The sequence below is a fragment of the Nocardia sp. NPDC004260 genome, assembly GCF_053603155.1.
Genome location: NZ_JBSGEZ010000049.1, coordinates 1 through 57,671, shown reverse-complemented (window position 1 = coordinate 57,671; position 57,671 = coordinate 1). Strand labels below are relative to the sequence as shown.

At 66.6% G+C, this 57,671-nt stretch carries 42 protein-coding genes and 6 pseudogenes; 16 read left to right on the top strand and 32 right to left on the bottom strand.

All coding sequences use genetic code 11. The features are described 5' to 3' along the window. The first annotated feature begins 70 nt into the window (after positions 1–70). The 3 genes from ACWEO7_RS25905 to ACWEO7_RS25895 all read left to right on the top strand — a co-directional run bounded on the left by ACWEO7_RS25905 (position 71) and on the right by ACWEO7_RS25895 (position 2,704). Complete coding sequence (locus tag ACWEO7_RS25905; RefSeq protein ID WP_452426879.1) at positions 71–745, top strand: alpha/beta hydrolase; 675 nt, start codon at positions 71–73, stop codon at positions 743–745. A 539-nt stretch (positions 746–1,284) separates the two neighbouring features. Further along, entirely contained in the window at positions 1,285–1,848 is a 564-nt protein-coding gene (locus tag ACWEO7_RS25900; RefSeq protein WP_452426877.1) for a hypothetical protein, read from the top strand. 358 nt (positions 1,849–2,206) lie between these two features. Then, on the top strand, positions 2,207–2,704 hold the full coding sequence (locus ACWEO7_RS25895; RefSeq protein ID WP_452426875.1) for a hypothetical protein: 498 nt from the start codon (positions 2,207–2,209) through the stop codon (positions 2,702–2,704). A gap of 701 nt (positions 2,705–3,405) precedes the next feature. On the opposite strand, the gene ACWEO7_RS25890 is transcribed toward ACWEO7_RS25895, so the two are convergent. Continuing rightward, the gene (locus ACWEO7_RS25890; protein ID WP_452426873.1) at positions 3,406–3,726 is read right to left on the bottom strand and encodes an NIPSNAP family protein; all 321 of its coding nucleotides are present in this window, start codon (positions 3,724–3,726) and stop codon (positions 3,406–3,408) included. 258 nt (positions 3,727–3,984) lie between these two features. Here ACWEO7_RS25890 and ACWEO7_RS25885 point away from each other — a divergent pair, with 258 nt between their 5' ends. Continuing rightward, on the top strand, positions 3,985–5,049 hold the full coding sequence (locus ACWEO7_RS25885) for a YdcF family protein (protein ID WP_452426871.1): 1,065 nt from the start codon (positions 3,985–3,987) through the stop codon (positions 5,047–5,049). A gap of 547 nt (positions 5,050–5,596) precedes the next feature. Here ACWEO7_RS25885 and ACWEO7_RS25880 read toward each other — a convergent pair. Further along, the gene (locus ACWEO7_RS25880) at positions 5,597–6,406 is read right to left on the bottom strand and encodes a DJ-1/PfpI family protein (protein ID WP_452426869.1); all 810 of its coding nucleotides are present in this window, start codon (positions 6,404–6,406) and stop codon (positions 5,597–5,599) included. Positions 6,407–6,699: 293 nt separating this feature from the next. Further along, on the bottom strand, positions 6,700–7,437 hold the full coding sequence (locus tag ACWEO7_RS25875; protein WP_452426867.1) for an AraC family transcriptional regulator: 738 nt from the start codon (positions 7,435–7,437) through the stop codon (positions 6,700–6,702). Positions 7,438–7,494: 57 nt separating this feature from the next. Between ACWEO7_RS25875 and ACWEO7_RS25870 the strand changes: the two genes are divergently transcribed. Both ACWEO7_RS25870 and ACWEO7_RS25865 read left to right on the top strand, forming a co-directional pair. Beyond that, complete coding sequence (locus ACWEO7_RS25870) at positions 7,495–8,667, top strand: MFS transporter (protein WP_452426865.1); 1,173 nt, start codon at positions 7,495–7,497, stop codon at positions 8,665–8,667. Positions 8,668–8,748: 81 nt separating this feature from the next. Further along, positions 8,749–8,937: a hypothetical protein gene (locus ACWEO7_RS25865; RefSeq protein WP_452426864.1), complete on the top strand. Its 189-nt coding sequence runs from the start codon at positions 8,749–8,751 to the stop codon at positions 8,935–8,937. Between the two features lie 279 nt (positions 8,938–9,216). On the opposite strand, the gene ACWEO7_RS25860 is transcribed toward ACWEO7_RS25865, so the two are convergent. The 7 genes and pseudogenes from ACWEO7_RS25860 to ACWEO7_RS25830 form a co-directional block, all read right to left on the bottom strand. After that, entirely contained in the window at positions 9,217–9,522 is a 306-nt protein-coding gene (locus ACWEO7_RS25860) for a hypothetical protein (protein WP_452426862.1), read from the bottom strand. Further along, a pseudogene (locus ACWEO7_RS25855) lies at positions 9,519–9,635 on the bottom strand (polymorphic toxin type 37 domain-containing protein); the annotation flags it as partial. The gene ACWEO7_RS25860 and the pseudogene ACWEO7_RS25855, both read right to left, overlap by 4 nt. A 101-nt stretch (positions 9,636–9,736) precedes the next feature. Continuing rightward, entirely contained in the window at positions 9,737–10,324 is a 588-nt protein-coding gene (locus ACWEO7_RS25850) for a DUF5825 family protein (RefSeq protein ID WP_452426860.1), read from the bottom strand. Next, on the bottom strand, positions 10,321–12,222 hold the full coding sequence (locus tag ACWEO7_RS25845; RefSeq protein WP_452426858.1) for a RiPP maturation radical SAM C-methyltransferase: 1,902 nt from the start codon (positions 12,220–12,222) through the stop codon (positions 10,321–10,323). Before ACWEO7_RS25845 ends, ACWEO7_RS25850 begins: the two co-directional genes overlap by 4 nt. 3 nt (positions 12,223–12,225) lie before the next feature. Beyond that, positions 12,226–12,624, bottom strand: coding sequence for a hypothetical protein (locus ACWEO7_RS25840; RefSeq protein ID WP_452426856.1), 399 nt, complete (start codon positions 12,622–12,624; stop codon positions 12,226–12,228). A 113-nt stretch (positions 12,625–12,737) separates the two neighbouring features. Beyond that, a complete protein-coding gene (locus ACWEO7_RS25835; RefSeq protein ID WP_452426854.1) occupies positions 12,738–12,896 on the bottom strand; it encodes a hypothetical protein in 159 nt (52 codons plus the stop codon). 259 nt (positions 12,897–13,155) lie between these two features. Beyond that, a pseudogene (locus ACWEO7_RS25830) lies at positions 13,156–13,413 on the bottom strand (hypothetical protein); the annotation flags it as partial. A gap of 467 nt (positions 13,414–13,880) precedes the next feature. Here ACWEO7_RS25830 and ACWEO7_RS25825 point away from each other — a divergent pair. Continuing rightward, entirely contained in the window at positions 13,881–14,441 is a 561-nt protein-coding gene (locus ACWEO7_RS25825; RefSeq protein ID WP_452426852.1) for a TetR/AcrR family transcriptional regulator, read from the top strand. A gap of 40 nt (positions 14,442–14,481) precedes the next feature. Here the strand turns inward: ACWEO7_RS25825 and ACWEO7_RS25820 are convergent, their stop codons facing one another. After that, positions 14,482–15,594 (bottom strand): alpha/beta hydrolase, encoded by a 1,113-nt coding sequence (locus ACWEO7_RS25820; protein WP_452426850.1) that lies wholly within the window; start codon positions 15,592–15,594, stop codon positions 14,482–14,484. A 312-nt stretch (positions 15,595–15,906) separates the two neighbouring features. On the opposite strand from ACWEO7_RS25820, the pseudogene ACWEO7_RS25815 reads away from it, so the two are divergent. Together ACWEO7_RS25815 and ACWEO7_RS25810 are read left to right on the top strand one after the other, a co-directional pair. Then, positions 15,907–16,502: pseudogene (locus tag ACWEO7_RS25815) on the top strand (SDR family NAD(P)-dependent oxidoreductase); the annotation flags it as partial. Positions 16,503–16,812: 310 nt separating this feature from the next. Continuing rightward, entirely contained in the window at positions 16,813–18,012 is a 1,200-nt protein-coding gene (locus ACWEO7_RS25810) for a low temperature requirement protein A (RefSeq protein ID WP_452426848.1), read from the top strand. A 100-nt stretch (positions 18,013–18,112) separates the two neighbouring features. Here the strand turns inward: ACWEO7_RS25810 and ACWEO7_RS25805 are convergent, their stop codons facing one another. Then, entirely contained in the window at positions 18,113–19,216 is a 1,104-nt protein-coding gene (locus ACWEO7_RS25805) for an NAD(P)/FAD-dependent oxidoreductase (protein ID WP_452426846.1), read from the bottom strand. 881 nt (positions 19,217–20,097) lie between these two features. Between ACWEO7_RS25805 and ACWEO7_RS25800 the strand changes: the two genes are divergently transcribed. Continuing rightward, the gene (locus ACWEO7_RS25800) at positions 20,098–21,504 is read left to right on the top strand and encodes a selenium-binding protein SBP56-related protein (protein WP_452426844.1); all 1,407 of its coding nucleotides are present in this window, start codon (positions 20,098–20,100) and stop codon (positions 21,502–21,504) included. A gap of 236 nt (positions 21,505–21,740) precedes the next feature. Here the strand turns inward: ACWEO7_RS25800 and ACWEO7_RS25795 are convergent, their stop codons facing one another. From ACWEO7_RS25795 to ACWEO7_RS25770, 6 genes and pseudogenes are all read right to left on the bottom strand, one after another. Continuing rightward, positions 21,741–29,162, bottom strand: a complete 7,422-nt coding sequence (locus ACWEO7_RS25795) for a beta-ketoacyl synthase N-terminal-like domain-containing protein (protein ID WP_452426842.1) — start codon at positions 29,160–29,162, stop codon at positions 21,741–21,743. Positions 29,163–29,173: 11 nt separating this feature from the next. Continuing rightward, positions 29,174–35,044, bottom strand: coding sequence for an SDR family NAD(P)-dependent oxidoreductase (locus tag ACWEO7_RS25790; protein ID WP_452426840.1), 5,871 nt, complete (start codon positions 35,042–35,044; stop codon positions 29,174–29,176). A gap of 27 nt (positions 35,045–35,071) precedes the next feature. After that, entirely contained in the window at positions 35,072–36,607 is a 1,536-nt protein-coding gene (locus ACWEO7_RS25785; protein ID WP_452426838.1) for a PfaD family polyunsaturated fatty acid/polyketide biosynthesis protein, read from the bottom strand. Beyond that, complete coding sequence (locus tag ACWEO7_RS25780; RefSeq protein WP_452426836.1) at positions 36,604–40,110, bottom strand: alpha/beta fold hydrolase; 3,507 nt, start codon at positions 40,108–40,110, stop codon at positions 36,604–36,606. Before ACWEO7_RS25780 ends, ACWEO7_RS25785 begins: the two co-directional genes overlap by 4 nt. Beyond that, a complete protein-coding gene (locus ACWEO7_RS25775; protein ID WP_452426834.1) occupies positions 40,107–41,954 on the bottom strand; it encodes a fatty acyl-AMP ligase in 1,848 nt (615 codons plus the stop codon). Before ACWEO7_RS25775 ends, ACWEO7_RS25780 begins: the two co-directional genes overlap by 4 nt. Positions 41,955–42,031: 77 nt before the next feature. Then, positions 42,032–42,575, bottom strand: a pseudogene (locus ACWEO7_RS25770) (IS5 family transposase); the annotation flags it as partial. Positions 42,576–43,105: 530 nt separating this feature from the next. On the opposite strand from ACWEO7_RS25770, the gene ACWEO7_RS25765 reads away from it, so the two are divergent. Then, on the top strand, positions 43,106–43,360 hold the full coding sequence (locus ACWEO7_RS25765) for an IPT/TIG domain-containing protein (protein ID WP_452426832.1): 255 nt from the start codon (positions 43,106–43,108) through the stop codon (positions 43,358–43,360). Here ACWEO7_RS25765 and ACWEO7_RS25760 read toward each other — a convergent pair. Further along, positions 43,351–43,608 carry a hypothetical protein gene (locus ACWEO7_RS25760; RefSeq protein WP_452426830.1) on the bottom strand — a complete coding sequence of 86 codons (258 nt, stop codon included), beginning with the start codon at positions 43,606–43,608 and terminating at the stop codon, positions 43,351–43,353. The two genes, ACWEO7_RS25765 and ACWEO7_RS25760, sit on opposite strands and share 10 nt — an antisense overlap. Before the next feature lie 369 nt (positions 43,609–43,977). On the opposite strand from ACWEO7_RS25760, the pseudogene ACWEO7_RS25755 reads away from it, so the two are divergent. Next, positions 43,978–44,564, top strand: a pseudogene (locus ACWEO7_RS25755) (IS701 family transposase); the annotation flags it as partial. A gap of 167 nt (positions 44,565–44,731) precedes the next feature. Here ACWEO7_RS25755 and ACWEO7_RS25750 read toward each other — a convergent pair. Further along, a complete protein-coding gene (locus tag ACWEO7_RS25750; RefSeq protein WP_452426886.1) occupies positions 44,732–45,010 on the bottom strand; it encodes a helix-hairpin-helix domain-containing protein in 279 nt (92 codons plus the stop codon). 214 nt (positions 45,011–45,224) lie between these two features. On the opposite strand from ACWEO7_RS25750, the gene ACWEO7_RS25745 reads away from it, so the two are divergent. Together ACWEO7_RS25745 and ACWEO7_RS25740 are read left to right on the top strand one after the other, a co-directional pair. Beyond that, positions 45,225–46,319, top strand: a complete 1,095-nt coding sequence (locus tag ACWEO7_RS25745) for a YihY/virulence factor BrkB family protein (protein WP_452426828.1) — start codon at positions 45,225–45,227, stop codon at positions 46,317–46,319. A gap of 38 nt (positions 46,320–46,357) precedes the next feature. Next, positions 46,358–47,050 carry a type 1 glutamine amidotransferase domain-containing protein gene (locus tag ACWEO7_RS25740; RefSeq protein WP_452426826.1) on the top strand — a complete coding sequence of 231 codons (693 nt, stop codon included), beginning with the start codon at positions 46,358–46,360 and terminating at the stop codon, positions 47,048–47,050. Positions 47,051–47,383: 333 nt separating this feature from the next. On the opposite strand, the gene ACWEO7_RS25735 is transcribed toward ACWEO7_RS25740, so the two are convergent. Together ACWEO7_RS25735 and ACWEO7_RS25730 are read right to left on the bottom strand one after the other, a co-directional pair. Then, the gene (locus tag ACWEO7_RS25735; RefSeq protein ID WP_452426824.1) at positions 47,384–47,683 is read right to left on the bottom strand and encodes an alpha/beta fold hydrolase; all 300 of its coding nucleotides are present in this window, start codon (positions 47,681–47,683) and stop codon (positions 47,384–47,386) included. Then, a complete protein-coding gene (locus ACWEO7_RS25730) occupies positions 47,680–48,261 on the bottom strand; it encodes an alpha/beta fold hydrolase (protein WP_452426822.1) in 582 nt (193 codons plus the stop codon). Before ACWEO7_RS25730 ends, ACWEO7_RS25735 begins: the two co-directional genes overlap by 4 nt. A 71-nt stretch (positions 48,262–48,332) precedes the next feature. Here ACWEO7_RS25730 and ACWEO7_RS25725 point away from each other — a divergent pair, with 71 nt between their 5' ends. Continuing rightward, a complete protein-coding gene (locus tag ACWEO7_RS25725; protein WP_452426820.1) occupies positions 48,333–48,971 on the top strand; it encodes a TetR/AcrR family transcriptional regulator in 639 nt (212 codons plus the stop codon). Positions 48,972–49,214: 243 nt separating this feature from the next. Here ACWEO7_RS25725 and ACWEO7_RS25720 read toward each other — a convergent pair whose 3' ends face one another. From ACWEO7_RS25720 to ACWEO7_RS25675, 10 genes and pseudogenes are all read right to left on the bottom strand, one after another. Then, positions 49,215–50,036, bottom strand: coding sequence for a MerR family transcriptional regulator (locus tag ACWEO7_RS25720; protein ID WP_452426818.1), 822 nt, complete (start codon positions 50,034–50,036; stop codon positions 49,215–49,217). Positions 50,037–50,064: 28 nt separating this feature from the next. Beyond that, positions 50,065–50,877 carry an alpha/beta fold hydrolase gene (locus ACWEO7_RS25715; RefSeq protein WP_452426816.1) on the bottom strand — a complete coding sequence of 271 codons (813 nt, stop codon included), beginning with the start codon at positions 50,875–50,877 and terminating at the stop codon, positions 50,065–50,067. Between the two features lie 111 nt (positions 50,878–50,988). Beyond that, complete coding sequence (locus tag ACWEO7_RS25710; RefSeq protein ID WP_452426814.1) at positions 50,989–51,219, bottom strand: hypothetical protein; 231 nt, start codon at positions 51,217–51,219, stop codon at positions 50,989–50,991. A gap of 145 nt (positions 51,220–51,364) precedes the next feature. Beyond that, positions 51,365–52,489: an MSMEG_0565 family glycosyltransferase gene (locus tag ACWEO7_RS25705; RefSeq protein ID WP_452426812.1), complete on the bottom strand. Its 1,125-nt coding sequence runs from the start codon at positions 52,487–52,489 to the stop codon at positions 51,365–51,367. Next, complete coding sequence (locus ACWEO7_RS25700) at positions 52,489–53,340, bottom strand: carbon-nitrogen hydrolase family protein (protein ID WP_452426810.1); 852 nt, start codon at positions 53,338–53,340, stop codon at positions 52,489–52,491. The genes ACWEO7_RS25705 and ACWEO7_RS25700 overlap by 1 nt, the downstream gene beginning before the upstream one ends. A gap of 9 nt (positions 53,341–53,349) precedes the next feature. Then, the gene (locus ACWEO7_RS25695) at positions 53,350–54,621 is read right to left on the bottom strand and encodes an MSMEG_0569 family flavin-dependent oxidoreductase (protein WP_452426808.1); all 1,272 of its coding nucleotides are present in this window, start codon (positions 54,619–54,621) and stop codon (positions 53,350–53,352) included. Next, on the bottom strand, positions 54,618–54,938 hold the full coding sequence (locus ACWEO7_RS25690; RefSeq protein WP_452426806.1) for an MSMEG_0570 family nitrogen starvation response protein: 321 nt from the start codon (positions 54,936–54,938) through the stop codon (positions 54,618–54,620). Before ACWEO7_RS25690 ends, ACWEO7_RS25695 begins: the two co-directional genes overlap by 4 nt. Next, on the bottom strand, positions 54,931–55,854 hold the full coding sequence (locus ACWEO7_RS25685; protein WP_452426804.1) for a carbon-nitrogen hydrolase family protein: 924 nt from the start codon (positions 55,852–55,854) through the stop codon (positions 54,931–54,933). Before ACWEO7_RS25685 ends, ACWEO7_RS25690 begins: the two co-directional genes overlap by 8 nt. After that, the gene (locus ACWEO7_RS25680) at positions 55,851–56,813 is read right to left on the bottom strand and encodes an MSMEG_0567/Sll0786 family nitrogen starvation N-acetyltransferase (RefSeq protein ID WP_452426802.1); all 963 of its coding nucleotides are present in this window, start codon (positions 56,811–56,813) and stop codon (positions 55,851–55,853) included. The genes ACWEO7_RS25685 and ACWEO7_RS25680 overlap by 4 nt, the downstream gene beginning before the upstream one ends. A 1-nt stretch (position 56,814) precedes the next feature. Continuing rightward, positions 56,815–57,414 (bottom strand): annotated as a pseudogene (locus tag ACWEO7_RS25675) (MSMEG_0568 family radical SAM protein); the annotation flags it as partial. A gap of 24 nt (positions 57,415–57,438) precedes the next feature. Here ACWEO7_RS25675 and ACWEO7_RS25670 point away from each other — a divergent pair. Further along, on the top strand, positions 57,439–57,671 hold a 233-nt coding region (locus ACWEO7_RS25670; RefSeq protein ID WP_452426885.1), incomplete at its 3' end, for a PfkB family carbohydrate kinase.

Sequence of the window (57,671 nt, the reverse complement as noted above, 5' to 3'; positions counted from 1 at the left end):
CGGTGGCACCGCGAACAGCTCCGCGGCTTCGGCGGTCCCGATCGGAGTCTGAGCATCAGAAGGAGACAGGGTGACCACATTTGTCTTCATCCACGGCGCTGGCGATGTCGGCTGGTACTGGCACCTGGTGGAGGCCGAACTGCATGCGCGAGGCTTTGACACCATCGCACCAGACCTTCCATGCGACGAGGACTCGGCCGGCCTGCCTGAGTACGCGGACACCGTCGCCGACGCGATCGGGGACCAGACCGATCTGATTGTGGTCGGGCAATCGTTCGGCGGCTTCACAGCCCCGCTCGTCTGCAACCGGGTGGCGGTAGAACTGCTCGTCCTGGTCGCTCCCATGATCCCCGCGCCGGAAGAGGCGCCCGCCGACTACTGGGCCCATACGAGATACAACCAGGAGGTTCGGGACCGGTACGACGATGCCATCGCTCTTTTCTATCAGGATGTCCCACCGGAGCTGGCCGCCGAGGCGCTGAAGCGGGCGCGCGCCCAGTCCGAGGCACGGATGGGGGACCCGTCGCCGCTCAGGACCTGGCCCGGCGTTCCCACGCGAGTCCTGATCTGTCGCGACGACCACCTGTTCCCCACCAGTTTCCTTCGCCGCATCGCCCAGGAGCGCCTGGGCATCACCCCAGACGAGATCGACGGCGGGCACACCCCCGCGCTGAGCCGCCCACACGAGCTGGTGGACCGCCTCGAGGCGTATGCCGCCGGGCAAGGACTGTTCGGTGACCACTAGCATTCGCGGCGTCCGCCCCATGCGTTCAGGATTCGTGTCGGCTCTGGGAGGCCGCGTGGCAGGGAGCAATCCTGATGGACCCGTATCACCAACAACGGCAAGGTACCGCGACGCTGACGTCTTCCTCACTGCTGGTCGAGCGGACCATGTTGCGGTGCAACGGAAAACCGCGTGGCGGTGGCAGCAGAGATGGCTAGATCGATCATCACCTTTGGGCGGGATCATGGGAGTTGCCGTGCCCGCCCATTCGCACATCTTTGCCTCTGGTTTTGGGCGGGTAGAGCGCGCGGCCGGCAGCGTCGAGTCGGGCTGCGCTCCGCGCGTTCGATATCGTCGTGATGACGGCCCCGATACTCGCTGACACCCGCAGCGTATGGTCACCGACGGTAATCGGGGTGGTGAGCGCCGACAACAGCGGTCGGCGATGTCAGCGACTCGCAGGTCGTCGGCCGGGGGGTGAGACGGGGCGACGAATTCGTCGCTGCCAAATCGACCTCGTTGACTGCGGCCGCTGCATGCGGGCCTGCGATAATCGGTGAGTGCATATCACTGCCTCGGGCGGCGATGGCCGTCGAATCGGAACCGACGCGGAAGTCGCGTGGATCGCCGAAGGTACGTCGATCGGCATGACCATCACCTCGGCGATTCCGCCGGTCTTCGACGCCTACGCCACGATCGTCGTGCCGGAGGACGACCACACGGCCTGGCAAGCGCAGGACCGAGCGCTTGTGTCGGTCCTATGCGACGAATCGCCGAACCAGAGTTGGTGGTTGGGATACCTCGATACCGGCGCCGACGACATCGTCGCTGCGAACGATCCCCGGGTGACCTTGTATGCCAGTTGGCCCTATGTGCTGGTCGAGGCAGGACCGCAACAGGCGCTTACCTGGCGTACGGTGAATTGGCATCAAGGCCGTACTCTGCCCGACCTGATCTTTCCGGCCGACCGCCGCTGGCTGGCGTCGCGGCTGTGGGACGACGACTGGATCTGTCTCGGTGGGCCTACCGGACTGATACAGACGCTGCTTCGCCATCCCGACATCGGGGCACGTGAAGTCGAACTCGGGCAGGACGCGACTCCTTCCCAGCACATCGCAACGTAGCGATAATGGCGTCGACGTCGAGGCCCGCCCAACGATCCGCGAATCCTCATCTCCAACAGCGTCGATCACCAGCGCCGACAGGCCCGAGAAGACAAGCCAGACAGCAACATTCACCACACCATCGAGGCATCGTGCCGTCAGACCTTCACGTCGCACCACCGGACGTGAGCCAGAGCCGTTGTCTTTACGGTCCCCGTCTGAGTGCGCTCTGACGGCGCCGCTGCGGGCCTGGTCAAGCCGATATCTCGTGGGGAAGTGGCCGCGGGCGCCATCTAGGTACGGGTCGGATTGCACCGTATGGAGCAGAGGCCGAGTGGCGTACTATCGTGCGCACTGAAGTGATGGGGGTGGGGTCACCGTGGATCAAACACATTCGAACCCGGGACGCGCCGGTAGCGGAGATGCCGTGCAGCCATCATATGGAGCTGGCCCGCCGCCGGTAAATATCGGCTCACTGCCGCATGACGTGCTGCAGTGGTCAGCGGCTGCGTTCGGTGCGGTTGCGCCCGCGGCGACTGTGTTCGGTAAGGCGTTCCTCGAAGCGCTGGGTGAGCGTGCCTCAGACGGTGCGGCAGCGCTTCCGGCCAAGCTACGCCAACGCTGGTTTCGGCGGGCACGGCGATCCCACAGTGGCGTCGAGGTGGTGACCGTGCTCGACATCGAGAACGTGGATGCGGCGGCGATTCTGGTCACCGCCGACCTCCCGGACGAGGCGCGCCTGGCTCTGCTCGACCTCGACCCCACCGAGCCTGCCCTGCACGGAAAGGTGTTGGGCTGGGACGCCCAAAACCAGCAGTGGTTACCGGTGGAAGTACCAGTCACACAGGTGATTCCACCGCCCGGCGCCGGGGGATAGGATCTGGCCGATCGCGGCACTGTCGGTACGCTGATCTCGGATGGCGTACCCGTCCGGATCGGCTCTCGCCCTGGGCTACGCCTCGCCGCGCACTTGCCCGACCGGGGGCGGCCGGGTGATCGGACCAGGCGAACGGGTGCCGCCGACGCGACACTGCCTGCGGCGCTCTCCGCGCTGCGCCGCGACGCGCGGGTCAGTGTCCTGGTCAACCCGCCCGAGCGGCCCTACACCTACGCCGCGATCCACGGCACCGCCGTTCTGGTCGAGGAAGGAGGTCATGAACTGCGAGATCACCTGGTGCTGAAGTACACCGCGCTTTCCATGACCAGTCGCCCCGCTCCAGCATTGACACGGCCAGCGCCGAGGTCGCCAGGATCGGGTCGAGCGTCGCGGCGGGGGCGCGGGCGATGCCCGGCTGCTGCACGGGAATGTCCGGGAACAGCAATCCGTCCAGCGCGCCGCGCTCGGCGACGGCGGCCACGTGCTGATAGTGCTCGAGCCGGATACTCGCGTTCCACAGCACGCCTCGGATTGGAAACGGCTCTTTCTAGCTGCGATAATTCGGCGAGGACCTACACGTTGGTGCTGTCTACTCGCTTTCGGCGGCGCCCTTCGGCCTGCTGCGTGCTCGGTCAGCGCGCCTCGTGGCAGGCGAGTGGTCTCCCCGGCCCCTTCCCCGAACCCATTCGGGTACGCGGCCGTCAGGCACCTGCGCTTCCGGGTAGCAGCGGGCGCATAAAAGTCCGCTCGTAGCGGAGCACGCAGCCGCTTTCATCCCTGATGCGGTCCGCGTCGACGAAGTCGGGGTGGATGCCGAAATGCGCGCGGTACTGCTCATATGCGGCGAGGCTGGAGAAGCTGAACAGCGCAAGGGCTTTGTCACTCGCGCCTTCGGCGGGAAGGAAGTAGCCGTGGTGCGTGCCACCGTGGCGCTCGACCAATTCCATCCACCGTCTGGCGAAGCGTTCGAACGCATCGATCTTCCGCGCGTCTATCACATACTCGACGACACAAGTGATCACGCCTCACCCTAGCAACGCCCGCACACCGGCTTACAGGGTATTCGCCGGACCTGCCGGGCCGCCGGACCGGCCTGAGTGCTCGGCCGGATACCGATAGAACTCCAGCAACACGTCAGCGTCATCAACGATCTTGGCGGCTGATTTGGGATACTTTGCGCCGTAATCGATCTCGAAGGCTCTGATCGCCAACGACCTCGGCCAGATCCTGCGCCCGCTTCAGGCTGCGACACCGGTGGCTGGGTGTCGCTTTGGCGTTCGATGGCCAAAACACTGTCCGCAAATCCGTTCTCGCCCAAGCATTCCTGGGCATTCGTCTCGTTTAACATCGTGCGTCGGTTGTGCTCGTGGGGGCTACGAAAGGAAAGGGTGACCGAGCCGTTCGGGCCAGGTGCCGCCGGGGCAGCAGCTGCCGCTGCACGAGAGATCGCGGAGCGGACTGCGCGAGCGCTGACCACCGGCGCCTCCGGCATCAGCAGATCCTGGCATGACCTGGCGGGCGCGACCCGGGAGTCTGCTGGGGTTCTGCTCCACACCGACCACCACAGCGCGATACCTATCAATTCAGCCGGGCGCGCTCTGATCCGCGACGATCAGGTCATCGGGGGACGCAACGAAGCCGCCTACACAACATGGTTGCAGGAACTGCGGGATCGGGGTGTGGACACCGATCGAGCGATGTCGGATCTGGGAACCGTGTGGGATTATCTGCGTCACGACCCCAAGTGGGCGTTCGATCCCGAACGAAACTACGGGGGCATCATCTTCTTCGGTAGCCGTGACATCGGCGGGTCGTCGGTGATCGCGAACCTGGTCCGCGACCGTGGCCTTGGTGATGTGCCCGTGGTGTTCTCCGGATACCGGGGCGAGGCAGCCAAGTTCCGGCTGGCCGCAGAGAAGCTGAACCTCAATCCGAAACAGATCATCGAGGAACCCTTCGCGCAGAACACCGGCCAGAACGCGGTCTACTCGGTCCAGATGCTCGAGCAGCACGGCCGCGACGTCAGTTCCGTAATCGGAGTATGTACCCCCTTTCACGCACGCCGCGTGTGGGGCACGCTCATCAAACAGTGCCCGGACGTCGAACACGTCTCCATACCCGCCGCTGATGTCTCACTCGAGAACTACATGAAATACGGGAACCGCCCCGACGCGACAACCGCGCCGCACCCGAAATCGATCGTCGCCATCACCATGGGCGAGATCAAACGCCTGGACGAGTACCCCCGCGAAGGCCACATCATCCAAGAAGACATCCCAGCCGACGTACGCAACGCCTACGACAGACTGAGCGAGACGTTCCGCCCCGCCGAACGCAGGTTCTGACGCGGTTCAGATCACCGATCACCCGGCCCGCATCCTTGGAAAGCCGCCGATCGGCGGTCGTCCTTCTGCAGACACGAAGAGTTACGCGCTGACGACGGTGGATACACCCCGAGTCGTCGATCCTCACCACACCCCAAGCCAGGCCAGTGCACACGATCTCGAACATCGGTACACACGGTATCTGCTCAGCCTCCCAATCCCGATGCGCCGCACTCTGAGCTCGGATCGCGGTCGGAAAATCGCCCGGCCACAAAGCCATCACCGCAGCCACGAAGATGCCGAACTGCCTGTGCAAGCCCCGCAGCCCGTGGCAACGCGGCACGAACGAGTACACCAATCGGCTACTGCGTCTATAACTGCCCAAAAACGCCGACCTACGCCGATTCAGTCAAGCCGACCTCGACACTATCGCCGACGAGCTCAACAACCGACCCCGCAAGATCCACGGCTACCGCAGTCCCGCAGAGGTATCTGAACAGCGGTGATGCACTGACTGTTTCAGCGCACTTCGTTATCTTGACCGTCCGATTGTCCGAAGTAGATTTCGTCAACGCGTGGAGCGCAATGTGTCCTTCACACCTGTGCGGAATTCTGTGAACATTCCCTCCACCATGGTTCTCGTCGTCGGCGGGGCGGTGTTGGGAGAGCCCGCGTCGAACGGTGGCTGCGGCGCGTATTCGGCCATCAGTTGCACCGTTTCCGCGTAGCGCTGGTCGCGCAGCAGCGACAAGATGACGTAGCCGAGGTCCAATCCCGCGCTGACGCCGGCCCCAGTGACCCGATTGCGGTCGACGACGACGCGCGAATCGGTTGGAATCGCGCCCGCATCGGCGAGTAGATCGCGTGCGGCCCAGTGTGATGTGGCCCGGTAACCGTGCAATAGACCCGCCGCGCCCAGCAGCAGCGAACCTGTGCAGACACTGGTGACCCATCTCGCTCTTGCTCCGCGATCCGCGATGAACCGAACGACGTTGTCGTCGCGCATCGCGGCCAGCGTTCCGTTCGTTCCGCCAGGTACGAACAACACATCGACATCACGGGGGCATTGATCGAAGGTCGCCGTCGGCGTCAGAGTCACTCCGGTATCGGTAACTATCGGATCCATGGTTACTGCGATCTGGTGCACGGTGGCGCCTGAGAGACATCCGAAGGCATACTGGGGACCGACGAAGTCCAGCGCCGTGCACTGTGGGTAGAGCAGCATGGCAATCTGCTCGGTTCCGTCGAGCAGAGGTTCATCGACCGGCTGAATGTGGGCTGAGGTATCCCCCGCCGGTCCGCTCTGCGCACGCAGCCACGGCACACCGGCCAAAGTAGCGGTAGCGCTGATCAGGAAATCTCGGCGACAAGCAAACATCTCTGCCTTCCCACGACAGTCCTCCCTCGGGTGTTGCGGTACAACAGGATTCACTGTAGCCACGCGGGCACAAATCTACTACAGCATGTAGGAGATCTTCGTGGTGGTGCTCCGCGCTCGATCCCTCGCAGCCGGGCGCGGGCCGTGGCGAATCCGCGCGAACACCACGTCCACCGTCGCCATCTGACGCTGCGAAGACAGCGCCATCTACCGCTGCGAGTCACAGGCCAGCCACTTGGAAGAGTTCATGAACCGCCCATTTGTGACCAGGTGGTGTTTCCGGGGCGACAGGGTCAAGGGTGAGGGTGAGCGCCGGGGGTGTGGCCGAATGTTTTGCGGAAGGTGTCGATGAAGGCGCTGGCCGAGGCCCAGCCGCAGCGGTGGGCGACGGTGGTGACGGGGGTTTTGTCGGCGAGCAGGATCAGTGCGTGGTGTAGGCGTAGTTGGGTGCGCCATTGGGGGAAGGTCAGGCCGAGGTCGGTGCGGAACAGTCGGGACAGGGTGCGGTCGCTGGCGCCGACATCGCGGCCGAGTTCGGTCAGGGTGCGGGTGTCGCCGGGGTTGTCGAGCAGCATGCCGCACACCGCACGCAGCAGTGGTGTGGTGGGGGTGGGCAGGTGCAGGGGTTGTTGGGGTGAGGCGCGCAGCTGGTCGAGCAGGACCGCGCGCAGCCGGGTGCGTTCGGGGCTGTCGCCGGTGTCGCGGGTATAGGCGATGATCAGTTCCCGCAGTAGCGGTTCGACTCTCAGCACGGTGGGGGATGTCAGGCCGAGGGGGGTGTCGGTGGTGGGCAGGCCGAGCATGTGCAGGTGCAGTTCACCGTAGGCGCGGTGGGCGTGGACGGTGCCGGCGGGGACCCAGATTCCGTGTGTGCCGGGTGCGACCCAGGTTCCGGCGCTGGTAGTGATCGAGAGAACGCCGTGGCCTGCGTAGATGATCTGGTGGTCGTCGTGGCGGTGGGCGTCGATCTCCTCGCCGGGGGCGAGGAGTTGGGCGCGGGTCGGCGCGACGGGTTGATGGCGGATTTCCATTACAGGCTGTCAGTTTATCGGAAGCGCGACAGCGCTCGGCTGGTGAGCATGGAGTCCGTGCGACGAAACACTTCTATTTTTCTGTTCTCCAGCGGTCATGCCTGTGTCGATGTCTACCAGGGCGCGGTCGCCGCGCTCGTGCCGTTCTTCGTCGCCGAGCGCGCCTACACCTATGCCGCGGCTTCGGGGATCGTGCTGGCGGCGTCGTTGCTGTCCTCGGTGGTGCAGCCGTTGTTCGGTGCGTTGACCGATAAGTGGTCGATGCCGTGGCTGCTGCCGGTCGCCACCGTGGTCGGGGGTGCCGGGATCGCGGTCACCGGACTGTCGGGCTCCTATGCACTCGCCCTGGTGTTCGCCGCGGTCTCGGGGATCGGGGTAGCGGCCTACCACCCAGAAGCCGCCCGGGTCGCGCGCGCCGCGAGTCGCGGTAGCCACACCGCGATGGCGTATTTCGCTACGGGCGGCAATATCGGGTTCGCGCTGGCGCCGCTGCTGGTCGCGGGCACGGTCGCGGCCGGCGGATTGAGCTGCACGCCATGGCTGTTGACTCCGGCGCTGGCGGGTGCGGCGGTGACGGTGCCGGTGCTGCGGGCCCTGCAGCAGCGCCAGGTGGTCGGGGTCGAAGAGTTCGCGCCGACCGGGGACGACGATGTCGCCTCGTTCGTTCGGATGTCGCTGGCGGTGGTGTTCCGTTCGATCGCGTTCGTCGGGTTGAGCACCTTCATCTCCCTCTACATCAGCGGGCGTATGGGCGGGAGCTCGGCCGCGGGTACGGTGGCGTTGTTCGTGCTCTACCTCGGCGGCGTGGTCGGGTCGGTGCTGGGCGGGTATCTGGCGAAGCGCTGGGATCGGGTGACGGTGTCGAGGTGGTCGTATGTGCTGACCGCGGTGGCGATCGCCGGGGTGGTGTGGGTGCCGGGCCCGGGTGTGTTCCTGTTCGTGGCGTTGACCTCGGTCGGGTTGTATGTGCCGTTCTCGCTGCAGGTGACCCTGGGCCAGGACTATCTGCCCTCGCGGGTCGGCACCGCCAGTGGCGTCACCCTCGGGCTCACCGTCTCCATCGGCGGCTTGGCCAGCCCGGTGCTCGGCCGCCTCGCCGATGCCACCTCCCTGCAGGTCGCGTTGATCCCGCTGGTTGTGATGCCCGTGCTCAGCTGGCTGCTGTTCCGCACCCTGCGCGACCCGGCCGTCCCGCAGACCACTACCGAGATGGCCGCCGCCCCGGCCTGACCGTTTGTGTGGGCTGCCCGGTCCCGGGCAGCCCACACAGCGTCGGGTGAGTTGCCGTGGGCCGAACACCAGGATGCCGCGATGGAGTTCAGGCAGGTCGAGCACTTCCTCGCGGTCGCGCGCCGGAAGCTCCACCGCCGCAGCCCAGGACGTGCACGTCGTGCAGTCGGCGCTCAGCGCCTCGACCACCCAGATTCGCTGTCCACCCCTGTCGATGTCGTCGAGCAGCAGGCCAAGCAGTTCACTGGCTCGGGCTCGCTGGAAACGTAGAACAGCGGCAGCGCTCGATCCCGGTCGCATCCCATCTCGTCGAATAGTTCGTCCCACATTCGGAGGCCCTAAAGTAAACGCATCCTCTGCAAATTTGCAGAGGATGCGTGACAAAACGTGTCCGGAGGGGGAGTGGACCACTACGCACACTTGCTTCGTCGACGACAGGTCCTGCCCCTGGCGTGAAGGCCCAACGACGGTGTCTCTTCGTGGGAATGGTGCGCCGTCGACAACCGCCCGGCACAGAAGGTGGTCGGAACCGAAAACTGGATCGGGCTGCTATCCGAAGACTTCCGCGTGCCACCAGCGATCGGAGTCGCTGAACCAGGGGCCGACCCGGTCCGCGTCGAGGACCCGTAATTCCTTCAGATCGATGTTGTACCTGCGGTAGAGCGCTACGATCTCGCGCAACCCGTCTTCATCGACCGCGTCGAGATCTACGGTGAGGTACAAGGTGCGCACCCGTCCTTGGTAGGACTCGATACAGGAGATCTTGTCGAGCCACCCGAAGAACGCCGCCTCCTCTTGCGGCGAGTAGTAGGTGACGTCGGTGGCCTCGATGACCACGGTGCCGGTGCCGTTCATCGCGACTTCCCGCCTGGATACACGTTCGTATAACCACCGTTCTCCTCTTGCACGTCCCAGTGCGGGCCGCCGTGCGCTGTCGAGCCTTGGCCGGTTGGCACCCACACACGCCCATAGGAGTGAAACGATTTCGCACGCAAAGCTGCCCGGCCCGATCCTCGGGCCCCGAAAGCAGGGAAATGCGCTTCCCCGCAGGACTTGATGTGTCGTTGATTCAGAAGGCGGTACACGGAATGGGGAAGGTACGGACTCGATACGGCGACAACAGGAAATGCGTACCCTTGATGATGGCCAGGCCGTTGTCCCGCAAATCGGTCAACAGCCTCAATTCGTCGCGGGTCAATTCATCGATACGGGTTGCCGCGGCCAGAGCCCGGAAGCGGCTGGTGTGCGGCTCGTCGAGGGTGGCGCGAAAGCTCGCCTCGGCTCGGCGAAGATCTCTGATGGCCACGAAATCGGGACCGTACCGGTAACAACACAGGCCGACCTGGTGGCGTTCCCGCCATCGCGCCAGCGCCTCTTCAGTGGTACGGCCATCCGCTCGCGCGGGGGGTGGCAGATGCACAACGTCGTCCAGTCCGTACGGACCCGCCGAGGCGAGTGACCAGTCGACCCGTACACCGGCCTCCATCGCCGTACCCAGCACTCGCAGCACGGCGAAATCCTCCGCCGCACCACCGAATCGCACCGGTTCGGCGATAACGAGGACCTGCCCGAGCCCCGCCGCGGCGGCGACCGTCGCGGCCGGGTTCGTGAGGTCGGCGAGAACGGTTTCCGGCCATCGAACCAGTGGTTGGGTCATGTCGGCGCCTCGATGCGCACCAGCACCGGCTCCGGTTGTTCCCGCCGTACGATCGAGCGTTCGATCCCACCCGGCGTCGTCGCCAATGCAAGCCAACGTCCGCCCTCAGTGAACACCAGTCCGTTCGCCAGTTGTGTGGCGAGCCATTCCTGCAGTTCCGCCTCGCCCCAGCCGAACCCAGCAGAGGCGAGATTGCGGTGCAACGCCGGGACGGTGCGGCCATGCTCGAGTTCGGCCCAGGCTTCCCGCTCCCTCGGATCGGCGAACACGTAGTCCTGCGCTGCCCAGCCGAACCGGCGGTCCCTGATGATCAGCATGTCGTCGATATCTTTACGAAGCAGGGAGCTCCGCGGGTAGCGCTCTTGCCACAGAGCGATCGCGGCGTTCAGCGGGGCAACCTGCTCTTCGGTGATCCCCTGGTCCGGAGTGTCGAATTCGTAGACGAGGTCGGCAAGCACCCGCTGATCGAGGTCGTACACCGCCTGATATCGCTCGGCGGGAGCCCTTTCGGTGAAGCCGAGGGCCGGATCGTCGAAATTCGGCGAGAACCGTTCGAGGAAGATCCGTCCCGTTCCGCCGGGCGGCTGAAGGTGCACCAGCGCGGGAATCTGCTCGACTATCCTGCGATAGTCGTCCTCGCGTTCGCCGGGAAATCCGTACAGCCAGTTCCACCCGACGGTGATGCCCTCGGTTTCCAAGTCCCGCAAGGCGCGCACATTCCGCACTCCGCCTATGCCTTTGTCCATTCTCCGCAACACGTCGTCGACAAGAGATTCGATTCCCGGCTGCACACTCCACACCTTCGCCGCCCGCAGAGTGGCCGCCTGTTCCGCGGTGATATTCGCCTTGATCTCGTAGTGCAGTCGCAGATCGACGTCCATCGCGGCAATCTCCGGGAGCGCGGTACGCAGGTAGGAGACATCGAGAATATTGTCGACCACGGTGATGTCCAAGGTGCGGTGCTTGCGCACCAGGTGGTCGAGTTCGGCGACGAAACGGGACGGTTCTTTCGCCCGGTACATCATGGTCGACCCGTTCAGTCCGCAGAAGGTGCAATGATGCTTCTCGCCCCACCAGCAGCCACGCGAACTTTCCAGCACCAACTCCGGCTCGGTGACCTCACTGATCACACTGTTCTCGTAGGTCCGAAACCAATCGTCGAACGATGGGACGTGCATACCGGCGGGACCGACGGGGGAACTTCTCTGATCGTTCACCTGCTGCTTGCCGTCGGCGTCCCGCCAGCACAGTCCGGCAATCGAGCCTAGTTCGCCAGAGTCCGAACAGAGTGCGCCGAGCAGTTTTGGAAAGGTCTCGTCGGATTCGCCGCGCAGTACCAGGTCGACGAATTCGAATTCCCGGTGCAGGGTGACTCCCATGATTCCGTCGCAATTGTAGCCGCCGAAGAGGGTACGAACTTCCGGTGCACGCTGCTTGATCCGCTTCGCCACAGCCAGGCTCGGCACGCTCTGACTGAAGGTGGAGGTGAACCCGACGATTTGTGGTTCCATGGCCAGCACCGCTTCGGTAACCGAGGAGACGAAATCGTCCGCGAGGTCCCGCATTCGGGAGATCGGATCGAGATCGATCCGGTGCCGCCGGGCGTAGTCCGCCATCCGCTCGATCCCGAAGTCATGGCCGTTCAACGCACCGGCGAAGACCCATTCGCCGAGAGCGTGCACAAACCCGGCATCAGAGACCCGGAGATAGTCCCGCACGGTCAACCCGGCGGCCAGCAGCACTTCGGCCCAGTGGATATTGGCGTGGTAAGCGGCGGGTTCGGCCACGCCGTGCGCCAGGCAACTCGCCCTCAACAGGCCGAGTGCGAGCGAGGGGCGGGTCAGCTCGTGCCACGGCATGCACACCAGGACGGTGCGTGACGAACTCTCGACAGTCACACGTCACCCGCTCAGCGCTGTGGCCCGGTGGATCGCGGCGATCGTGTGATAGCAGTATTTCTCAACTGCGGGTGACGGGGCTTGAGGTACGTTACTCAGCGCGTCCACCCGGTCGCCCGTTGTCGTAGTGTTGAGGTGCCGGGCCGCGGCCATCACGACCAGTACGACCAGGTCGTATTTCACCTTGAGTCGTCCGGTGCATTCGCCGCCCGCGCCGCCGTGCCGAGGGCAACGGTTTCCACGGCTGCAGATGACGATGTCGGGAATGGTGACGCTCAGCTGGTCGTCCACATCTTGCGCGGCCACCCCGTAGTGCCGCCGGCCAAGGCCCGCGAGCAGATACGGCCTGCGCACCGCCGACCAAAATCGCCACTTCCAGCTGATCGCGCGGATTCCTTGCACAGCGACGAAAGCTTGCTCGTCAGTGAGCGGTTCGAGACGCGGGAGGGATGACTCCAGCCACGACGGAAGCCTTGACGGTGCGCATCCCTCCCGCGTATCAGACGGCTTCTGTATCAAGCTGTCTCGATGTCCTTCTTCAACCGGACATCCGAATCGATGTAGCGCGTCGTAGGCTTGGTACTGAGCTGCCGAATCTTCTTTATCGACAATACGGACTCGGCCGGACCCGCCCCGTCGAGCTGGGCATCGAAGGACTCTGGATAGTGTGTCATGGGACACTCCTCTCACGCTGGTCGGATGATCATAAGAACTCGCCGCCTCCCCCACAAGATCGCGCGTTGACTCGTCATGAAATTTCGCCGAACTCGTCTGTGCCGCCCCGTACCGGGGTGCAGCTCGGCAGCACCGGACCATCGATCCCCGCTGAGCCGGTGGCAGCCCGAGTCCCTGCGGCGCGTATCGGGTGCACCGGGCACGGACTGTCGCGACAGCGCCATGCCCAGGCACACCGGTCGGTACCGACTGCTCCGATCAGCTCGGCAGATCGTCTACGGATGCGGATTCCTTGCGGGACAGGGTGATACCCAGGTTCGCCGCGGCGCGCTCCAGGTCCTCGCCCTCACGCAACTCGATCGCGGCACCGTCAGAGGACAACACCTCGACGTTGAGGCACAGCGACTGAAGTTCCTTCAGCAGCACCTTGAACGACTCCGGAATGCCCGGCTCGGTGATGTTCTCACCGTTGCGGCGCCGGGGACAGACACTGGTTCGGGAAACCACCACGTTGCAACGCTGGCATGCGGCGCACGATCTGCTCGATCAGGGCGTCGGGCTGCTGGACTGCTCACGGCGGCTGGGGTTGGCGCTGAACACGGTGAAGCGTGATCCCCAACCGATGGGCGACACTTCAACCAGCCTGACGGCAGAAACCGTGGAGAGCCCGTTGCGTCGAGAGGCGCACGGCCGGTTCGGCGAGAGGTCCGGGGAAACGAAGCAGGAGCAATCCCGCCACCGCGCCCCGGGCCTACCCAGCGATGAGGTCGGGAGCCGCGACCCCCGTACGACTACCCCGCCGCAGCCCCGTGGCTGCGGGCGAGGTCCGGATCACCCAATCGATCCGAGCCAGATTTCGAACAGTCGGCCAACGAGCCCCCAGCGGCAGTACAGGACGTTCCGGGGCATCGGGCGGTGGCGTTGTCTTGGGGACTGTCCAAGATAAGGTTGGGTCAACGTCAGATGATGAGTCAGGACTGGAGATGCCTCGGAACAGACGGCCACGTGATCGAGAAGAGAAGCGTGCGGAGATTGTGGCCGCTGCACGGCGGTTGTTCGTCGAGGAAGGCTACGACGCGGCATCGATGGCGCGGATCGCCCGGGACTCCGGGGTGGTGTCGAACACCTTGTACTGGTACTTCCAGGACAAGGACGCGGTGCTGATCGCGGTGCTGGACGCGGTGCTGGCGGATTCGATGGCCGCCTACGGCTCACTGCTCGACTCAGGGGTGGCGGATCGATTGTTGTGGCTGGTCGGGCAATTGGAGCAGCTGGGCCGGTTGGTGAGCACGGTCCACGCACGAGCGAAAGAGTCCGCGGCCGTCGATGAATGGCACGAGCAGTTTCACGTGTTGGCGGAGGGGTTGTTCCGGACCGACCTGATCGAGTTGGGGGTGCCTGCCGGCGAGGTGGATCCCCTGGTCACGATCGGGGTGTTCGTGGTCGAGGGTTTGCTGACCCACCCGATGCCCGAATCGGCCAAGCGCGCGGTGATCGAGGCATTGCTGCATCGCGCCCAGGACAGCGCTGCGGCTGCCCGCTGACTTCCCTCCGGCGCGCGGAACGACAGCGTGCAGGTCGCCGTTAGCGGGTGCGCGTGGCCGCGAATCGAGTTGTCAGGAAACGGATCTGGTCGCGGACAGCGTCCTCGAAGCGATCGCCCACGTAGATGCCGAAGTGGTCACACGGATAGCTTCGGATCTGGACATGCGCCAGCCCGTGGCCCAAGCGCATCGTGGTGCTCGCGGGGGCGGCCACGTCATCGTCGCAGACGCACAGCAGGGTCGGTGTGCTGGAGCGGGCCAGAGCACGACCGGGTCGATACCGCGGAAGATGCAGAGCCAGGCGCGCGGCCAGCGCGTTGGCGGCGTCGAAATCGCCGTTCGGGCCATACAGCACACCCCATATGGTGTCGCGACCGACGGTGCTCGCGGGTTCTTCGCTGCCGTCGTCGAGGGTCGGCTCGATGTTCGGCGATATCCGAGCGCGCAGGGACGGCAACCGCTCGAGCAATGCGCTGGTGCGCCGCGAGAGCCGGGTCCTTGCCGGTAGGAGCGCCGAAGCGCCGGCCAGGGCGTCGGGTGAGGCGACGAACGCGGGCATCCACGGGGTGCCCGCCATGGGTAGCAGGATCGGTTTCGCGCCGAACCATGACCCGACCGTGTCGAGGATGGCTACCGCGAACAGCGCCGGGGCGCTGAGCGGCGCGATGCGCACGCGCGAACGCAGTGACGCGGGTCCGTCGGTGAAGGGGCACTGCGCGACGACCGCCGCCACCCCGGTGTCTTCGGAGGCGACTTGAAGAACATGCCCACCACCGAAAGAGCTACCCCACAAAGCAATTCGATCCGCGTCGACGTCAGGTAAGGAGCGAGCGAACTTCAGAGCGGCATGCCAGTCGGCGCGTTGCTTGCCGATATCGAGCAGTTGGCGTGGGTAGCCGCCGCTCGCGCCGAGATGACGGTAGTCGAACACCAGCACCGACCAGCCCGCCGCGGTGAACCGTTCAGCATAGGCATCGAGTCGCATCTCACGCACCGCTCCCAGCCCGTGCCCCATGATCACCACGGGCCGCCGTCCCGGCGAGTCGGGCGGGGTGTACAGCCATGCCGCGCACGTGTCCGTCCCGGACGCGAAGGCGACCTCACGTCGCTGTACCGCTGTTCCCTCGTGCTGATCCGGCCCGCCGCTCGTCATACCGTGTGCCCTTTTCCGCCTCGTTGCAGTTCTTCTTGGGCGTCGTCCAAGAAGATCGTGCGGCAACGGTAAAGCTTTCTTGAACGCCAGTCAAGAAGCCGTTACCCTTCTTGATGATCATTCAAGAAATCAAGAGATGAGGCGGGATCCCTTAGGTGCCGACAACGACGACGTGGCCGCCGAGCTGCGCCGATTGGCGACCAGCGGCCTGCTTGCCCAGGAACCTGGAAGGCCCGGCGATCAGCGATCTGGACGGCGAGTACACCGCAACCCTGCTGGCCCAGCCGAATCTGTTCGCCGTGGTAACAGCAACTCGCCGCGCAGTTGACCGAACGGCACGACGTGCGCTGCGAGGTGCTCGCCGCCGACCTCATCGACCCCGCCGCACCCGCCGCGATTGTGAACCACGCCGACCAACAGGGCCTCGAGATCGACGTCCTGATCAACAACGCGGGCCTGTCGGGTAAAACCGCGTTCGCCGGGTCGTCCCCGGCATGAAGAAACGCCACTGGGGCCGCATCGTCAATCTGTCCTCGGTCGCCGCGTTCGCCCCACCCGCGGCCAGCCTGCTCTACACCGGCATCAAGGCCTACGTGCTCAACGTCTCACAAGCCCTCGACATGGAACTCAAACCCCACGGCATCCACGTCACCGCCCTGTGCCCCGGCTTCACTCACACCGAGCTCCACGATGTCATGGGCACTCGCGACCAAGCCGACCATCTGCCCCGGATCCTCTGGCAGCAGCCCGGAGCAGTCGTCACCGAAGGGTGGGCCGCCGTGATGAAGGGCAAGCCCGTGTGTGTGCCCGGCGCCGTCAACAAGGTCTCCGCCGCCGCCATGAAACCCCTGCCCATCCACCTGAGCTACCTCGCCGGAAAGACCCTCAACCCTTCCGAGAACAGCTGAACCCGCGCCGTGATGGCACGCTCAGCGGCATTCACCGAGCGCTTTCAGGTGATTCCCCGGCCGTGGCATCAACCATGTGACCAGCCGGATCCTGCCAGGATCTTGACGCAAGAAAACCGATTGGTCCGCATCCGGGCGGCCGTCTCCGTCGCTCCACCCGCTACGTCGGGGCGGAGCGAGCGCAGGAGTACGGTCGGCTCCATGCGGGCGAGGGGATGCTGCTGGTGCGGGTCACCCCCGAGGAGGTGATATCGGAGAACAACGTCACTGGTGAATAGCAAGGGGCGATGATCATGACCACTGGTCGGCGATGACGGTCGACGACGGCAACGCCGCCGGGGGATCCGCAGGCCGCGAGCCCTACACCGACGGGTCGCAGGAGTCGAATGGGCGGTCGGTGGGCAACCTGGAGTTGTTCTTCGACCTCACCTTCGTGTTCGCGATGTCGCAGGTCACCCACCTGATGCTCAGTGACATCTCCTGGCAGGGTTTCGGCCGGGGTGTGCTCGCTCTGCTTGCGCTGTGGTGGGCGTGGGTGTGCTACGCCTGGCTGACCAACACGTTCGACACGGCGCGGGTGACGTACACGACGTTGATCATCGTCGCGATGGCGGCGATGCTCATCGCGGCGATCGCACTGCCGACCGCATTCACCACCGGGGCCCTCGTTTTCGGGCTCGCATTGCTTGCCGTCCGTCTCATCAACGTCGGGATGTTCCTCGCCTCGTCATCCCGAGAGGAGGATGGATTGGCGTCGGCGATCCGCCGACTGGCGCCGGGCCTGGTCGTCGGGCCGGTCTTGATCGTTGCCGCTGCTTTTGTGGCCTCCCCCTATCGTGAGTTGCTGTGGCTCGCGGCGGCGGCGGTCGACTTCGGCAGTCCACTGATAGCAGGAATCCGCGGATTTCGGGTCGTACCCTCGTATTTCATCGAGCGCCACGGTTCGGTCATCATCATCGCCCTGGGCGAGACGATCGTCGCGATGGGGGCGGGGGCAACCGGAGACCTGCGCCATCCCGGTGTCCTCGGGGCCGTGGTTCTCGGGGTGCTGATCTCGGCCACGCTGTGGTGGACCTACTTCGGCCTCACCGCAGGCGCCGAAGAACGTATGCGGCGAACATCCGGTGTCGATCGGGTACGGTTGGCGCGCGACGCCTACAGCTACCTGCACCTGCCGCTCGTCGCGGGGATTGTCTTCTTCGCCCTCGGGGCCCGGGTTTCGGTGGAACACATCGATGAGCCGCTGGCGCCGCTGGCCGCTCTCGCCCTCACCGGTGGGGTGGCACTGTTCTACGCCGGCGAGGTGGCCTACCGATGGCGTGACCACCGTCGGCTCACCCGCGATCGGCTCCTCACCGCCGCCGCGGCCCTCCTCGTCTTTCCGGTGGCGATTTCCGTCCCCGCCTTCTTGTCGCTGACCGTGCTTACCGCGATCGGAGTCCTGCGACTCGCATGGGAGCTGTGGCGGCGCCCGCAGATAGGCACCGGCATAGCGGGATCCGTACGGTGAGAACGACTCCACTGACGTAAGCACCGCCTAGCTTCCGACGTTCTGCTGAGGAGCACATGCAGAGGTTCCTCAGTTTTCCATGTTCGGGGGTCGTGTCTACTCACGCCGAGAGCACCGGTCGGCCAAGGGTCGACTCAGGACGCAGTTCGACGGCCAGCTCCGCGCCGAGGGCCGCCTGCGCGAGCGCTCGGCCGAGCCCGGGGGCCTGCTTGAACAGATTGTGACCGGCGATGAAGTAGATGCCGTCGGCCTCCCAGATCGCCACTCCGTCCTCACTCCAGGGCAGGTCGGTCACCCAGCAGTGGCGGTAGTCCACCGGCTCGGGATCCAGCCCGGGCAGAGCCCGGCGCACGTAGTTACCGGCCCGGTCGGCCAGCGCGGCGAGCTGGGCCGGCTGGAGAAAGCTGCCGTCGTCGCGCAATTCGAGGGTCTCACTGAGTCCCACGGCGTACTGCCGGTTGCCGGGCATCGTCGCGGCGTAAATGCCGGTCTCACCGAATTCGCCGCTGCTGTCCTGCAGGCATGCGAGTCGCTGAAACCGCTCGCGCACATCGAAGGTGACCCGCACGTGCGCTGCCGAGCGCACCGGAAGCGATATCCCCACTCCGCGTGCCAGCCGTGCGGTTCCCTGGCCCGCGCACACCACCACGGCTGCGTGTTCGACCCGTGCGCCGCCGGTCTGGACCTCGATGGTGCCTCGCCCGGTGGGCGCTACCGATAGCACCTCGTCAACCACCAGAGCGTCACCGATCGAGGCGGCGAGCCCATCGATCGCGGCCCGCGTCCGGATCGCCCCGCCCGCCTCATCGAGCATCGCAGGACCCTCGTAGGCGGCCAACAGCGGCATCCGCTGCGCCAGTTCGTCGGGCTCGATGCGACGTGCCCGCACCCCACCGACCCGTTCCAGGATCGCCAGCCGCTGCTCAACGCTGGCACCGATCGCGACCACGCCGTCAGCCGAGATCAGCTCTCTGCCCAGCTGCTGCGCCCATTGGTCCCAGATAGCACGGCTGTCCCGCGCGAATGCCACTAGCCGGGGGTCGTCGTGGGCATGGCGAAAAATTCTGGCTTCACCGCCGGACTGGGCATTGCCCGGCAACCCCCGTTCGTACACCCGGACCGACTCGCCCGCGCTCAGCAGTGCGTAGGCGGTGGACAGCCCGACGATGCCCGCCCCGACGACCCCGATATCCGCAGCGTTCATGATGGGTTACACCTGCGCCTGGGTTCGGCTTCGAGTCGGACCAGCAGCGCCTTGGTGGCCATGGCGGGTCTCCTGCTCGGAGGTGGTGGACATGATCCAGCATCACACCACCGGCCGGTGAAGGGAAGGACCCCCGGACCCACGAATCAGGAAACCGATCTCACCCCTAGCGATCGCGGAGCCGAAAGAGGAGATTGCCTGGTGAAGGAAATGCGACGCCTGGATGCACCCGCTGTCGGTCGGCCGTGACGCGAAACATTGTGGTGGGCCAGGTTTCGGTGTCGATTTCCATTCCGTGCGCTGTCGCGTTCTGTCCCCAGAACACTACAAAACCGCAGTTCAATGGCTTGCGATTTTATTGCGTTCGCGTAGTTGCCCCCTACACGTTCCGCACGATCCCCGAGCCGCTCGCCGCGGCAAGGCAGGGCTGAAGCGCCATCGTGGTGGGCGAAGGGATCACGAACTCCTGAGTGGGGGTCAGTGTTCGAGTCCCCTTAGTGGTGGTGCACCGGCCGGGGCGTCTACCGGTACGCCGTGCACGCTGGCCTGCATCCTGGACCGGCTGGAGAACCTGTCAGGCTGACGGGCTGAGGTTGTTCATGATCAGGCAGAGAGTGAACGCGAAGCGGTCGGGCCCGGTGCCGGAGGTCAGCCCCCACCCGGACATGGGTAAGGCAATCCGTGGGCTGCACGGTGACGATGCATCCAGATTCTCCGGTCAACGCTCTTCGACAGAACTGCGCCCTACCGCGCACTCTGCCGCCGCGCCGGCGGTAGCTGGTGGATCTGCGTCGATAGGCCGAGACTGGTTATTGCCTGCCCGCGCCATACGGCACGCGAGGTGCGTGGGTTTCCGCCTATCGGCATGAAGGAGGCTGGAAATGCATCACTCAGACTTGGACCCGACCTTCTATCGGAGCGCAGCGGAGGCGGCGGCCGCGCCACCGGAGCGGCTCGCATACGTTGTTGCGTTCGACCGCGCGGCACAGAAGCCAGATGCGCTGTCAGTAATCGATGTGGATCCGGGCTCGGCCACCTACGGCCTGGTGGTGGGCTGGACCGAGGTACCCCACCTGGGCAACGAGCTGCACCATTTCGGCTGGAACGCCTGCAGCAGCGCGCTGAAGCATGAGGGCCACCAGATTGAGGGGCTGGCTCGGCGGTACCTGATCGTGCCGGGTCTGCGCTCGTCGCGCCTGTACGTGTTCGACACCCAGCCCGACCCACGCCAGCCCACCCTGTCCAAGATCGTGGACAGCTCCGAGCTCGCGGCCAAGGCCGGCTACTCCCGTCCACACACGCTGCACTGCGGGCCGGACGGTGTGTTCATGACCTGCCTCGGCGGGGCCGACGGATCGGACGGGCCGGGCGGGATCGCGCTGCTCGATCACGGCACGTTCGATGTGCTGCGGCAATGGGAGACCGACCGTGGGCCGCAATACCTCGCGTACGACGCCTGGTGGCATCTCAACCAGAACACGCTGATCAGCAGCGAGTGGGGCACCCCAGCCATGATCGAGGACGGGCTGAACCCGGAGCTGTTGCTGGCCAACAAGTACGGCCACGCGATCCACTTCTGGGACCTCAGCGCCGGTCGGCACCAGCAGCGGATCGATCTCGGCGAGCAATACCAGATGGCACTCGAGCTGCGCCCGTCACACGATCCGGACGCCGCTTGGGGGTTCGTCGGCGTGGTGATCTCGACCGAGGATCTGTCGGCCTCCGTGTGGCGTTGGCACCGCGATGGCGGCGTGTGGGCGGTCGACAAGGTGATCACCATCCCGGCCGAGCCGGCCGATCCCGATCTGCTGCCGCCGGCACTGAAACCGTTCGGCGCGGTGCCGCCGCTGGTCACCGACATCGACCTGTCGGTCGACGACGCATACCTCTACGTCTCGTGCTGGGGTACCGGGGAGCTGAAGCAGTTCGACGTGCGCGACCCGGCCGACCCGAAAGAGACCGGGTCGGTCCGGCTCGGCGGAATCGTGGGCCGCGCCGCCCACCCGGCCGCGCCGAACCAGCCGCTTGCCGGCGGCCCCCAGATGGTCGAGATCAGCCGTAACGGTCGGCGGGTCTACCTCACCAATTCGCTCTATGGCGCGTGGGACGACCAGTTCTACCCAGATGGGGTTGGCGCCTGGATGGCCGTGATGCGCATCGATCCCGACGGCGGAATGACCATCGACGAGTCGTTCTTCCCGCACGACGAGGACTTTCGAGGTCTGCGGGTGCACCAGGTGCGCCTCCAGGGCGGCGACGCGTCCTCCGACTCCTACTGCTACCAGTAGTCGGGACGAGCGGGGACCACTGGATCTCCACCGCGTATGCCCGGTCGGCGAAGTGTCCGCACACGTCGAACCTCGGACACGCTGTTGGCGCTAGGAGATCACCATACAGTCTCGATATCGAAGCGGCGCAGAAACATTCACCAGGAGCTTCGATGCCTTCGGCTGTGCCGTCGGCGCCGGACTACCACAGTCGAGATCGATATTTCATCGGCCCTGGCCTGCTTTTCCGACAGGCCTCATGCGTCTCGAACTTCCACGGACGTGCCCAGGACGGTTACCGTCAACGGATATTCGCTGTCACCGAAACGGGCACGGGATCCGCCGACGTCAGCGTGGATCTTGCTGGGGTGGACGCCGAGCCGACGGCCGATATGGTCTTTCATCGCGATCTGCGCAAGTCGGTCCGTACCGCTGAGGGCGTAGATCTCGGCGACGGTGCCGGGGAGCCAGTCGAGCTCGTCCACCTGGGCACGAGTCAATCGGGTCACCCCATTGTCGGTTCGGGAGAGACCGGCGCCGGCGACGAACACCCGGTCACGCAGGAATGCCCGGCGCTGCGCATGATCAAGTGCCGCCATGGGCCCGGTCGGTACGAGCGCGTCGACCAGATGGAATGCGACGAGGACCCGGTCGTCCCGACATACCTGCACGTCGAAGGCGGGATGTATAGGGTCGTCGGCCTCGAATCCGGCGAAACGGGCTCGGACGGTCACGGTGCCGTGTTCCGGCAGGGACTCGTACAGGTCGAGCACCGTGATGCGGTGCGGGTATCCGACGTGACCGCGATGAATGTCCGGCGACCAGCGCCAGAGTTCGGCGTGCGGAATGACGTGGGTGCACGCGTCGAGGAGCCCCTGATGTAGCTCGCCGCGAGGAACGCTACCGCGGGCCGCATCCAGAATGCCGACCGCCGCCGTCGCACCCGAGCGCAGCGAGACGAGATACCGGAAACGTGGGCCGTGGCTCAGCGTGCCCGAGGCGTACGGATCAGGTTCGGGCTGCAGGTCGGCGGGGTCCGGCCACGGGTCCGGCCGGGGCGCCGTGTGGGATAGGACGAGAATCGCGGTAGCAGTCGGCTCGAATCTGGACAGACGCGGATCCCTCACCGCACGCCACACCGAGGTCGTCACGGCGAATCCCTCGCCGGTCCGCTTCACCTCGGTGCGCAACGTCGTCGGGCCCGGCACCGGAGTCCACCGCTGCAGCCGCAGTTCGCGCAGCGCGGCTACGGTTCCCACCCGACGACCCGCCGCGACGATTCTGTCCATGGTCGACATGAGCGGAAGTGCGGGCACAGTCCAGGTAGGACGGTGGTCTGACACCCAGTCGTCGACGATCGGGTCGAGAACCTCCTCCGTCGAGTATGGATCCGCCGCCACCAACCGGACCGACAGATTCGGAACCCGGTAGATCTTGGTCCCGTCGACCCACAGTCCGGCGTCCGCGACGGCAAGGCAGGTGGCGCCGGTCCGCTCGATGCGGGTCACCGTGAGCTCGATCGTCACGAGTTCATTGTCCGGGGTGACCTGCCCGCGGTACTTCCAGGACAGACGTTCACCGAGGGCTACCGACTCGAAGCGCATTCCGGCAGCCAGGCCGCTGTCCCGGAGCACGAACTGCAGCAACCGGACCATGGCTTCGACACCGAGTGAGCCCGGTTGCACCGGGTCCTGGAAGAAATGCGCGCGGAAGTACCATTCACCACCGGTGATCTGCTTGACCGCGACGATTCGGCCGAGCCCTGCGGGGCCGCCATTCGGGTAGTACCCGGTTATCCGGTCCCACATGCGCAGTGTCGGTTCGGACGGGGGCAGTGTGTCCGCGTCGATCACCGGATCATCGGCGGCGGCCAGACCGGCGCGTTCCTCATCCGTTGCCGGTAGCCCGACCTGATCGGTGAAGGCGCGCCGCGGGAAGAACCCGAACACTGTCGATGCGGACAGAATCTGCTTACCGGCCGCGTCGGACTCCACATCGAACGCGACGACGATCATACCGGCGTGCGTAGAGATGTCGCGGAGGGTGGCCGTCGTCCGCACGATCCCGGTCATCGGTGTCACCTCGGCCAGTACGGTGGCGGTGCCATCGAGGTTGCGGAAAAGCACGTCCTCCGTGGTGGACAACGCGCAGCCCGCGTAGGAGGCCAGCCAGCCGCACGGCTGCAGTGCGACCTCCATCAGCACCGACACCGGCATCACCGGGTAGCCGTTGGCCTGCCAATACCAAGCGTCCGGTGGCACGTCGTATTCAGCGACCGCCCGGGCGCCCACCCGCATCGCCCCCGGCGGCGCGTCGACCGAGACGATCCTGGATACGAATTGGTATGGCGGTCCCGGCAGGCGGGCCGCGCGACGGGTGCCGTCGAATGTGACGTACATCGGGCCGAACGCCGCGCTCGGCCGGCCAAGGGCCGAGGCCAACAGGGCCGCTCGATCAGTGACGACCGCATCGGAATCCCGATTCTCGGCCGCCATCGGCACGAGTTGGGCCAGCGGCCAGTCCGGCACCAAGCGGAGTCCAACGCGGCGAGCGTGAAATGCCCTGACCCCGTCGACGGTGCACAGCACATCGGCTGTCAGCGTGGGCTCGGCACCGGCACGGACCTCCGCGACGAACACCTCGTAGACAATTTCCCGGCTGTCCGGGGTGACCTGGCCACGGCACCGCATCGGCACCGCAATATCGGTCACCGGCTCGAAACGGTACCCGTCGGTGTCTATCGTATGGCCGAGCGCGGCCAGGTAGAAGGCCATCGCCTGCAGGCAGCCCTCGAGCATCAGGGTGCCGGGCATGCACGGATCATTCTCGAAATGGCCGTCGAAGTACCAGTCGTCCGGCGCCACCGGAGCAGAGGCTCGCAGATATCCCCGCTCCCACGGCCCGCCGCCGGGCGCGAACTCGGTGATCTCGCGAAGGAACAGCATGCGTCCATCGGCGATGCGCGGGGTCCGCACATGCGCCCGGGTACGACGCCACCCGGGGCCGAAACACAGATCCGGCCGCCCGGCCGCGAACGCGGCGACCTGGTCGGCGGAAAAGGCGTCGGCCGCGGTCTCCAGCATCGGCGGATCGCATGGACGGGCGCGGTCCGGCGCGTCGGACCGCGGATCCCACAACACGCCGCCACTAGCCGCGAGCTCGGCGTCGCTGAAAAAGCCGGCCTGGCCGCCGCGGACACTCAGGCGGAGTTCGCCCTCGACATAGCAGTCATAACGGAAGAAGAACAGGCGCATGCCTGCGTGTTCCCCATGACCGTCGATGTCGATATCGAACGTCAGAGTCTGTCCGGGGACCGGCGGACTGCCGTGGAAGGTGACCTCACAACCGAGTAGCCGGTACACGCGCTCACCTCGGTTGAGCAGGTCGATCCCCATCCAACTGATGAGCAACAGATCCGCCTGACCAGCCTCGATCATCAGGCCCGCGGGCATGCGGCCGGCCGGGTCGAGGTACCAGCTGTCGGCGGTGACATCGGTCTCGGTGTGAATCGATCCTGTGCCGAGACGCCCCTGCTCGGCCTCGATCCCGGTGACCCGGTCGGCGAGCAGCATCGGTGGCGCCGGCATCCGCACCTGCCGCCGAAATTCATCCTGTGCCCGGAAGAACGGTCCCAGAACCGCCGAGATCGGTCCCGTCGCAAGCGCTTCCAGCTGGGCGCGGTCCAACGACGGCAGCCGCCGCAGCGCACCCGGGACGGCCCCCTCGGCCGACACTACTGTCTGGGCACCGGTCGATACCGGGCTCAGCAAGAGGTGCTGTGCTTGCGTGATTACCCCCAGATAGCGCCGGTGCATTACGGCCTGGTCCTCGAGAAAGCGCCGGTGCACTCGCACAATGTCCGAAAACAGCGTGTTCGGCGGCGGTTCGGAGACCGGAACGAGAGAGACCTCGGCCGCGGCGGAAACCGCCGGCAAGGGGTGGGTGGAAGCGACCGGCCGCACGATCGTAGGGGCGATACTCACCGGCGGTAGGGCCGGTGCGGGGGCCATCGCCTCCGCGGGGAAAAGGTCAGGCAGTGCGACGCTCGGCCAGTGCGCGGCCACACGGACAGTCCGACCCACGGGCTGGGGCCGGGAGTCGCGTGTGCCGAGCCGATCGAGCAGGTCATCGTAGCGCAGATCGATTCCGGCGGAGCGCAATTCGGCGACTGCCCGGACCATGCTGCGCTGTCCTCGTCCGTCGGCGGAATCCAACGCCACGGTCAGATGTTCCCGATCACCGAGGATCTGGGAGATCCAGCCGGTGCACAGCGCGCGTGGACCGTGCTCGATGAACACCCGAACCCCGTCGGCCCATGCTTTCTCCACCGTGGCAACGAAATCGATGGTCCGCACGGCCTGTTCGGTGATGGCGTCTGCGGCGGACGTCCGGGACACGACGTAGGACGACGAGGTCGCACAGGAATAGAAGCGAACATCGGGCAACTGTGTGGTCGGCCGGTCGTGCAGCCGCCACCAGGCGTCCCGGACCCGTTCTACTTCCGGAATATGGACGGCGATGTCGTACCCGAGTGCGAGTGCATGGACCTCTCCGAGCCGGGACAGCACGCGGGCACAGCCCTCGGCCTCCCCGCCGATCACACACGCCTGCGGTGCACTTATCGCCATGAGGCGAACGGTGGGCTCGTCACCCAGCGCCGCGCGCACGGCCTGCACGTCGGCGCTGACCAGAAAACTGGTCCACCGACCGTCGTCGATTCCGCGTTCGCGCCAGGCACTGCGCACGACGTCGAGGTTGCCCGCTACCTCTCGGGTGAACAGCGGTGACCGGTGGGCATCGGCAACCAGTCGCGGCACCTCGCCCCATGCGCCCATCGCGACGAGGGAGGTGGTCTCTCCAGACGAATAGCCCAGCACCGCCGCCGGTTCGAGGCCGAGGATGCCGCGGGTCAGCTCCGTGTGGAGCTGACCAAGCAGGGAGGCACCCCAGATCTGGTTGAGCACGTGCGGCACGTCGGTCCCGGTGCCGGTGTAGGCCCACCCGGCGAAGTCGCGGAGCGGACCGCAGCGGCGTTCGAGGCGATCGACTATCTCCGGAAAAGCCAGCAGCACGTCGCGTCCCATCCGGGGGTAACACGCGGAACCGTTGGTGTAGACGAACGCGACCTCACCTTCGACCGCCCGGTCCCGGAAGGCGACACCCTCTGGACGCACCCCCCGTCCCGCGAGCCAGCGCATCGCGGCTGCCAGGCGGGTGGACAGCTGGTCCGCGTCCACGGCGGATACGACCAGCCGGGCCGGACCGTGGTCACCTTCGGTTCCGGCGCGGGCGGCGGCGAGCACGCTCGCGGCGTCCGCGCCGGAGTAGACATGATGACGCACTGGGGGTTCCGTGCTCCACGGTGCTATCTCAGCAGCGATCAGCGCGGTCACGGCGGGGGCGGCACCGAGCGTCCGGACGGCGACCGTTGCGTGCCGGATTCCCAGCGACGGGTCCGCCGCACGCCCCGCACGAGGCACGGCGCCATGGCGCAGCGCGACGGTGGCGCAGGCAACGGCAAGCAGGCCCTTCGCGGCATGAGGGGCACCGAAAAGCGTTGTCGGATCGAATTTTTCGCATCCCGCGGCGTCGTCTGCCGGTGCGTCCCCGACAATCAGTTCGCTCACGTCACCGGGATCAGCGACGAGGGCGAGTACCTCGTCGCCGTCGTTGCGGGCATCGGCGGCTCGCTTGAGGACGAGCACGATTGCCGCATCGCCGGGGGCGGCGTCGACGCCCACTGCTGCCGCCGCGCTGCGATGGACGGGTTCGTGCGAGAGATCTACCGCGCCGACGAGTACGGCGTCGGCCGAACCGTCCCGCAGGGCACGGCAGCCCAGCTCCAGTGCCACGATTCCGGAGGCTTCCTCGGCCGAGACCGTGAAGCCGGGCCCGCGCAGGTCGAGCTGGGAGTTGATCCGGTTGGCGACGATATTGGGCATCGTGCCCAACACCGCGGGCGCCGTTAGCGGCGCGGCAAATGCGTCCGCGACACCATCCCGTGCGTCGGCTACATGGTGCGCGGCGACGCGAATACGCGCTGGATGACGGGCGACCTCTGCGTCACAGCCCATCCCGATCAGCACAGTCGTTCGTTCCTGGGGCAGCGCGACGCGGCCGGCGGCCTCCCGAGCCGCCTCGAGGATGGCGACCTGCTGGCCGAGTGCCTGTCGCAGATCGGCCGGCGGCGTGCGGAGGCCATCCAGCGCCACGTCGTAGTCCGCGGCCGGCTCGGCATGCCATGTGCCACCCAGCAGGCTCTCGCGGAATTCGGCATAGCTGCGGCAGGTCCCGACCCGAGCGCCGATCGCGACGATCGCCACCGCCGCAGCGGCGGGCATGGGAGGCGCCGGTGGCGGGGCAAGTGCCGCGGCGCTGTCTCCCGGACCAGGATCGATCACGAGGTGGGCATTGTTGCCACCGAAGCCGAAGGCGCTGATTCCGGCACGCCGCGGGCCGTCCCAGGGCTCGGCTTCATGGAGCAGCCGCAGGGTCGTGCCGCGAAGAACCGTCACAGGTTCCTCGGCCGAGAGGGTTGGCGGTCGGACGCCGGCGTCGAACGCGCCCAGGACTTTGAGCAGCCCGGCCACGCCGGCGGCGGTAACCAGATGTCCCGTATTGGACTTCACCGAACCGATCGGAAGGTCCGCGGCGTTTCCGAACACATCGGCCATCGCACGCACTTCGGTCGCGTCGCCGAGCGGCGTACCAGTGGCGTGACATTCCAGCAGCGACACCGACTCCGGTGCGACTCCGGCCATGGTGTGGGCCTGCCGTATCGCCTCGAGCTGCCCGGCCTGCGACGGCACGAGGAGCCCGGCGCCGCGGCCATCGTTCGACAGGCCGATCCCGCGGATCACCCCGAATATCCGCATGTCCGCCGCCAGCGCATCGGACAGTCGCATGAGCGCCACGAACCCGCAGCCCTCGGCCGGCACCAGGCCATCGGCGCCACGGTGGAACGGCCTGCTACGGCCGGTGGGGCTGAGCGCGCCGAGGGCGCTGAACGCCAGGTGCACCGCGAGATCGTCGACGCGGTTCACCGCACCGGCCACCATCATGTCCGCGGTGCGGGCGTGGAGCCGGTCGCAGGCGAGCTTGATCGCATACAACGCGGATGCGCACGCCGCATCCAGCGCGAACGCATCGCCGCCGAGTCCCAGGGCGGCGGCGGCGAAGTGCGCGGGCATGGCCGAGGAGAATCTGTCGCGGGCTGCCGGGGAACCGGGCAGCGCCGTGCGCAACTGCGCGGGTTGCTCGGCAAGCCACACGCTTTCTGCATACCGGACCAACCCGTCGGTTGGCATGGACAAATTTCCCAGAACCAGGCCCGTCCGGTCACGGGGCCGGTCTTCGCCGGCTTCCCGCAGGGCTTCGCGCACGCCGTGGAGCACCCAGCGGAACGCGGGGTCGAGCGCTGCGATCTCCTCGCGACCGACCAGGAAGCCATCCGGTCGAAAAATATCGTCGAAGCCGTGCACGTAGCCGCCGGCAGCGCTGTGAACCGGGGCCGAGGGCCCGACGATGTGCGCCATGGCCTCGCTCGGCAATCGCCATCGCTCCGCCGTCGCCATCGAGACGCTGAGTCGGCCGGTGACGATGTTGTGCCAGAACGAATCGGGCGTCAGTGCATCGGGCAGCACACAGCCCCGGCCGACCACCGCGACGGGTTCGAACACTGTGGCTACTCCTAACCGGTGATGTCGGGCCGGGCGATGAGCCGGACCCCGCCCAGTTCGAAGAGCGGGCGTCCATTCGTCGTGCAGACCTGGACATCACAATCGGCTTCGCTGCCGCCTGCTCGGCCGGCAAGCACCACTACTCGCGCGTCGCTGTCCAGCGGGCCGGGGACGAAGAGGCGAAACTCCGCAATTCCCATGGGCAGGACCGCGGCCCCGAGGACATGCTCGGCCCACAGCGTCGCGAGCTGCAGTGCGCCGTCGACTGCGGCCGGGTCGGTATTCCGGTCCGCCGTGGGCCAGTTCCGGCCGCGGGTGCCGGTCACCATGCCCGCCGCCCCGTGCGGCGCGATGCCGTCGACGGCGGTGAGCACCTGGAACGCGGGCCCATGGAAGAGCACCCGCCCGTCATATGTCTCCCGTCCCAACGGCTGTAGGCCGGTCGGTTCGGTCCAGCGCCTCGGTGTCGAGCCGCGGCCTGCTGCCCGCGCCCGGAAGTGCTGTCGGCCCTCCGGCCCGGATACGGTGAGCGTCAGCGGGCCCACGGGGTCCGGCCGGTCGGCCGTCAGGCGCAGGGTCCTGCCGCGTGCCGCGAAATCGTCCAAGGCGATCTTGCTCAGCACTTCGATGCCCGACAAGGTGATATCCCCGCCCGGTAGCGCTGCCCGCAACACCCCGGTAAACCATTCGAGAACCAGCGCAACTGGGACCACCGGCAACCCGCCGATCTGATGGTCGAACAGGTAGCTGTGATCGCGGGCGGTCACAGCGAGCTCCCCACTGATGTCGGAGGCGGAACCGGGGTGACCCGCCGCCCGTAGGACGCACACCGGTCCGGCGTCGTCACACAATTCCTCGATGAATGCCTTGGCACCGGCCGCCGGCGACATCAGTGGCATGCCCGTGGCACGGAAGTGCGCCGCGAGCGACTCGTCCACCATGCCGCCGTCCCAAGGGCCCCAGGCAATGGCTCGCACCAGGCAGTTTTCGCGCCTGCGGTGTTCCGTCGCGGCGAGTTGTGTGATGATCTCGTTCGCCATGGCGTAGTCGCTCTGGCCCGCGTTGCCGTAGCACGCCGCCACCGAGGAGAACACGCACAGCAGTTCGAGCGGGTCGTCGGCCACGGCAGCGAGTAACGAGCGCAGGCCGCCGACCTTGGTGTCGAAGACCCGGTCGAACTGCTCGTCGCTCTTGTCGCGGATCGCCTTGTCGGCGAGCACACCCGCTCCGTGCACAAGCCCGGTGATGGGCCCCCACTCGGTGCGGATGTCCGCCAGCGCGGTCCGCACAGCCTCGGTGTCGGTCACATCGGCCGTCACATAACGCACCGGTGACCCCGCGATCTGCAGGGCACGCAGCGTCTCGCGGACCTCCCTGGCGGCAAGGACCGCGGCGGTCTCACTCCGGATGCGCCGGGGATCGGGAGTCTCGCCACCGGCACGCAGGTGCCCGACGACCGCGTCACGTACTGCCGTCTCGCCGCGCGCGTCCCGCAGCCACGACGGTTCATCGGTGAGCGGCGTCCGGCCGATGAGAACCAGTCTGGGCGAGCCGGCTTCGGCGAGTGCGCGAAGGGCCGCAGCGGTGACCCCGCGCGCCCCGCCGCTCACCACGATCACGGAATGCGGTCCCGCCGGTTTCCTGGTCGCCGTACCGGGTGGGAGTGCCACGGTATCGAGCACGGTGCGACGGCCGTCCGCGGTCAGCCCGACATCGGTCGACGCGCCGCCGTCGAGCAGTTCCCGCGCGATCGCCCGGGCAATGGCGGCGTCGGTGCGGCCTCGGGTGTCGCAATCGATCGCCTTGACGGTGATGTCTCGCCACTCCCGGGCGGCTGTGCGCGCCAAAGCGGCGAGACCCGCCGGGGTCGGCGCGGCACCCGACCGGCCGAAGTCACTGCCTGTGTCCTGAACGGTGACGAAGATCCCGGGCCCGGTCGTCCGCTCCGTGACGAAGGTCCGTGCCAGCCGGAAGGCGTCCCGGTCGGCGGTGAGCGCCGCGTCAGCGGTGGTTGCCGTGCCCAGGGTGCCGAGATGGATCAGGCCTTGGATATCGGCAGCGGGTTCGATGTCGACACGGGCGTCGACGCCGGATTCGATGAGTTCTGTCGCCAGCAGTTCGGCGAGGCCGGACTTACCGCCGGTAATCGCCACCCGGCTACTGCGCAGACCGGGCAGGGCAAGCCCGGACGCCGCACGCGGCACGGGCCGCACGGTCAGTCGCACGGCGGGTTCGGTGTCGACCGGGGATGTGTTGGCGGGCACGCCGAGGGGTGTGGGGTCGGAAATCATCGTGGCATCGGGCGGCGGTTCGCCCGCAGGCCGGGATGCCTCCGGGGATCCGCCGGCGCCGAGCAGATCGGCCACCTCCGCGAGGGTTCGTGCGGCGCCCAGGGTCGCCGCATCCACCTCACGTACTCCGGGGAACCGCTGGCGGACCGCCGACAGAATCTCCACCCGCTTGATCGAATCGATACCGAGGTCCGATTCCAGCTCCATGCCGACATCGAGCACATCGACGGGATATCCGGTCTTCTCCGCCACGACCGACAGCAAACCGGCCACATCGGCGGAGGAGCCTGGGGGAGAAACCATGTCGGACAATGAATCCGAGGTGTGGGGTTCGCGTGTGGTAGCAGGGATATCCGGCGCCGGCGGCATGGGCGCAGAGTCGAGAATGCTGTGGCCGATCATCGCAGGTGCGGCGATGCTGTTGGTCACCGAATAGTCCGGAACAGGTACGGCAGTGCCATTCGGCAGCGGATGGTGGGTGATCGGCGCCGGGGCGGGCAGTGTCGCTGCGGGTGTGCCGCCGGCCAGGCCGACGAGTGCCGCCTCCGACAGCCGCAGAAACGCCAGATGCGATTCGGCCATCGTTCGCTGATAGGCGATGTGGGCTTCGCTTGCGAGCCGCTGTGTCTCCCGCAGTGCCTCGAGCCAGTCGGAACCGGCCGCGGTAGAGAGGCTCGGTGGCTGTGCCATCAGCGCACTCTCGGCCGGTGGAGCCGGAGTTGGCGAGTGCGGCGGTGACAGTGTGGCCGAGCCATCTGCGGGTGGGTAGGGCTTGCCGTAGTTGGCGCCGAGTAGTTTCACGGTCGCCGGAGATTGTTCCTTGCTCATTGTTTCCTCGTCCGGTCGCAGGTTGTAGGCCCTCCACAAGGCCGTGAAGTCCAGGCGTAGCCCCCCAACGGCCAATCGCGCCATGGCATCGTGCGCGGCTTGCATTCCCCGGGCTGTCGCTCGGTCGAGGCTGACCGCCAGGTGTTCGCGCCCGGCGAGAATCTCTCCCACCAGCCGCGTGAGTGTCGCGCCCGCACCTACCTCGATGAACGTCCGGATGCCGTCCGCGTACATCGCTTCGATCTGATCGACGAATCGGACCGGAACAATGAGTTGCTCGGCAAGACCAGCCCGCACCGCGTCCGGATGGGCCGGGTACGGCGTGCCTCGGCTGTTCCCATATACCGGAATCCGCGGTGCCTGGAGGTCGGCCGCATCGAGGACGTCCCGCCATGGCGTCGCGGCGGCGGCGACGAGCGGGGTGTGGAACGCCCCGGCCGCTTCGAGGCGCCGTACGGTGTGTCCAGCCTCGGTCGCCTGCCGCTCGAACGCCGCCACCGCGCTCGTCGCACCGGACACGACGACCTGCTCGGGCGCGTTGTGATTGGCCACCCACAACCGACCGTCCGCGGCCGATTCGACGAGCGCCTGAACCTCATCGAGGGTGCCGATCACTGCGGTCATGGCACCGGGCTCGGTGGCGGTGTCGCGCATCAGCTCGCCTCGCCGCCGGGCGAGGTACAGCAATGTCGCACGGTCGAAGCATCCCGCCGCGTGCAACGCGACCAGCTCACCGAAACTGTGCCCGCCCACGGCATCCGGGCGTATATCGAGGGCTCGTAGTAACGCCAGCGTGGCGAGGCTCTGGGCGGCAAGTGCCGGTTGCGCCTGTTCGGTAGACCTGAGTCGGGCCTGCTGTGCGGCACGTTCTTCGGCGCTGAACGTCGGCGGCGCGAAGACGACCCGATGTAGTGCTTCGTGGTCGGACCGGTCCTGTGCGGCAACCGCGTCCCAGCTCTCCCGCGCGGCCGGCAATACCATCGCCAACTCGGCGCCCATCCCGACGTACTGGCTGCCCTGACCGGAGAACAGGAACCCGATCGGGCCCGGTTCCGCGACAGTGGCACGGTAATGGACGCCGCCAGGACCCTCGAACGATTCCGCCGGGGCCGCGACGATCCGGTCGGCTACGGCATGCAGTGTCGTCGCGAGGTCACCCGCCTCGGTGACGATGACGCCGAGGCGGACCGCTGCCGCCGGGTCGAAGGCTTCCTGGGTCTTTCGTGCGACAGTGACGATTCCGTCCGTCGTATCGGTGAGCGCGCGAGCCGCGGCCACCAGCGCACTGGGCGAATCCGCGGACAGCAGTACGAGTTCGCTGCCGGCGGCGCGCAGGAAAGGAGCCGCCGATCCGGTCGCCGGCACATACTCCTCGAGTGTGATGTGAAAGTCCGTGCCGCCGAAGCCGAAACTCGACACGCCGGCGCGCCGGGGATGGCCGCCGGCGCTGATCCACGGCCGCGCCGTCGTATTCAGGTAGAACGGGCTACCGTCCAATCCGAGCGCCGGGTTGGGATGGTTCACCTTGATCGTCGGGGGGAGCACGCGGTGGTGCAGTGCCAGCGTCGCCTTGAGCAGCCCCGCCGCACCGGCGGCGTTCTTGGTATGCCCGATCTGCGATTTCACCAACCCCAGTGCACACCACCCGGTGTCGGCCCGGCCTGTCTCGCCGAAAACCGCTCGCAGAGCGGCGACCTCGGCCGCGTCACCGGCCGCCGTCCCGGTTCCGTGTGCCTCGACCAGTTCGACCGTATCCGGCCCATATCCGGCCATCTCGTAGGCACGTCGCAGTGCTCGTGCCTGGCCGCTGGATTGTGGCGCGTAGATCGCGCCGCCGCGGCCATCCGATGCGGTGCCGATCCCCCGGATCACCGCGAATATCCGGTCGCCGTCCCGTTCGGCATCGTGCAGTCGGCGTAGTGCGAACATGACCACGCCCTCGCCGAGAATCATGCCGTCCGCGTCCGCGGAGAACGGGCGGCAGTCCCCGGTTGGTGAGAGGGCGGGTGTCTTGCTGAAGGAGGTGTAGGTCACCGGATCGTTGAGCGTGTCCACGCCGCCGGTCACCACCAGGTCAGCGTGCCCGAGCGCGAGTTCGTTGATCCCGCTCGACAGCGCCGCCAACGAACTCGCGCACGCGGCGTCGGTGGTGTAGTTGCTGCCGTGGAGGTCGAACCGGTTCGCGATCCGACCAGCGACGACATTGCTGAGCATGCCGGGCAGGCTGCCCTCTTGCCACGGCACGTAGTGCTCGGCAATCCGATCGCAGATCGCGCGCGCCCGGTCCTCCGGGATTCCGTTCTCGCGCAGCGCGGCCAGCCACACCGGGCGCTCCATGCGCGCGGCCATGGTAGTGAGCAACTCCAGTGCGGACGTGCCGAGAATGACACTGACCCGCTCACGGTCCACAGCGGACATGCGCTGCGGTTCGAGCGACGACAGCAGCCGTTCGGCGACGACCAACGCCAGGAGTTGGCTCGTATCGGTGGCCGCGAGCGTGTTCGGCGGAATGCCGAAGGCGATCGGATCGAATGGCACTGGTGAGAGAAACGCCCCGCGCCGAGCATAGGTCCTGTCCGGTGTCGCGGGGTCGGCGTGGTAGTAGTCGTCGACGAGCCAATGTGTGGCCGGGACATCGCTCACCCGGTCTGCCCCGGACACGACCGTCCGCCAGAAACCGTCCGCGCCGGGTGCTCCGGGCAGCAGCGCGCTCACGCCAACGATCGCTACCGGTGGCACATTCCCGGCATCACTATCGGACATGGTCGAACCTCCTTCGGTCGAGCTTTGTCACGACAGCCGTCGAGGCACGAATTCGAACGCCGTCGACGGCACCGGCACTCCGTATGTCCGCAGCTGGTGTGCCCTGGTGAGCACGGCCGCACCCTCGAGCAGGTTGCGGGCGACCTGCACGACATCACGTTGCGCGGGGTCGGCGAGAAAGCTGCCGGCCGCCCAATTGTTGAAGGCGCCGACCGCCGGTCCGCACCACAGTTGGTAATCGGTGCGCCTGGAACTTTCGCCCTCGATCGCCCACCAGCTGGCCTTGCCGAGGTACCAGCGGAAAACCAGAGCCATGCGATGTTTCGGATCGGCTTCGGCACGGGCGACCTCGGTGGCATCCCGGTCGAGCCAGTAGCGGCGGGTCCGGGCCCAGATTTCGGCCAGGGGCGCCCGGAATATCGTGCGTTCCAGCTTGTCCCGCTCCGGCCCGGGAATCGCCTCTAGTGATTCGACATCCCGGTAGAGCTCGTAGAGCAGGTTGGCGCGGGTGCCGAACAGCGTGCCGCGGCGCAACACCTGCACCTTGATCCCGAGTTCGAACATGTCCGACGCCGGCGCCATGATCACGTCCGCGACGTCCGCCTGAGCCAGCAATTCCTTGGCCGCCGCGGACACGCCCGCTTCGACGCAGGTCTGGTTCACCGATCCGGTGACCACGTAGGCGGCACCGGCCGCGAACGCTGCCGCCACGCTGTGCGGAGTGCCCAGGCCACCGGCAACACCGATCCGTACCGATCGGCTGTATCCGGCCTGCTCGGTCACCCGCGCCGCGAGCGCAAGCATCCGCGGTAGCAGCGCTACCAGCGGCCGGTTGTCGGTGTGCCCTCCGCTGTCCGCCTCGACAGTCAGGTCCTCGGCCACCGGGACATGCGCGGCCAGCGCCGCCTCGTCGGCGGTGAGCCGGCCCTGGGCACACAGCATCTCCAGCATGGCCCGGGGTGCCGGCGACAGGAACTTCTCGGCGACCTCCGGCCGGGAGACCTTGGCGAATATGTGCCGAGGGCGGACGATACGGCCGTCCCGGTCCACCCGCAGACCGCTCGCGGCCAGTTGCACCACCGGCGGGGTCAATTCCATGAATGCGGAGGCGGATACGGCGCGGACATTCGCACCGATGAGCAGGTCCGCCATGTCTTGTTCCCAGCCGGGGTGCTGTGGCGCGTGAATGAGGTTCACTCCCCAGTTCGTCCGGCCGCCCAATTTCGCCCGGACCGTTGCGATCGCCTGCTCCACCCGGGTCACCGGCAGACCGGCCGCGCCGAAGAAGCCGAGCATGTCGGCCTTGCCCATCGCGATGACGAGTTCCGTGGTGGCGATGCCATTGGCCATTTCGCCGGCCACATAGGGAAAGCGGGTGCCGTGCAGTTCGCCGAACGACCGGTCGCCCAACCATTCGGGGTACAGCGGTGGCAGGGTCGCGAGCACTCGGTGCCGGGTGGGATCGCCCGTCACCGCGGTGATCCCACCGTTGTCCTGGGATACGACGTGGACCTGCTCCCGAATCCGCCGCACGACCTCGGCGAGCGGCTCGGCGACGGTCACGGCGTCGTCCCCGCCGATGCACGGCCACCGGGAAGCACGTGGCGTAGGGCGTCCGCCAGATCGCCCACTCGGCTCTCAGAGAGAATGGTGAAGTGGTTGCCGGGCACGTCCACGATCCGGAACCTGCCGGTTGCCACCGTGTCCCAGCCCTGGGTGCGATCACCGAGCGGCACTCTCGGTCCCCGGGCCGGGCCGAATACGATCGGAAATTCTCCGTGTGCCCGCAGTAGGGTGACAGGCAGATCGGACTCAGGCGGCCGGTAGCGGACGTTCGCCTCCAGATTCGCTTGGTACACCCGCAGGATGAACTGCAGCTGACGACGGGCGCTGACGGTGCTGCCGCTGGTCAACTGCCGGCATACCGCGTCGCGGCGCTGCTCCAGCGACAGATCCGGATCCAGGACCAGCTCGTGGCCCGAAGCCCCGGCTGCCGCCCGCAACATCGCCGCCAGCTCGTCCAGCGCGGCGCGCTCGTCCCAGGGCGGTGTGGGTTGACCGGCCAGCGGAACATAGGTGTCGATGAGTACGACCTCGCCGACCTCCTCGCCGGCGGCACGCAGCCGCCCGGCGACCTCATAGGCGATCATCCCGCCGAGTGAATACCCGCCGACCAGATAGGGCCCGTGCGGTTGCGTCGCGCGGATGTCCAGGAGGTAGCGCTCAGCGAGTGCCTCGACCGTGTTGAGCGTCGGCTCGGATCCGTCATGACCGGGTGCCTGCAGTGCGGTGAACGGACACCATGGGCCGAGAGCGCTGGCCAGGGTCCGGAACTGGTAGGCGATGCCGTTCACTCCGGGTATGCAGAAGAAAGGGCGTGGCGGTGTCAGCGGAACTGCCAAGGGCGGGAGCGGCGCCGTGGCGGATGCGGTGCTCGGAGTGTCGGGCCCTACCTGCGCCAGCCGATTCACAACACTCTCGATCGTCGGGTTCTCCAGCAGGATCGTAGGGTGGATGCGAAGGCCGAGCCACGCCGATAGGTCCAGGTGCATCGCGGCGACGGCCAATGAATCGAGTGGGAAGTCGTCGAGGACGGCTTGCGGGCCGATCTCGTTCTCCGCCAAATCGAACTCCCTGGCCAACCGGCTGATCAGCCAAGCATTGATCTCCGCGACGGTACGACCGGGGACGGGGGACCGGTGGTCATCCGTACCGGGCGCGTCGTCGATTTCGCCCTCGGCGAAGTGTCCGGCGACCACGTCGCGCGCATGGGCGATCGTGGTTTCGATCATCTCGAAGCCGAGCAGCCCGCCGACGTGGTAGGTCCGGCGACGTCCCTGCCGCTCCTCGAGCTTGTCGTAGACGCCTTCGGCGAGGTCCTTGCTCGCGAAGTGCGGAAAATACGGCCAGTGCCGCACGAGCAGGACCTCGGTCAGCTCGCCGCCGAACGCGACCACATCGTCACGTAGGTTCGCCACGATGTCGTCGGTGGTGAGACCGTCGGCACCGTAGGAGTAACAGACGTACACGTCGGTCTCGGCGTAGCGGTGATGGAACGAGACACAGTGCCCTGGTCCGGGGAGGGCGTCTCCGGACCGCACGGTGTAATGCCCGTTACGGGGCAACCCGGTGATCCGGCACAGCACGGTATAGAAATCCAGTCGCCGGATCTTCAGGGCAAGCGCGCGCTCGGCCAGCGACATGTCCAGGACACCATCGAGCCGGTCGAGGGGGACGGACAGCACAAGGTCATCGGCGTGGACGGTGTGGCCGTCGGCGAGGTGCACGGCCACCCGGTCACCGCTGCGGTCGATAGCAGTGATCTCGACGCCGGTCCGCACGTCGGCCAGCTTCGCCGCGACACGCTCCCACAGCGCACCGAGGCCACCGGAAATGGTGAAAGCGTTCGCGTGCCGGGTGCGGGTCGGCTCGGTGGACAGCTGGCTTACCGTCTCCGATACCTTGAGAAAGTACAGGGCAGGCAGGTCGTCGGCGAGATAGCCATATCCGGCCGAGGTGTACACGGCCCCGAGCGACGCGGCCATCGTCTCGAGATCGTTGTCCCGCAACCAGTCCCGCGCCGGCTGCGACAGCGCTCGGGCGGAGTGCGCAAGCCCTGGACGACCGATGTCGGGAAAGCTCTCGGCGCGCAACCGCATGTACCGCCCGACGATGTCGCGGGTGGCGAACGCCGTCTTGGGCATCGCGGTCGTAAAGGTCTGCGCATCGAAGATATGCGGCGGAATGATGTCCTCGGTCGCCAGCCCGAACTCGTCGGCCAGGTCGATGAAGTGTTCGTAGCGGTCGTTGCACAGGTGCGCGCCGAGATCGTAGGCACGCCCGTCGACCTGCACCGAGACCGACTTGCCGCCCGCGACCGCCTCCCGTTCGAGGACTACCACGGTATGCCCGAGCCGCTCAAGTTCGTTCGCGGCGACGAGCCCACCCGGCCCCGCGCCGATCACACAGACCGTCCGGCGGCCGTTGGCGGGGAGCGGCTCAGTCGTAGGCGGCGCGCTCGAACCCGTGGGATCGGGCCGGAAGGTGCGTGCGGCGTATCCCGCACGATAGACCAGGGCGCGGGCGTGGTTCATGGACGCGGCCTCGAAGGGGGACCGAGCGAGCGCGATGCCGAGCCCTTCCGGTGCGTCCGCGGGATCGAACGGCAGTTCCGCGGCGGGATCCCCATCGCACACCAGATTCAAACGAATCTCGCCGATCGTCCGGAAAGGATGCGAGGCCACCGGCCATTCGGAGGATGGTGACAGCGCAGCCTGGTTCGCCGCGGTGTCGTCACCGAGTGGGTGCAGTTGGATCTGGAACAGCCCACGCAGGGTGTTCTCCGTTGCCGCCTTGCGAATCTCGTCACGTAGCAGCGTCGACGAACGTCGGTCGCCCGACTCCCGCATCAGCCGCTCGATGGGAGGCACCACCCATCCTCGAGGGGTGTGGTGGCCGACATCGGGCAGATTCTGCTCGGGCACCAGTCGGTAACGCACCAGCCAAGGACGTCCAGTGCCATCGACAAACTGTTGCGGCACTTGCGAGTTGAGGTGGTAGCGATGGTAGGGGTGCGGGTCCCGGATCGCGTCCAGCGCCGGTTCCACTGCGCCCGGGGTGGCGCGGACGAGTTCTTCACGCGCGGCGTCGTCGCGGAGCATGAAGAATTTCATGAAGGTCCATGCATTCGGGGCGAATACGCGGTAACCGGTATTGAACGTCAGATTGAATGGCGAACCACCCGATCCGTCCGGATCGAACCACCGCAGCGACAGCCCGCGAATTCCGGGCGCGAGATCGTCGTTGGACACGCCATTGCTGTACCGCGCCAGGATCGGGTACCGCTTCCCGTCGGCAAAGAACGGGTGCACTGGCACACCGGGCGAGTCGAAGAAGTCGATGTGTCCGCGAACGACAATGCCCGGTGCGTGAAAGACCCGCGTACGGGTGAGTTTCCCCATCGCTGTCAACTGGGCGAAATCCGTAAGCAGTTGGTGGAAGTCGTCGTCGATGTCGTGGAGCCGGTCATCGTGCGCACCGGTGGAGAAGATCAGGCCGCTGCTCATTGCATCGCCGTTCCGGAAAGTCGACGTTCGCTCTCCTGCCGCAAGAACTCCGCACGGCATACGGCCCGGCGTACCTTGCCACTGGTCGTCTTCAGCACCAGTCCCGTGCCGACCAGGACTTCGTAACAGGCGATTCCGTGGTCGTCACGAACCTCGCGGCGGACCGCACGACGGATCTCGGTGGCGGTGGCCGGGTCGAGTTCGGTGCCGGTGGTCTCGGCAAGGATGATCAGCCGCTCGCCCGAGGTTGTGCCCGGCAGTGGCGGCACCGAGAAGGCGGCGATCCCACCGGCACGAATGCGGGGGTGGGCGCTGCGAACGCTGTCCTCGATGTCCTGCGGCGCATAGTTGCGGCCGTGGATGATGACAAGGTCCTTGAGCCGGCCGGTGACGAAAAGTTCACCCTCGCGGAGAAAGCCGAGATCGCCGGTGCGCAGGTAGTGCCGCGGGTCACCGTCGCCGACGACGGCGTGGAACGTGTCGCGAGTTTCCTTCTCGCGCAACCAGTATCCACGTGCTTTGGTTCGAGAGTCGACCCAGATCTCACCGATCTCGCCCGGTGCGCACGGTTGGCCGGTCTCCGGGTCGACGATGCGGACACTCGCATCGGGCTTAGTGGCCCAGCCGCTGCCGTAGAAGACGGCGGGTTCACGTGTCGAACCGGCGGCAGCCGGCACCGCGCGGCCCTGCTCGAGCTGATCACGGTCGAAGGCCACGGCGCCACCACTGCCGACGGTGACGCTGAGAGTATGCTCGGCAAGTCCGTAGCCGGGGTGGAAAGCCTGCCGTGAGGCCCCGGTGCCGTCGAATGTCGCGAAGAACGTGTCGACGGTTGACGGCTGGACACTTTCTCCCGCCGAGCCGAACCTCCGTACCGAACTGAGGTCCCAGGCGGCGCGTTGTTCGGGAGTCGTCTTGCGGACCATCAGGTCGTAGGCGAAGTTCGGTGCTGTGGTGTGCGTTCCGCCGACCCGGGAGAGCACATCGAACCACACGGCCGGGCGCTGCAGGAAGCTGAGCGGTGAGATCAGGTAGGTCCGGCGGGCATTGCCGACCAGGGTGTTGAGCAGGACGCAGACCAGTCCCAGATCGTGAAAATGCGGCAGCCAGCTGACCGCGATGGTGTCGTCGCCGAGCTCGAAGTCGGCGGCGAGAGCGGTGAGTTCGTGGTGGATATTGCGGTGGGTAACCACCACGCCCTTTGGAAAACCCGTCGAGCCGGACGTGTACTGCAGGAACGCTGGTTCATTCAGATCGGCGGGCTCGTACCAGGGAGACTCGTCGGGTTGACTTGTGCCGTCCGGCACTAGCCACGGCAACTCCGGCCACTGTGGTACCTGCGTGGGAAGCGGCACCGCGCGCACCGCGTCGCGATAGTCGCCATGCGTCAGAATCGCTCGCGCACCACAGTTTTCCGCGATCGCCGATACCGCATCGACCTCTTTCGCGAGTTTGAACGGGTTCGGCGGCGGGAGCGGCACGGGCACCACTCCGGCGGCCAGACAGCCGAGAAACGCGATGATGAAATCCAATGACGGCAGATGTAGCAGCAACACCCGATCGCCGGGGTTGATACCGGCCTCCTGCAGAATTGCTCGAATGTGCTGAGCGCGGTCCGCGAGCGCGGCGACGGTGAGATGGTCAGTGTCTTTGCCGTGCTCGTCGGCGAAGACGAACAACTTGCGCTGGGGATCCGTGGAATGAAGAGCGGTAAAGGCAGAGACGACGGATAGTTCACGGTCCATCGTGCATGTCCTTAAGTTAGGCGACCCGACATACTCGCTCAGCACAAGCCGACCGCGCGGCATCAAGTTAGCGCGCTGTTCGCGGAGGGCTGTTGCCATGGGTGGGAATCGGCGACTTCGAAGACCTACCGTCTGCAACTTCGGGCCTAGGCGGTGTCTCGAAGTAGGTGTCGAGGTCATAGCCATTGGTCGATGGCGGCGATCTGGATGACGGCGAGGTAGCGGGTGGCGAGTTTCTCGTAGCGGGTGGCGACGTCGCGGTGTTGTTCGAGGCGGTTGATGCCACGTTCGATGGTGTTGCGGTGCCGGTAGATCTCACGGTCGAACGCCGGTGGTCGCGCCGCCGTTGCGGCGGTGTCCGGCTTGATCGGCCGGGACCGGGATCGTGGCGGGGATGCCACGCCCGCGCAGGTAGGCGCGATTGGCGGCCGAGGAATACGCCTTGTCCGCCAGTACCCGGTCCGGACGCACGCGTGCTCGGCCGCGACCGAGGCGCGGTACCCGGATGCTGTCGAGGACCGCGGCGAATTGCGGGCTGTCACCGGCTTGACCGGCGGTGAGCAGCATAGACAACGGTCGCAGGCCGTGTTCGCAGGCCAGGTGCAGTTTGGTGCCCCACCCGCCTCGGGATCGCCCGAGTGCGTGATCGGCGGGTTCGGCGCGGTGCCCGCCGGGCGGTTCGACCTGGCGGTCGCCGTGGCGGCGGGCAACGGCGGCGTGGGGCATCTACTTCAGGACCAGCCCCATGACGGGCAACTGCTCCAGCGGGGGCGCAGGGTTCGCCCAGCTCACCGGCGACTCTCGCACGTCAGACGCATTCCATCACCTGAATGGTGACTGGTATTGGTTCTGCCTCGACAGTGCTGGCGGCGGAGTGACAGTGCCAGACCGCCCCATCGGAAGATCGCGGTAGCCAACAACCAGAGAACACCGTGGACCCACGCCACCAGCACCCGAATCAGTCTCCGCAGCTTGACAGTTAGCAGAATCGGAGGTCTCCGATTTTCCTAACTGGCAATTTGTCGGGTCTTCGGTGCTTGTTGGGCCCCACCCCATCGAGCAGGCCGAGGGTGCGCTGATGCTGATCCCGGGTAGCCGTGGCATTGGTTCGAAACCGGACGAAACCGGACTTCGGATCCCTTGCCGAAGAGCCGTCGCCAGAGGCTTACTGAATATGTAGCGGTCGCCGCAGAAGATCGACATCCGTTGCAAGGTAATATCTTTCACTACATTCGGCTTGGAGTCGAACCATGGCAGCTGTACTCACCTCCCTCACACCCAATTCCGGCCCAGCGACGACTTTCAGCACTGTGGTGATCGCCGGCTCCGGGTTCAGCAATGTCGGTCCTTTGACCGTGCGCTTCGGTACGAAGGCGACCACGTTCACCATCGACTCCGACACCCAGATCACGGCCATCTCCCCAACGGGAACAGGCACGGTGGACGTCACCGTCCAAGTGGAGCTGGACGGCATCAGCAACGCACTGCCCTTCACCTATGTCTGACCGCGTGTGTGGTCGCGGCCGGACAGCTCGAGCAGCGCCAGGTGCTGGGCGAGCACCGGCCACGTGTCGGCGTCGCTCACGCCCGGGGCGAGTCGTTCGGCGGCGGCGGTGACCTCGGCGCGGCGGTCGGCGCCGGGCGGGTTTCGGCGATGTGGCCCCAGCGCGTGCAGGTAGGCGTCGACAGCGGGGCCGAGCACCCCAGGCGTCCCATCGTCAGGACCCCACACCGAACCGAAGGAAGCGATCATCGCTGCGCTCGAGCGGTTTCGGCGAACAGCCCGAGCAGCCCGCTCCTGCCGCCGCCCCGTCCGAGACAACGGTGTCGTGAATGGCCTCGCCGTCGGCGAGTCGGTCGATGTGGCGGTGTTCGAGTCCGACGCCGGTCTGTGCCAGGCCGAGATCCCTCCATCCGCAAGGTGGTCCGAACACTCCGGCAGACCGAACCGTCCAGGCAGCTTTCGGGCCGCAGGTCAGCCGCTGCGCAATCCGAAAAGTTCACGCGGAACGGACGTGCTTACCACGGGTCTGGCTGGCACAGTACTGCAACGACACTCGGGTGAGTCGGTGTAAATCTGGGGTGTGGTGTTGGTCGCGGTGTGGCCGAGTTGGATTCGTTGATGACCGGGGCGGGCGTCCGGTTCACTCGGGCCGAACCCTGGATGCGGGCGCGGGAGTATGTGTCGGGGCTGGTCGCGGGGTTGGAACGCAAGAACGGGTGGACTCTGGCCGAGCGGGCTGGTGAGTCCGGGCCGCAGGGGATGCAGCGGTTGCTGCGGCGGGCGGACTGGGATGTCGACGGGGTTGGTGACGATGTTCGTGGCTATGTCGTGGATCGTCTCGGCGCCCCCGATGCGGTGCTGGTCGCGGATGAGACCGGGTTCCTGAAGGAGGGAGTGCGCTCGGCCGGGGTGCAACGGCAGTACTCGGGCACGGCCGGGCGGACGGAGAACTGCCGGATCGGGGTGTTCCTCGCCTATGCCTCGCCGCGTGGGCATGCGCTGATCGACCGAGAACTTATCTACCCGAGTCCTGGACCAGCGACCGCGACCGCTGCCGGGCCGCCGGGATCGGTGACGAGATCGGGTTCGCCACGAAACCGCGGCAGGTGATCGCGACGCTGCAGCGAGCCCTCGATGCCGGGATGCCGTTCGCGTGGTTCACCGCCGACGAAGCCAACGGCCAGGCCGGTTACCTGCGTGACTGGCTCGAATCCCGGGACGGGGCCTACGTGCTGGCTACCCGCTGCGACCAGCGGGTGGCCACCCGCGCCGACCGTAACGCCCGGGTCGAGGAACTGATGGCCGAGCTGCCGGGCACGCTCGTGGCAGCGACTGCCGGCCGCCTGCTCGTCGCGCTGGTCCTGCCCCGTCACTACGATCCCGGCCACGTCTGGGCCTGGATGCCTGCCAGCGGTGCATCGGCCGCGACGGCGGGGGAAAGGTCTTTCTCGCGCACGTCCAGGGAGACACCCGCGGCTCGCAGTCGCTGTAGTTCCGGACGCAGGCGGGTCAGGTGCGCGACGAGGGAGGCGGCGACCTTCGGCCCGATGTCTTCCACCGCCACGAGCCGTTCATACCCTGCGTCGGCGACCTCCTCGAGGGAGCGGAATCCCGCTCGGGCCAGGCGTGCGGCGGTGCCGTCGGAGGCCACTCGATATCTGGCACAACGGCGATTGGAGCATCCCGTGGACCGACTGGCTCCGCGGTGGCGCCCACACCTGATGCGAACGAGCAAGGGTCGCGGAACTCGGTCCCGGAAGCTGGGCTGAGCAGTTTCGGCCACGCGGCTTCGGGCACCACTCGTTCGACGGGAGTTCCGGCGCCCGGTGTGAAGCGAGGCGGACGTGTGTGAGCGAGGCAGGCCCATGACGACAGAGCACGGTGCGGCGAAACGGCACGAGGACAAGCGAGCCGACCCGGCGAATACCAGGGATCACCCTGGGTCGCGGGTCGATGCGACCGATGCCGGAGCCAGGCCGGATCTGGACCGCGACGAGCCCGACAGCCCAGCCGACCTGTCGAAACCCTCCCTGGTCGCGGTCGTCAAGCGTGCGGCCGAAGAGTTTCAGCGCGACAACCTCACCGATCTGGCCGCCGCCCTCACCTACTACGCGGTGTTGTCGATCGTGCCCGGCCTGATCGTCCTGGTTTCCCTGCTGGGCCTGCTCGGCCCGAACGCCGCAGCCGAACTGGTCGACCAGGTGCGGCAGATCGCGCCGGGTTCGAGCGCGGATTTCGTGCGCACCCTCGTCGACCAAGCGCAGGCGAACAAGCACGGCGCAGGCTTGGGCGCGATCGTCGGTCTCGCCGTCGCGCTGTGGTCCGCCTCAGGGTATGTGGCGGCCTTCATGCGCGCCTCCAACGTCATCTACGGCATCGGCGAGGGCAGGCCGATCTGGAAGACCACACCCATCCGGCTCGGCGTCACGATCGTGGCGATGATCCTGCTCGTCCTCAGCGCCGCCATTGTGGTGGCGAGCGGGCCGGTCGCCCAGCAGATCGGCGACTTCCTCGGCTTGGGCGACACTACGGTGACCATCTGGAACATCGCCAAATGGCCCGTGCTGTTCGTCCTGGTGTCGGCGCTGCTGGCCATCCTGTTCTGGGCCAGCCCGAACGCCCGCCAAGGCGGCATCAAGTGGATCAGCCCCGGCGGGGTGATCGCCGTCCTCATCTGGCTGGTCATCTCGGTGCTGTTCTCCGTCTACATCGCCAACTTCTCCTCCTACGACAAGACCTACGGCTCCCTCGCCGGGGTGGTGATCTTCCTGGTGTGGCTTTGGCTGACCAATATCGCGCTGCTGCTCGGAGCCGAGATCAACGCCGAGCTCGACCACGGCAGGGCCATCGCCCAGGGGCTCCCCGAAGATTTGCAGCCCTTCGCCGTTCCGCGTGACACGCGCAAACTCGACGACGCGGAGAAGCAGAAGGTCCGAGCCGCGGAATCCGCGCGGGAATGACCCGACGATTTCAACCGTGAAAGAGGTGATTTTTTGCGATGGCCAAGGTTCTCTTCGTGGTGACCGGCGCGAGCTACTGGACTCTCAAAGACGGCACTCGGCACCCCACCGGGTATTGGGCAGAGGAGTTCGCCGCCCCCTACAGCGCCCTCCGTGACGCAGGGCATGAAATCGTGGTGGCGACTCCAGGCGGAGTGGTGCCGCACGTCGACGTGATGAGCCTGCGGCCATCGATGGCGGGCAATGAAGAAATCGCCCGCCACCTGGAGGAAATCCTGCGCTCGGCCGAAGAGCTGCGCAGGCCGATCGAAGTGGCCGATGCGCGCTTGCCGGATTACGACGCCGTGTACTACCCCGGCGGCCACGGACCCATGGAGGATCTGTGGAAGGACGCCGACTCCGGGAGGCTGTTGACTGCGGCCCTCGCCTCGGGCAAGCCGCTGGCCATCGTCTGCCACGCGCCGGTGGCGATTCTGGCGACACGGCGCAACGGTGTGTCACCTTTCGCCGGATACCGAATGACCGCGTATACCAATGACGAGGAGGATGCCGTCGGGTTGCGTGAAAAGGCTTTCTGGACAGTGGAGGACGTATTGGTCGAACTCGGCGTCGACTTCACCCGCGGGGAGATCTGGAAGCCGTACACCGTCGTCGACCGTAATTTGTTCACCGGACAGAACCCTGCCTCGGCGGCACCGCTGGCTGAAGAGATCTTGAAAGTTCTCGACTGACCACCGGCGAGGCGACGACGCCCGGCATCAGCGACCGGTGGAGTCGGATCGCTCACCACGGTAGTCGGTCGTTTCGGCGACCGGCCGCGGCGCGTCCGTTGTCAATCATGTGACGCAGGGCTTGGGGTGTGAGCAGCATTGCGTCAGATCTGTGGCAGATCGTTGCGCGGTCGGCTTGCCAGATTGTTGACGCAAGGTGGTTCGTTCCTCAACTGCGTCGACCGCACCTGTTGCCACCCTCTTACTCGGGGCCGTATCCGGTATCGCAAAGGTCCGAGGTGCATGCGGCGGCAGGGTTGACTGCGTCGGCGGTTGCCGGGCGTTTGGTCGCGGTCAGCGTGTCAGGAAGGCACGCAGTGCGGTTATCAGCGCGGCCGGATTGTCCTCCTGGACGTTGTGCCCGGCGTCCGGTACGACCACAAGCTCCCCGTCCGGAATGCGCTCGACCAGCCGTTCGGCGGCGGCTCGAGAAAGTGCCCTGCTGCGTCCGCCGCGCACCAACAGCACCGGCACTCCGCTCAGCTGAGCGGCCAGCCGATCGATGGCGGCGAGAATAGCGGGGAAATCGGGTGGACTCGGATCGGCCTTCGGCACCCAATCGCCATCGGGCGCCCGGCGAAACAGTGTGCTCATGCGGTAGGCGACTGCCGCGCGGTTGGCGCGAGGATTGACCGCATGGCGGCATCGACCACCGTCTGGAGTTCGCGCACCGGACCGAGCCCGGTGATGAATGCTCGCATTCGCTGGGTGCTGTCGAAGTCCACGCCGGGGGCGACATCGATGAGTGCCAGCCGGTCGACTCGGTCTGGCCACGCGTCAGCGACGTGCGCGGCGACCACGCCGCCGAGGGACATTCCGACCAGACCGACCCGATCGAAGCCGAGGTGGTCGGCCGTGGCGACGACGTCGGCCGCCAGGGTGTCGATGCTGTAGTCGTCGGACCAGCCACTGTCACCGTGCCCGCGCAGATCCAGCGCGACCAGCCGGGCATCGCCGCGCAGGCCGAGGCAGACGAAATCCCATGTGTGCGCGGTCAATCTGCCGCCGTGCAGCAGCAGTACCGGGGATCGGGTTCCGCCCCAGTCCAATCCGTGTAGCAGGCAGCCCGCATGGGAGAGTTGAATCTCACGGGGCGGCGTCGAATCGTGGATCGAGACGCCCAGTGTCACCGCCAGCTCGGTCATCGACGGAATCGTGGATTGTCCGTGCACGACGCCACCTCCTTACCTTGAGCATCCAAGGTAGGCAATATTACCTCGACTAGTCAAGGTAATATTGCTGGGTGGCTGTCCGAGTACGACGTACACCCGATGACGCCAAGCGGATGATCCTGGAGGCGGCGAGCAGGCTACTGGCCGCAGGTGGACTGGCCGCGGTGCAGGTGCGTGCGGTCGCCGCCGAGATCGGCGTGTCCGATGCCGCGGTCAACCATCACTTCGGCACGCGGGACCAACTGCTGGAGGCGTTGCTACGATTCGGCGGGACCAAACTGAAGACCGAACTGCACGCCGTTGTGGGCGCGTGGACCGACAGCCCGATCGACCCCGCCGAGTTGGTGCACGCGCTGTCGGCACTCTACGCCGACGGTTATGCCGAACTGGCGCTCGCGCTGCACCGGTCCGGTTGGCGGGATACCGGCAGCGGGCTGCTCGATGAGGTGGTGGACCGGCTGCACGGCCAGGCGTGTGAGGGCTGCGCGGCCAGCGGGAGAACGCCGCCACTGCGCGAGACGATCCAGCTGACCGTGGCCGCATTGCACCAGGCTGTTGCGATGGAGCCGTTGTTCGGCGATGAATTCCGCCGCAGTGTCGGCCTGGGCGCGGCCGCGCGGGATCAGATGCTCGACTGGTGGATCGAGACCCTGCGCACGACCGTTGCCGGAGAGCAAGGGCCGACGCCTCGCCCCGGGAAGAATGTGTAACCGGATTTTCTGTACCGGAACAAGTTTCAGTGGCGTAGAGGTGTACGTACCTGGTCCCGTGTGGGCCGTCGATGATGAGTGGGGCATCGCGGTCGAACGACCGCTGAAGCGCCGCGCACTCGCGCAACTCCCTTCGCCCGGGGGCGCTGACCGGTCGGCCCGCCATGGGCAGTTATCCGTTGCCGGTTGAGGGACGCGGGTCATGCGTGGTGAGCGGGACCGCGTCAAGTGTGTGGCAGAGCGTTAGGCGGGGTCTTGTGCTGGTCTATTGGCGCAAGTCAGTGTTTCGACGCCCTCTGGTGGGTCTATTCGCTGGAGCTTGGTCCAGCCGTTCCAGCCGCGCTTCTTCAGTAGCTCGGTCAGTCGACGGGCCGGCGGCCAAGTATCGAACGCCAGCGTGTCCAGCAGTTTGACCAACGGTGGCTCGATCTCGGGATCATTGAGATAGTCTTCGCCGTGTTCGTCGGCTATCTGCGTGATATACGAGGTCATCTTGTCGGCCAACTCGACGAGGTTTCGGTCGTCGGCCTGTTCCAGAGCCTGGCTCAGCGTGAGATAGAAGTCGATGAGCTGCGGGTCTGCGATCTGTTTCCGCTTGCGCGTGATCCACTCTGGGACGCGTTCCGGCGAACGCGCGACCAGCGGGATCCAGCCGTCGCGTTCGACCTGGACGATCCGCTCGTCGACTCCGAGTGCCCGCAGCTGGTCGAGAAACTCGACCAGCTCCGAAGGCAGCGCCAGGTTGTCGCCGGCAGCGAGGCGGGCGATTCGTTTACGTAGCCGCTGCCGCTGCCGAATTTCTGCCCGCAGCTGCTTGTCGATGTCTGCGACCGCCGACGCGAACTTCTCTGTGTCGGCCTGTAGGAGTTCCCGGACGCGCGCCAGCGGAACTCCGGCCTCGGCGAGCGTCCGGATTCTGATCAGCTCGACCACGGTAGCTGCGTCGTACCTGCGATAACCGGAGTGGTCGCGCTCCGGCTCCGGCAGCAGTCCTTTGGCGTGGTAGTGCCGCACCGCTCGTACTGTCACTCCGGCGTAGGCGGCCACCTCGCTGATTGTCAGCACCGGACCAGTCTCCTTGATCTGGGAACTGTTACGAAGTTGCCTGGCAGGCTGGGCCCTGTGTGTCCTGGATGATCCGGGCGATCTCCTGGGCATGGGTGACGAGCAGCCCGTGACCGGCGTCGAGCCACGTTGTGGAGATGTGCGGCTGGTCGCGGACCAGCCGGTCGATACCGGCCTGCCAGTTTTGATTGCGCCATGGTGCACGCCCTTCGCCGCTGTCGCCGGCCATCGACGTCGACATGATCATGCTGATCGGACAGTTGATCTTCCGATACCGGTCGAGGATTGCAGACCGCACCCTATCCACCTCGAGATTCAGGTCGAGGATTTGCTGTGCGGTGAGCATCACTTGACGCGGGGTGCCTTTGGCACCCTCGGTCCATGTCGCGAGGCCGTCGAACATTGCACGGAACTCCGGCAGGTCGGCCTCGGTGATGAATGGTTCGGGCACCGGGTTCGCCCCGTCGATGAGAACCATCCCAGCGGCGGTGCCGGGATACTCGCAGGCATAGTGCACGACCAGGTCCGCACCCATCGAGTGGCCGACGAGTACGGGCGGCGAGGGCAGGTCGAGGTGTCCCACCTCCGCCATCACAGCGGCGAAATCGCCCAGGAATACTTCGAAGGAGTACCGGTCGGTGGCCGAGGAGAGGCCATGACCTCGCAGGTCGAAGGTCACCACGTCATGATCGCGCCGCAGCAGATCGGTCAGCTCGTGCAGATCGGCTTGTGTCGTAAGGAGCCCGGGGCAGAGGACCAGCGGTCGTCCCCGACCGCCGCGGGACACCGCAATCGTGACACCGTCGTGGCGGACCATGAAGTGATCGGTTTTCGCAGTCATGCCGATCATGCTGAGGGGTTGACCCTGCGTCAGGGTCAACAGCTGAAGCGTGGTGTCGTCCGTGCGTCCCTGACCAGGGCTCCGAGCAACCGACAGCCACAGCAGTGCCGGTCAGCACTCGGGGCCGGTGGCCGGTTCCTGGTCGGTTTCGGTGATGTTGGTGAGTATGACGGCGGTGAAGCGGTAGAGGTCTTCGCGCAGGGTTTGCGCGGAGTAGGCGCGAACAGCGAAGCGGTCCAGGCGGATGCGAGCGTCCTGGTCTGCGGCGAGCCAGTCGTTGATGAACTGGAGCAGTTCGGCGAGTTCGGTGGCATCGCCGATTCGGATGCTGCTGTCGGACATCCGGATAACCCCGAATCATGGTATGACCAGGTAAGTCCAGACGAATATCGGCATCACCTGGGTATTGTGGGCGGTGGTCAGGATCAGGGCTCGGGGGCCGGCTTGGTCGAAAAGTCCCCATGTTGGTCGGTCCATGTTCTCTGGTTCAGCGGTGTGTGGTGAGCATTCCGGGCGGTACTGCTGTGGAATGGGTGCGGTAGAACTCGAGGTGGGCTCGGGCCGTTCGGTCCCAGCTGAACAGGGCGGCGAGGGCTTTGCCGTGCTCGATGCGGCACGGGTCGGGAACCAACGCTCGCGCGAGTTCTGCGGCCAGCTCGGCGGGAGTGGCCGCGTAGCTGATGGCCTCGCCGAATACCTCGCGCAGCACCGGGAGATCGCGTGCTACGACTGGGACTCCGGCGGCTAGGGCTTCCATGGCGGCGAGCCCGAATCCCTCTTTGGTGGAGAAGAACGGGAGGAGGGTCGACGCCGCCACGAGTGCGGGGAGTTCGGTGTGTGGGACGGTGCCGAGGATGGTGGGGCGGATGTCGAGTTCGGTTGCGCGAGCATTGAACTGGGTTCGGTAGTCGCGGTAGTCGAAGAGTGTTTCGCCGCCTGCGAAGACGAGGTGCAGGTCTGGATGATCGTGCCGTAGCAGGGCGAACGCCTCGAGCAGGTCGATGCTGCCTTTGCGGGGTTCGATGCCGCCGACGGCCACGATGTACCGGCCGAGTCGGCGTCGCCAGGCGGCGCGGGCATCCGTGGCGTCGGGAGAGTCATCTGCGGCGGCCGCGAAGCGGTCGTAGTCGACGCCATTGGGAATCACGGTGGGGCGCAACCCCCAACCGGCCTGAACTTCGGCCGCGACGGCGGCCGACACGCAGATGTGTGCGTAAGGCTCGACGATGGCGCGTTCATGGCAGCGGGCGCGTTCGGGGGTGGTGAAGTTGTCGAGGTGGTGGATGGTGCGGATGCGGCAGTCGACGGCGTTGGCGCTGATGCAGTCCTGTGCGTGCACGATGTCGTAGTCCTCGGGAGTGAACGCCTGCCGCAGTACGTCTATGGAGCGCATGATTCGCGTCCCGACCGGTTCGCCGTCGGCACTGGTGAAGGGAACGACGCGAACTGTCACGGAGGAATCCACGGGGCGGAAGAAGGCGGCATCCCCGCCACGTCCGAGTGTCCATACGGTGACATCCGCGCCGAGCCGGGCGAGCGACTCGGCGAGATTGAGCGTATGCACGACCCCTCCACGGGGTTTGGTGGAGTACGTGAGAAGTGCGATCCGCATCAGTAGCCGCTCTTTTCGGTCATCAAGTTGTGGTAGGCGTCGACACGGCGTTCGTCCAGGTGCCGCAGGACGCGCCGGGCTCGCTCGACCTCGGCATCGATGTCGAGCTCCGCCACCGCGAGGCCGCCCTTGGACCAGGTTTTGGCGAGGATGTCACCGCCGGGGCCGACCACTTTGGCTTGGCCGAGGAAACGCAGGTTGCCGGTGATTCCGGTTTGATTGGACGATGCGAGAACAACCTGGTTCTCGGCGGCGCGGGCCTGGTCGTAGAGGTCGAAGAGGCGGGATTGCCGATCGTTGGGCATGCGGGAGGCGCGATCGGTGACGCTGGCGGGCCAGGCCGACAGCGCCGCGATGGTGCGGGCACCGTCGAGAGCGAGAGCTCGCGCGGATTCCGGGAACGTCTTGTCGTAGTCGATGAGCATGCCGATCCGGCCGACCGGGGTATCAAAAGCCGCGAAGCGATCTCCGGCCGCATACGCGAGGTGTTCGCCTGCCGGCTGGTGTACTTTGCGGTGGCGGCCGAGCACCCCGTCGCCGGTGAGGCACACTGCGGCGTTGTAGCGGGCGCCGTCTGCATGTTCGGCATAGCCGACGCAGATCGTCATATCCCCGGCCAACCGGCACAACAGCCGGAACTCGGGTCCATCGGGGTCGATGGCCTCAGGCCCGGCGGCTGGATCCGGGTTGCGGAGGTCTCCGATGTAGCCGCCGAGGCTCGCATCGGGTAGCACGAGCAGATCGACGCCGTCCTGGGTGAGCCGGTCGATGATACCGGCGATCTTGTCCAGAGCCCGGGCGATGTCTGCGCCGAAATGCGCTGCGACAGCGGCTATTCGGGTGACGGTCATGAGTCCGCCTCAGGCCGCCGCGGTGGTGCGGGCGATGGCGGTGATCTGCCCGGCGAGGTGCTCGGCGTCGCGGGCGATGGCGGCGAAGCGGCCCGAGCCCCAGGTGTGCAGCCAGGGCAGCCCGAGAAAGTACAGACCGGGCGTGGTCGTGACGCCGCGGTTGTGGCACGGGTGACCCTCGCCGTCGAAGACGCCGACGCGCAGCCACCGGTAGTCGGTGCGGAACCCGACCGACCACACTATCGACGTGATATTGCTCGCCGACAGATCGAGTTCGGTGATCTCGCGCTGCGGACGCCACACCGGGCGGTACCGCGGTTCGGTGGGCGCATCGATACCAGCACGGGCGATATAGGTGTCGATGGAGTCCTTGATGCTCTCGGCGACGGCGTCGGCGGCATCGAGGTCCCGCTCCAGCGACGGCTCGAAGTACGCTGTGCCGTCGGCGACATCGACCATCCTGCCGTAGAGCGCCATCCCCTCGACCGCGAATTGGCGCAGGTCGATATCGCGGCCGCCGTCTCGACCGGTGACGTAGTGGTTGGTGTTCTCCCGCTTGCCCAGCCCACCCGGCTGATCTTCGATCGGGATGTCGTAGTGGCCCATGTCCTCCAGCCATGCGACGCAATCGCGGCCCCTGTAGAAGCGGGCGACGCGGGGCGCGGTCCCGACCGCGAGATGTACCCGCCGACCCTCCAGATGGAGGTCCTCGGCGATCTGTGCTCCTGATTGGCCGGTACCGACGATGAGGACAGCGCCGTCGGGCAGGTCCGCAGGGCTGCGGTATTCGGCGGAGTGGAGTTGCTGGATCGAGCTCGGCATCCGCTCGGCGAAGCGAGGCACGATCGGCGTGTGGTAACCGCCTACTGCGACCACCACCTGATCGGAATGCATTGGGCCCGAGGTTGTCTGGATGTCGAAGCCGCCGTCGACCGACACCGTGACCGCGGTGACGGCGACGTGTTCGCGAACCGGCGTATCGAAGGTGTCGGCATAGGCGCGGACCCATGTGTAGACCTCATCGCGTTTCATGAAGCCGTGCGGGTCGGGTCCGTTGTAACTGTAGCCGGGCAGCACGCACTGCCAGTTGGGAGTGACGAGAGTGAAGTTGTCCCAGCGGGTGTCGCGCCACTCATGGGCGATGGTGTCGCGCTCGAGGACGACATGGTCGATGCCGCGAGTGGTCAGATGCCAGCTGATCGAGAGCCCGGCCTGTCCCGCGCCTACCACGACGACGTCACGGTGTTCCACGGTGGTACCCGAGTCTGTATGGGACGTCACGGTTTTCCTCCGGTATTTGCCGCCTCGACCGACGGCGGAGTCATCGACAGCACGCGTACCGTGCCCTGTGATGTGCGGGCCTGTGCTGCGTTTGCTTCGATGGCGTACAGGGTCTGCATGGCGGAGGTGCAGTAGAAGCCGAACTTCTCGCGCACCCGCTCGGCCGCGCTGTTCAAAGCGCTCGAGGCACGGGTCAGGAAGTCGTCGATCGGATAGTCGACGCCGGTGGCCAGATGATCATGGATCACCAGCGAGGGCGAATAGCAGGACTGGACATTGCCGTCCGGCCAGCGGATGTCGAATGTCACCTCAGGCATGGATCGCCTCCAGCTCTTCGGGCACCGCGGGCTGCCCGACCACGCCATGGCGGGCGACGACGCTGTGGTAGAGCTCGGGGCGTCGGTCGCGCAGGTTGTACATGCCGCCGCCGCGTGCCAATTCGAGTGCGTGATCGACGTCGACGGTCGCGGTGGCGAGACCGGGTTCGGTACCGGTGGTGGCGAGCAGGTCGCCGCCGGGGCCGACGATCTTGGCGCTGCACACGAAGCGCAACGAGCCGAACGTCCCGGCCTGGTTCGACGCGACCCACACCACCTGGTTCTCGACTGCGCGAGCGCGGTCGAAGATATCGAAGCGCTGGGTCCAGCGGTCGTCTTCGAGTCGTTCGGTGGTGGCGGTGCGGGCGGTGGGCCATGCCGAGAGCGAGGTGATGATCTCCGCGCCGTCCAGTGCCAGCGCTCGTGCGGCTTCGGGGAATGCCTTGTCGTAGCAGATCTGCATGCCCATGCGGCCGACCGGGGTGTCGAAGGCGCGATATTCGGATCCGGCAGCGTAGCAGAGGTTTTCGCCGAGCGGCTGATGTACCTTGCGGTAGGAGCCCAGAACCCCGTCGCCGGTGAGTGTCGCGGCGGCGTTGTAGCGGAGATCGCCATCGGCTTCGCAGAATCCGAGAGTGACGACGAGTTCACCCGCCATCGCCGCGATGCGGCGCAGTTCCGGGCCGTCCAGGGTGAGCGCCGGCGGCAGGCTGCGTAGACGGCGCTGCTTGGCCTCCTCGCTCTCCCCACCGCCGCCCAGGCTGGACAGATAGCCGCCCAGGCAGGCCTCGGGCAGCACCAGTAGTCGGCTACCGCGTTGCTGCGCCTGTTCGATCAGCGAGCCGATGGTGGCGTAACACGCCTCCATGTCGCGCCCGAATTCGGCGGCGGCCACGGAGATCGATAGTTCGGTCATGAGTGTCCCAATCCGGTTACCGCGCTGTCGAGCGCGTGAGTGACTTCTCCGTCAGGCCAGCGCAGCCGCACGCCGGGAGTCGCGGTGAGCACGCCACACACGGCGGTCGTCGCCGGGCCTACCGGGGTGACGGGGGCGCCGGGGCGATCGGCGGTGAGCATCGCGGCGAGATCGTTGAGGTTGACCAGTGCCGCACACCATCCGGCCCATTCCGGGTCCCGTTCGACCATGGAAGGCAGGATCGCGTCGCACGCGGCGACCAGGTCGCAGCCCGGGACCGGTGCGCCGTCATCGCCTCGGAATCCGGCGCCGCCCAGTGTCATCGGTGTATCGCTCAACTCGGACAGCGCTTGCCCGAGCATTGCCTTGGTGGTTCGCGCCAGCCGCTCGATTCGGTCGATCGGCCAGCGCATCTTCAGGTGCGGTGAATCTGCCACGGTGGTTTCGGCGAGCGCTGTCCACCCGAGTTGGGAGAACAGCGACCGGTAGCGGGTTTGCACGGTGGCCTCGAACCGAAGAACGTTATGGGTTTCGGCATAAGCGCACGCCGCTTGCACGAGTGCGCGGCCCACACCACGGGTGCGACGCCCGCAGTCCACCACCAATCGACTGCCGGTCCACCACCCGAGGTCTTCGGCCGTGGCCGGTGCCAGGCGCACTCCGCCCAGCAGGGCTCCGTCCGGGGCGATCGCGACCAGGATCTGGGCCCGGGGGTCGTCGTCGATGTCGTCGGCGTCGCTGCCTGCGAACATGCCCTGCTCTGTAACGAAGTTCTGTCGGCGCAATGCGCGATAGACGGCGACATGTCGGGTATCGGCGAGCTGGATGAGGAATCCGCCTGCGGGGTCGGCCGGGGACGGATATCCGGAAAGGACGCAGTAATCCGGCGATGAAGCACGTACCCCGGACAGTTCGTCGATCCAGGATCGCGGTGCGGCCGTCGGTTCGGTCGTCGTCATCTCAGCCTCCCGCGGTCTGCAGCACACTGCACGCCCCACACGCCGCGCATCCGGCCTTCTGGTCCGTGCCGAGCATGTCGGCCCGACGTAGCTCCGCTGCCACGCGCCGGGTCACGTCCTGGAGGACCGCCGCGCTCGGCGCGCTCGCACCGTCGACGTCGACGGCCAGGGTTCCCGCGAGCGGCCGGAACGGCACCACGAACGGGTACACGCCCATGGCGATGAGTTCCGCCGCACCCGAGACCAATTCGTCCGGGTCTTCGCCCAGACCGACGAGTAGATAGGTGGAGACCTGGTTACGGCCGAACACTCGCACTGCTTCGGCCCAGGCTGCCCGGTAGTCGGACAGCGGCACGGTGGACTTTCCCGGCATCCATCGAGCACGCACTCGGTCGTCGAGTGACTCGACGTGGATGCCGATCGCATCGGCTCCCGCGTCGCGTAGCTCGCTCAAAGTCGCCAGGTCGCCGGGGGGCTCGCACTGCACCTGGATCGGCAGGGTCGGCACCGCTTGCTTGACGGCTCGCACACAGCGGGCGAGGTGCCTTGCACCACGGTCTTTTCCGGCCGAGGTGCCGGTGGTCATCACCAGCTGCTGGATACGTCCGGTATCGCTTTGCGCAATGTGCACCGGGGCGTCCATCTGATCAAACCGAGCGTGCGGGAACTCGGCGACTACGCCGGGCATCCGCTGCTCGACCGCCCCGAGCAGTTGGCGCAAGCCCGCCGCCTCATCACCGCCGGAATGACGGAGATCGTGCTGCTGTCCCTCGGCGCCGCCGGCGCCCTTGTGGTGACGCGGGAATCGCACGAATGGTTCGCGCCGATCCCGGCGCGGGTGCGCAGCGGTATCGGGGC

What these genes read in the sequence shown, in the direction of transcription:
- ACWEO7_RS25825 (WP_452426852.1), top strand. Translation starts at nt 13,881, where the DNA reads ATGCCTCGGAACAGACGGCCACGTGATCGAGAAGAGAAGCGTGCGGAG.
- ACWEO7_RS25800 (WP_452426844.1), top strand. Translation starts at nt 20,098, where the DNA reads ATGCATCACTCAGACTTGGACCCGACCTTCTATCGGAGCGCAGCGGAG.
- ACWEO7_RS25690 (WP_452426806.1), bottom strand. Translation starts at nt 54,938, where the DNA reads ATGCCTGAGGTGACATTCGACATCCGCTGGCCGGACGGCAATGTCCAG.
- ACWEO7_RS25865 (WP_452426864.1), top strand. Translation starts at nt 8,749, where the DNA reads ATGGAGTTCAGGCAGGTCGAGCACTTCCTCGCGGTCGCGCGCCGGAAG.
- ACWEO7_RS25805 (WP_452426846.1), bottom strand. Translation starts at nt 19,216, where the DNA reads ATGAACGCTGCGGATATCGGGGTCGTCGGGGCGGGCATCGTCGGGCTG.
- ACWEO7_RS25850 (WP_452426860.1), bottom strand. Translation starts at nt 10,324, where the DNA reads ATGACCCAACCACTGGTTCGATGGCCGGAAACCGTTCTCGCCGACCTC.
- ACWEO7_RS25820 (WP_452426850.1), bottom strand. Translation starts at nt 15,594, where the DNA reads ATGACGAGCGGCGGGCCGGATCAGCACGAGGGAACAGCGGTACAGCGA.
- ACWEO7_RS25700 (WP_452426810.1), bottom strand. Translation starts at nt 53,340, where the DNA reads ATGACCGTCACCCGAATAGCCGCTGTCGCAGCGCATTTCGGCGCAGAC.
- ACWEO7_RS25760 (WP_452426830.1), bottom strand. Translation starts at nt 43,608, where the DNA reads ATGATCGCTTCCTTCGGTTCGGTGTGGGGTCCTGACGATGGGACGCCT.
- ACWEO7_RS25735 (WP_452426824.1), bottom strand. Translation starts at nt 47,683, where the DNA reads ATGAGCACACTGTTTCGCCGGGCGCCCGATGGCGATTGGGTGCCGAAG.
- ACWEO7_RS25705 (WP_452426812.1), bottom strand. Translation starts at nt 52,489, where the DNA reads ATGCGGATCGCACTTCTCACGTACTCCACCAAACCCCGTGGAGGGGTC.
- ACWEO7_RS25775 (WP_452426834.1), bottom strand. Translation starts at nt 41,954, where the DNA reads ATGGCAACAGCCCTCCGCGAACAGCGCGCTAACTTGATGCCGCGCGGT.
- ACWEO7_RS25710 (WP_452426814.1), bottom strand. Translation starts at nt 51,219, where the DNA reads ATGTCCGACAGCAGCATCCGAATCGGCGATGCCACCGAACTCGCCGAA.
- ACWEO7_RS25835 (WP_452426854.1), bottom strand. Translation starts at nt 12,896, where the DNA reads ATGACACACTATCCAGAGTCCTTCGATGCCCAGCTCGACGGGGCGGGT.
- ACWEO7_RS25810 (WP_452426848.1), top strand. Translation starts at nt 16,813, where the DNA reads ATGACGGTCGACGACGGCAACGCCGCCGGGGGATCCGCAGGCCGCGAG.
- ACWEO7_RS25685 (WP_452426804.1), bottom strand. Translation starts at nt 55,854, where the DNA reads ATGACCGAACTATCGATCTCCGTGGCCGCCGCCGAATTCGGGCGCGAC.
- ACWEO7_RS25780 (WP_452426836.1), bottom strand. Translation starts at nt 40,110, where the DNA reads ATGAGCAGCGGCCTGATCTTCTCCACCGGTGCGCACGATGACCGGCTC.
- ACWEO7_RS25880 (WP_452426869.1), bottom strand. Translation starts at nt 6,406, where the DNA reads ATGTTTGCTTGTCGCCGAGATTTCCTGATCAGCGCTACCGCTACTTTG.
- ACWEO7_RS25740 (WP_452426826.1), top strand. Translation starts at nt 46,358, where the DNA reads ATGGCCAAGGTTCTCTTCGTGGTGACCGGCGCGAGCTACTGGACTCTC.
- ACWEO7_RS25885 (WP_452426871.1), top strand. Translation starts at nt 3,985, where the DNA reads ATGGCCAAAACACTGTCCGCAAATCCGTTCTCGCCCAAGCATTCCTGG.
- ACWEO7_RS25765 (WP_452426832.1), top strand. Translation starts at nt 43,106, where the DNA reads ATGGCAGCTGTACTCACCTCCCTCACACCCAATTCCGGCCCAGCGACG.
- ACWEO7_RS25745 (WP_452426828.1), top strand. Translation starts at nt 45,225, where the DNA reads ATGACGACAGAGCACGGTGCGGCGAAACGGCACGAGGACAAGCGAGCC.
- ACWEO7_RS25790 (WP_452426840.1), bottom strand. Translation starts at nt 35,044, where the DNA reads ATGTCCGATAGTGATGCCGGGAATGTGCCACCGGTAGCGATCGTTGGC.
- ACWEO7_RS25860 (WP_452426862.1), bottom strand. Translation starts at nt 9,522, where the DNA reads ATGAACGGCACCGGCACCGTGGTCATCGAGGCCACCGACGTCACCTAC.
- ACWEO7_RS25715 (WP_452426816.1), bottom strand. Translation starts at nt 50,877, where the DNA reads ATGACTGCGAAAACCGATCACTTCATGGTCCGCCACGACGGTGTCACG.
- ACWEO7_RS25875 (WP_452426867.1), bottom strand. Translation starts at nt 7,437, where the DNA reads ATGGAAATCCGCCATCAACCCGTCGCGCCGACCCGCGCCCAACTCCTC.
- ACWEO7_RS25680 (WP_452426802.1), bottom strand. Translation starts at nt 56,813, where the DNA reads ATGACGACGACCGAACCGACGGCCGCACCGCGATCCTGGATCGACGAA.